Origin of the sequence: Bartonella sp. CL100XZDX (assembly GCF_042195375.1) — a bacterium.
Taxonomy (GTDB): domain Bacteria; phylum Pseudomonadota; class Alphaproteobacteria; order Rhizobiales; family Rhizobiaceae; genus Bartonella.
On the sequence record NZ_JBHIOH010000018.1, the window covers coordinates 57,672 to 115,342 of the forward strand.

Annotated in this window: 43 protein-coding genes, 2 tRNA genes and 3 pseudogenes (1 of these 48 only partly in view); 10 read left to right on the forward strand and 38 right to left on the reverse strand. The window is 36.0% G+C overall.

Features of this window, described 5'->3' with window-relative positions; translation table 11 throughout:
- Window positions 1-397: 397 nt before the first annotated feature.
- The 3 genes and pseudogenes from ACFILU_RS01615 to sodC all read left to right on the forward strand — a co-directional run bounded on the left by ACFILU_RS01615 (window position 398) and on the right by sodC (window position 2,027).
- Window positions 398-742: a hypothetical protein gene (locus ACFILU_RS01615; protein ID WP_375674453.1), complete on the forward strand. Its 345-nt coding sequence runs from the start codon at window positions 398-400 to the stop codon at window positions 740-742.
- On the forward strand, window positions 720-1,076 hold the full coding sequence (locus tag ACFILU_RS01620) for a hypothetical protein (RefSeq protein ID WP_375674454.1): 357 nt from the start codon (window positions 720-722) through the stop codon (window positions 1,074-1,076). The genes ACFILU_RS01615 and ACFILU_RS01620 overlap by 23 nt, the downstream gene beginning before the upstream one ends.
- 424 nt (window positions 1,077-1,500) lie before the next feature.
- Window positions 1,501-2,027, forward strand: a pseudogene (gene sodC, locus ACFILU_RS01625) (superoxide dismutase [Cu-Zn] SodC).
- A 542-nt stretch (window positions 2,028-2,569) separates the two neighbouring features.
- Here the strand turns inward: sodC and ACFILU_RS01630 are convergent.
- The 11 genes and pseudogenes from ACFILU_RS01630 to ACFILU_RS01680 form a co-directional block, all read right to left on the reverse strand.
- Window positions 2,570-3,508 carry a COG2958 family protein gene (locus tag ACFILU_RS01630; protein ID WP_375674455.1) on the reverse strand — a complete coding sequence of 313 codons (939 nt, stop codon included), beginning with the start codon at window positions 3,506-3,508 and terminating at the stop codon, window positions 2,570-2,572.
- A 377-nt stretch (window positions 3,509-3,885) separates the two neighbouring features.
- Window positions 3,886-6,637: pseudogene (locus ACFILU_RS01635) on the reverse strand (DEAD/DEAH box helicase).
- 22 nt (window positions 6,638-6,659) lie between these two features.
- Window positions 6,660-7,013, reverse strand: a complete 354-nt coding sequence (locus tag ACFILU_RS01640) for a hypothetical protein (RefSeq protein WP_375674456.1) — start codon at window positions 7,011-7,013, stop codon at window positions 6,660-6,662.
- Complete coding sequence (locus ACFILU_RS01645) at window positions 6,991-7,554, reverse strand: DNA methyltransferase (protein WP_375674457.1); 564 nt, start codon at window positions 7,552-7,554, stop codon at window positions 6,991-6,993. Before ACFILU_RS01645 ends, ACFILU_RS01640 begins: the two co-directional genes overlap by 23 nt.
- Window positions 7,551-8,300 carry a site-specific DNA-methyltransferase gene (locus tag ACFILU_RS01650; protein ID WP_375674458.1) on the reverse strand — a complete coding sequence of 250 codons (750 nt, stop codon included), beginning with the start codon at window positions 8,298-8,300 and terminating at the stop codon, window positions 7,551-7,553. The genes ACFILU_RS01645 and ACFILU_RS01650 overlap by 4 nt, the downstream gene beginning before the upstream one ends.
- A gap of 83 nt (window positions 8,301-8,383) precedes the next feature.
- A complete protein-coding gene (locus ACFILU_RS01655; protein ID WP_273791253.1) occupies window positions 8,384-8,785 on the reverse strand; it encodes an SUF system Fe-S cluster assembly protein in 402 nt (133 codons plus the stop codon).
- The gene (locus tag ACFILU_RS01660) at window positions 8,778-10,022 is read right to left on the reverse strand and encodes a cysteine desulfurase (protein WP_273791254.1); all 1,245 of its coding nucleotides are present in this window, start codon (window positions 10,020-10,022) and stop codon (window positions 8,778-8,780) included. Before ACFILU_RS01660 ends, ACFILU_RS01655 begins: the two co-directional genes overlap by 8 nt.
- A 10-nt stretch (window positions 10,023-10,032) precedes the next feature.
- Complete coding sequence (gene sufD / locus ACFILU_RS01665; protein ID WP_375674459.1) at window positions 10,033-11,295, reverse strand: Fe-S cluster assembly protein SufD; 1,263 nt, start codon at window positions 11,293-11,295, stop codon at window positions 10,033-10,035.
- An 11-nt stretch (window positions 11,296-11,306) separates the two neighbouring features.
- Complete coding sequence (gene sufC / locus ACFILU_RS01670) at window positions 11,307-12,062, reverse strand: Fe-S cluster assembly ATPase SufC (RefSeq protein WP_375674461.1); 756 nt, start codon at window positions 12,060-12,062, stop codon at window positions 11,307-11,309.
- 160 nt (window positions 12,063-12,222) lie between these two features.
- Window positions 12,223-13,734 (reverse strand): Fe-S cluster assembly protein SufB, encoded by a 1,512-nt coding sequence (sufB, locus tag ACFILU_RS01675; protein ID WP_375660001.1) that lies wholly within the window; start codon window positions 13,732-13,734, stop codon window positions 12,223-12,225.
- A gap of 139 nt (window positions 13,735-13,873) precedes the next feature.
- Complete coding sequence (locus ACFILU_RS01680) at window positions 13,874-15,049, reverse strand: cysteine desulfurase family protein (protein ID WP_273791257.1); 1,176 nt, start codon at window positions 15,047-15,049, stop codon at window positions 13,874-13,876.
- Between the two features lie 161 nt (window positions 15,050-15,210).
- On the opposite strand from ACFILU_RS01680, the gene ACFILU_RS01685 reads away from it, so the two are divergent.
- The 3 genes from ACFILU_RS01685 to ACFILU_RS01695 all read left to right on the forward strand — a co-directional run bounded on the left by ACFILU_RS01685 (window position 15,211) and on the right by ACFILU_RS01695 (window position 18,135).
- Window positions 15,211-15,891: an alpha/beta hydrolase gene (locus ACFILU_RS01685; protein WP_273791258.1), complete on the forward strand. Its 681-nt coding sequence runs from the start codon at window positions 15,211-15,213 to the stop codon at window positions 15,889-15,891.
- Between the two features lie 321 nt (window positions 15,892-16,212).
- Entirely contained in the window at window positions 16,213-17,466 is a 1,254-nt protein-coding gene (tyrS, locus tag ACFILU_RS01690; RefSeq protein ID WP_375631146.1) for a tyrosine--tRNA ligase, read from the forward strand.
- A gap of 183 nt (window positions 17,467-17,649) precedes the next feature.
- A complete protein-coding gene (locus tag ACFILU_RS01695; protein WP_273791260.1) occupies window positions 17,650-18,135 on the forward strand; it encodes a peroxiredoxin in 486 nt (161 codons plus the stop codon).
- 340 nt (window positions 18,136-18,475) lie between these two features.
- Here ACFILU_RS01695 and prfB read toward each other — a convergent pair.
- From prfB to ACFILU_RS01710, 3 genes are all read right to left on the reverse strand, one after another.
- A protein-coding gene (gene prfB, locus ACFILU_RS01700) for a peptide chain release factor 2 (protein ID WP_375637636.1) occupies window positions 18,476-19,604 on the reverse strand; the annotation gives its coding sequence in 2 pieces (ribosomal slippage) (window positions 18,476-19,534 and window positions 19,536-19,604; 1,128 coding nt in all).
- 170 nt (window positions 19,605-19,774) lie between these two features.
- Window positions 19,775-22,240 (reverse strand): penicillin-binding protein 1A, encoded by a 2,466-nt coding sequence (locus tag ACFILU_RS01705; RefSeq protein WP_375674463.1) that lies wholly within the window; start codon window positions 22,238-22,240, stop codon window positions 19,775-19,777.
- A gap of 167 nt (window positions 22,241-22,407) precedes the next feature.
- Window positions 22,408-23,637: an N-acetylmuramoyl-L-alanine amidase gene (locus tag ACFILU_RS01710; RefSeq protein WP_375654465.1), complete on the reverse strand. Its 1,230-nt coding sequence runs from the start codon at window positions 23,635-23,637 to the stop codon at window positions 22,408-22,410.
- Between the two features lie 586 nt (window positions 23,638-24,223).
- On the opposite strand from ACFILU_RS01710, the gene ACFILU_RS01715 reads away from it, so the two are divergent.
- Window positions 24,224-26,851: an Rne/Rng family ribonuclease gene (locus ACFILU_RS01715; protein ID WP_375674465.1), complete on the forward strand. Its 2,628-nt coding sequence runs from the start codon at window positions 24,224-24,226 to the stop codon at window positions 26,849-26,851.
- Window positions 26,852-26,938: 87 nt separating this feature from the next.
- Here ACFILU_RS01715 and ACFILU_RS01720 read toward each other — a convergent pair whose 3' ends face one another.
- The 24 genes and pseudogenes from ACFILU_RS01720 to ACFILU_RS01835 all read right to left on the reverse strand — a co-directional run bounded on the left by ACFILU_RS01720 (window position 26,939) and on the right by ACFILU_RS01835 (window position 55,246).
- A complete protein-coding gene (locus ACFILU_RS01720; protein ID WP_273791265.1) occupies window positions 26,939-27,550 on the reverse strand; it encodes an invasion associated locus B family protein in 612 nt (203 codons plus the stop codon).
- Between the two features lie 1,673 nt (window positions 27,551-29,223).
- Entirely contained in the window at window positions 29,224-30,063 is an 840-nt protein-coding gene (locus ACFILU_RS01725) for a hypothetical protein (RefSeq protein WP_375674467.1), read from the reverse strand.
- A gap of 264 nt (window positions 30,064-30,327) precedes the next feature.
- Window positions 30,328-33,828, reverse strand: a complete 3,501-nt coding sequence (gene mfd, locus ACFILU_RS01730; RefSeq protein WP_375674468.1) for a transcription-repair coupling factor — start codon at window positions 33,826-33,828, stop codon at window positions 30,328-30,330.
- A gap of 5 nt (window positions 33,829-33,833) precedes the next feature.
- The gene (locus ACFILU_RS01735; protein WP_375674470.1) at window positions 33,834-34,121 is read right to left on the reverse strand and encodes a succinate dehydrogenase assembly factor 2; all 288 of its coding nucleotides are present in this window, start codon (window positions 34,119-34,121) and stop codon (window positions 33,834-33,836) included.
- Between the two features lie 65 nt (window positions 34,122-34,186).
- Window positions 34,187-34,867 carry an ABC transporter ATP-binding protein gene (locus ACFILU_RS01740; RefSeq protein ID WP_273791269.1) on the reverse strand — a complete coding sequence of 227 codons (681 nt, stop codon included), beginning with the start codon at window positions 34,865-34,867 and terminating at the stop codon, window positions 34,187-34,189.
- Complete coding sequence (locus ACFILU_RS01745) at window positions 34,867-36,135, reverse strand: lipoprotein-releasing ABC transporter permease subunit (protein ID WP_375674472.1); 1,269 nt, start codon at window positions 36,133-36,135, stop codon at window positions 34,867-34,869. Before ACFILU_RS01745 ends, ACFILU_RS01740 begins: the two co-directional genes overlap by 1 nt.
- A gap of 11 nt (window positions 36,136-36,146) precedes the next feature.
- Window positions 36,147-37,472, reverse strand: coding sequence for a proline--tRNA ligase (gene proS / locus ACFILU_RS01750; protein ID WP_375674474.1), 1,326 nt, complete (start codon window positions 37,470-37,472; stop codon window positions 36,147-36,149).
- A 202-nt stretch (window positions 37,473-37,674) separates the two neighbouring features.
- Window positions 37,675-39,351, reverse strand: coding sequence for a ribonuclease J (locus ACFILU_RS01755; protein ID WP_375674476.1), 1,677 nt, complete (start codon window positions 39,349-39,351; stop codon window positions 37,675-37,677).
- Between the two features lie 45 nt (window positions 39,352-39,396).
- Entirely contained in the window at window positions 39,397-40,206 is an 810-nt protein-coding gene (locus tag ACFILU_RS01760; RefSeq protein ID WP_375631153.1) for a biotin--[acetyl-CoA-carboxylase] ligase, read from the reverse strand.
- Complete coding sequence (gene nuoN, locus ACFILU_RS01765; RefSeq protein WP_375674478.1) at window positions 40,206-41,660, reverse strand: NADH-quinone oxidoreductase subunit NuoN; 1,455 nt, start codon at window positions 41,658-41,660, stop codon at window positions 40,206-40,208. Before nuoN ends, ACFILU_RS01760 begins: the two co-directional genes overlap by 1 nt.
- A gap of 17 nt (window positions 41,661-41,677) precedes the next feature.
- Window positions 41,678-43,147, reverse strand: coding sequence for an NADH-quinone oxidoreductase subunit M (locus ACFILU_RS01770; RefSeq protein WP_273791287.1), 1,470 nt, complete (start codon window positions 43,145-43,147; stop codon window positions 41,678-41,680).
- The gene (nuoL, locus tag ACFILU_RS01775) at window positions 43,147-45,111 is read right to left on the reverse strand and encodes an NADH-quinone oxidoreductase subunit L (protein ID WP_375674480.1); all 1,965 of its coding nucleotides are present in this window, start codon (window positions 45,109-45,111) and stop codon (window positions 43,147-43,149) included. Before nuoL ends, ACFILU_RS01770 begins: the two co-directional genes overlap by 1 nt.
- Before the next feature lie 6 nt (window positions 45,112-45,117).
- The gene (nuoK, locus tag ACFILU_RS01780; protein WP_273791275.1) at window positions 45,118-45,426 is read right to left on the reverse strand and encodes an NADH-quinone oxidoreductase subunit NuoK; all 309 of its coding nucleotides are present in this window, start codon (window positions 45,424-45,426) and stop codon (window positions 45,118-45,120) included.
- Between the two features lie 13 nt (window positions 45,427-45,439).
- Window positions 45,440-46,060, reverse strand: a complete 621-nt coding sequence (locus tag ACFILU_RS01785; protein ID WP_273791276.1) for an NADH-quinone oxidoreductase subunit J — start codon at window positions 46,058-46,060, stop codon at window positions 45,440-45,442.
- A gap of 94 nt (window positions 46,061-46,154) precedes the next feature.
- Entirely contained in the window at window positions 46,155-46,646 is a 492-nt protein-coding gene (nuoI, locus tag ACFILU_RS01790) for an NADH-quinone oxidoreductase subunit NuoI (protein ID WP_273723184.1), read from the reverse strand.
- A gap of 14 nt (window positions 46,647-46,660) precedes the next feature.
- Window positions 46,661-47,707 (reverse strand): NADH-quinone oxidoreductase subunit NuoH, encoded by a 1,047-nt coding sequence (gene nuoH, locus ACFILU_RS01795; protein ID WP_375637643.1) that lies wholly within the window; start codon window positions 47,705-47,707, stop codon window positions 46,661-46,663.
- A gap of 27 nt (window positions 47,708-47,734) precedes the next feature.
- The gene (gene nuoG, locus ACFILU_RS01800; protein WP_375674482.1) at window positions 47,735-49,804 is read right to left on the reverse strand and encodes an NADH-quinone oxidoreductase subunit NuoG; all 2,070 of its coding nucleotides are present in this window, start codon (window positions 49,802-49,804) and stop codon (window positions 47,735-47,737) included.
- Between the two features lie 68 nt (window positions 49,805-49,872).
- Window positions 49,873-51,177 carry an NADH-quinone oxidoreductase subunit NuoF gene (gene nuoF / locus ACFILU_RS01805; protein ID WP_273791278.1) on the reverse strand — a complete coding sequence of 435 codons (1,305 nt, stop codon included), beginning with the start codon at window positions 51,175-51,177 and terminating at the stop codon, window positions 49,873-49,875.
- A gap of 145 nt (window positions 51,178-51,322) precedes the next feature.
- Window positions 51,323-51,995: pseudogene (nuoE, locus tag ACFILU_RS01810) on the reverse strand (NADH-quinone oxidoreductase subunit NuoE).
- Window positions 51,995-53,185, reverse strand: a complete 1,191-nt coding sequence (locus ACFILU_RS01815; RefSeq protein WP_375674483.1) for an NADH-quinone oxidoreductase subunit D — start codon at window positions 53,183-53,185, stop codon at window positions 51,995-51,997. Before ACFILU_RS01815 ends, nuoE begins: the two are co-directional and overlap by 1 nt.
- Window positions 53,186-53,306: 121 nt before the next feature.
- Window positions 53,307-53,918 (reverse strand): NADH-quinone oxidoreductase subunit C, encoded by a 612-nt coding sequence (locus ACFILU_RS01820; RefSeq protein WP_375674484.1) that lies wholly within the window; start codon window positions 53,916-53,918, stop codon window positions 53,307-53,309.
- Between the two features lie 14 nt (window positions 53,919-53,932).
- On the reverse strand, window positions 53,933-54,514 hold the full coding sequence (locus ACFILU_RS01825; protein WP_375674485.1) for a NuoB/complex I 20 kDa subunit family protein: 582 nt from the start codon (window positions 54,512-54,514) through the stop codon (window positions 53,933-53,935).
- Window positions 54,505-54,870 carry an NADH-quinone oxidoreductase subunit A gene (locus ACFILU_RS01830; RefSeq protein ID WP_375674486.1) on the reverse strand — a complete coding sequence of 122 codons (366 nt, stop codon included), beginning with the start codon at window positions 54,868-54,870 and terminating at the stop codon, window positions 54,505-54,507. Before ACFILU_RS01830 ends, ACFILU_RS01825 begins: the two co-directional genes overlap by 10 nt.
- Window positions 54,871-55,169: 299 nt before the next feature.
- Window positions 55,170-55,246: transfer RNA gene (locus ACFILU_RS01835), tRNA-Asp, on the reverse strand.
- A gap of 174 nt (window positions 55,247-55,420) precedes the next feature.
- On the opposite strand from ACFILU_RS01835, the gene ACFILU_RS01840 reads away from it, so the two are divergent.
- The 3 genes from ACFILU_RS01840 to ACFILU_RS01850 all read left to right on the forward strand — a co-directional run.
- Window positions 55,421-55,496 (forward strand) — tRNA-Val (locus tag ACFILU_RS01840).
- A gap of 144 nt (window positions 55,497-55,640) precedes the next feature.
- Window positions 55,641-56,234: a hypothetical protein gene (locus tag ACFILU_RS01845; RefSeq protein ID WP_375674488.1), complete on the forward strand. Its 594-nt coding sequence runs from the start codon at window positions 55,641-55,643 to the stop codon at window positions 56,232-56,234.
- Window positions 56,227-57,671 carry the 5' portion of an MFS transporter gene (locus ACFILU_RS01850; protein ID WP_375674490.1) on the forward strand. The gene runs 340 nt beyond the window's last position, so the window shows 1,445 of its 1,785 coding nt (coding positions 1-1,445); its start codon is at window positions 56,227-56,229; its stop codon lies beyond the right edge, outside the window. The genes ACFILU_RS01845 and ACFILU_RS01850 overlap by 8 nt, the downstream gene beginning before the upstream one ends.

Consider the following 57,671-nt stretch of genomic DNA (forward strand, 5'->3'; position numbering starts at 1 on the left):
AATAATAAATTGCATTTTGCAATCATATCATATTACTGATGCAAAAAATATCTTTGTTCTTTCTAGGAAAGAAAAAATTATTATATATATTTAGCATATTGATATGAAATAAGATAAAACTTAATTATAGACTAAAGCTTAAATTGTAAAGATATCTTGCTAAATCACATCTGTTAAATTTTGCACTATAAAGAAAATGAAAAATAATACCGTTTTTAAAGAGTTATTTTATAATATTAATTTTAATAAGAAAATAAATAATAAAAAACAGTTTTATTTAATCAATAGATTTTAAAATCTTTTTATTATTAAGTATAATATTAAAAATAAAATCATCTTTGGAACCTGTTAGTAACACAGAGGTTAATGAAGTGTTGTTTTAACAAATGGTAACAAGATGACACTAAATAAATTTTTGAAATTAAGTACTTTTTTTATAATGATTGTATGTGTCTCGTTGATAGTCACTACTTCAATAAGTGAAGTTTTTCACCTTCCTTATTGTCAAACCTTTACCTATAGCTCTACTCAAAATGTCACTAAAATAGGTCAGAACTCATTTACTGCTTCACAAATTAAAAATTGTCTTATGCAAAATGGTTTTGAGAATATTAAACGATTGCGTTTAGATGACAATGGCATCTGGCGTGCTTTAGTAAAATTTAAAAAGTCCCATTTTTTCGTATCCGTTGATTATTCAGGAACAGTTAGCATTCAAAATGAAAGAAACGAATATGATTGATTTTAAAACTTACAGCAACATTTCTTTTTACAGCCGTAAGAAAAAAAACTTAAAAAAGTGCTGCCATTCTATTAAAGAATTTGCTTTCATTGGCGTTTTAAATGGAAGCATATCAGGAGCTATCGCGGCAACTCTTTCAGCTTATGGTTATATTGCTCTTCCAGGATTTGGTCCAGTTATCGCAATGGGTATAGGAGCAGCACTTTCTGCCGGAATAATAATAGGAGCACTGATAGGATCAGGAATGGGAGGAAGTGTCGGTATATGCTGTATTTTATGGGAAATTTATATGAATCATAATAATTCTTTCTCTTATAAATTTCATAATGAATAGAAATTTCTCGTCATTTTTTCTATGAAAAACAATTAAATCATCAACAAATTATATGTTCTTTTTTTTTTGATGAAACGATTATCATATTATAAATGAAATAACATCTAACTTATTAAAACTGTTTGCTTAATTCTTTATTATACATCAAAAAAGTAGCTTTTTTAAAGCATCTCTTGAAGAAATGTAAGCGAGATATAATTATCAGTCTATGGAAGCTACATTTTTTATAGATCAAAAAATGAAAGTTATGTTTAGAAATATATATATAAACATACTTTAATTTATTTGCTCTTTCTAATAACTAATATTTATATTTAAATTATTTTTGTTAAAGTTCAATTTAAGACATTTATATAATATATTATTAATATAGATTATTAATTATAGATAATAATCTATTTAAAAATAAGTATAAAGGTATTTTATGAAAAAAATATTATTATCATTATTGTTTTTTATGGCATTTTTAATTCATAAAAATTCTGTATTAGCACTATCAACACAAGTAAATATTTATAAATTAGAAGATAACAATTTCAAAAAGGCTATTGGTAGCATTAAAATTGAAGAAAACACATACGGTTTGATTTTCATCCCTAATTTATCTACTTTATCAGAAGGGATGCATGGTTTTCATGTACATGTGAATCCTTCATGTGATACAAAAGATGGCATAATTGGTGGAAGCGCAGGTGGACATTATGATCCAGAACATACCGGAAAACATTTAGGACCTTATAATGTCAATGGTCATCTTGGTGATTTACCAGCACTTTATGTTGATAAGCACGGATATGCCATAATGAGCGTTCTTGCTCCACGATTAAAAAAATCTCTGAAATTAAAGGGCGCTCTTTAGTCATTCATTTAGGGGCTGATAATCAATCAGATAAACCATTACCGCTTGGCGGAGGTGGTGCACGTTTAGCGTGTGGTATTATTGAAAAATAAAGAGAGTATTGTGGCAAACTGTGATAGTACACCCCTTTACTATAAGATGTGAGAAAAATTTATTTTTTAAATCTATTTCAAGAAATTGAGTAAACTGTGTGAATATTTTATAAAATTAATATTTTTGAATGTTTACTTCGGATAATAAAAAACTTAATAATAATCAAAATGAACAGCAGTAGAAATTAAAGAAATAGTAGTGTAAATTCTCCGTAAGAAGACTTCAATATGAGAAAGTAATATTTTTAATTCTTGATATAAACAAAGAAAAAAAGTCGAATTTCACTCTCTAAAGTAGCAAATTTGTAATAAATTATAGTGATTAAGTCTAGTATCTAATGGAATCACGCCCAATGCACAAAATAGAACAGGCCTAAAACAGAATTTTTACTCTTCTCCTACTCAACCCCACTCATGAGGTACGCGAAAAAAATTTAATTGATACAATATCAATATAATAAGTCAAACAAAATAGTTAGAGTAATTTTTCATCACTCTGAAAAAAGGGCTTTTAAACAATGGAGTCTTTTTAAAAATACCCCTTATAGATACATATGATCCCAATCTAGAGGACGCATCTCACCAGTTTGATAAAATTGACGAATGAGCTTAATATAATCAAGAAAATCTTTGTTTTCCTCCACTAATCTATTAGCAGTATCACAGTCAATATCACTACGTTCTTTGGCAGGAATTAAGATCTCACTCTCGGAAGAGTTTTCCTTATTAAGTCTTATAAATCCAATTCCATGCAAACTTGAAAGCATCCGAAGCTCTTTTAATGTATCAACTCCTTCAATTTCACTAGCTACTAAATAACTCAAATTAGCCCATGAAGAATTACTAACTGTTTGAAAAAATGCTTTTCGTAAATTTGAACGATTGATGAGAATTTTTACTTCAAAAGACCAAAGCTTTGTCTTTTTATCAAAATATTGCAAAACACAGTCTTTGATTTCACGATTCCATTCCTTGCTTAAATCTTGCATCCCTACGAGATCTGGATAAAGCCATTTATTTCCGCCTGCACCATGTTTATTACGAGAACATTTCTCATTAATGCGCTTGCTATAAACTGCAAGCTCTGACCATAAAAATTTAGATAATAACGGATAAAGATCATGCTCTTTAACAGAGCCACCTTCTGTTCTACTCTTTGCATTGTCCTCTATTGCGTCAATTTCAGCACTATCTGTTTGTTTAGTAAAATAATATTGTCGCGGTCGTCCTTCAGTGGTTTTAATTTCTGAATAACGCTTTTGTAATTGAGGGCGCTGCGATCCTATTTCAGCAACAATTTGCTGAATAAGAGCTGCATCACTATTAAGGGGATTGATTATCGCCGTTGAATGCTTTTGTTTTTGGCGGCATTTCTCTGGGTAATTTTCAAATATCCATTGAGCAATTTCTCGAGCTGTAAACTTTTTCGTCGGGTTTTTCTTTAAAAAATTAAAAACAGTGTTTGTTAAATTTAAAGTCATATGAAAAACTCCCCCTTTTATCCTCTGGGTATTTCATTATATTCAGGCGTTTTAAATGAAAGAACAATAAACTGTTTAAGTTTTTTAAAAAAAGGACATTTATCAAATTACTCAATAAAATTAAAATATTTTTTTAATTTATGACTATAACTCAAAGATCTTTTCACATAACGAAAATAAGATTGTACTTTTATAAAAAATTGTAAATGTGCTACAAATCCCCATACAAAAGCATAATCTTGTATAACTTTTCTATACATTTTTCCTTTTATTTTAACGTCGTTAGAAAAAAGTTAAAAATAATTATTCAAACATTTGATTGAACCTCACACCCGTCAATTAAAAAAACTTATGTGTTTTATTTTTGAAGCAAAAAGTTACGAGCTCTCAAGTATAGATTCTGAAATGGTAAACTCTGCACACAAACCTTCAAAACTACTATTTGCTTTAATAGCATCATGGGGAATAAGAACATAATACCATTTTTTATCGCCATAAGTCGCCGCATAGCGCGTTGCATGACAACACCATTGAACTGCAGCTTCTCTCTTTTTTAAAACAATAGGACTTTGCATTTCAGAGGCTTTTTTAGGCTCACAAAGATATTTGGCATCCTTCGTTTCTACAACAAAGTCCGGTTCATAAGTCGATCCTTTATCATATTCTATTCTGAAAAAACCTCGAGCGGGTTTCATCCATTTCAAGACTTGTGCATCATCCTCTAATATTTGAGCAAATCGTAATTCCCCTTCTACTGAATCAAACTTTTGTAAAGGATAACAGCATTTTCTAAAGCCGCTGAATACAAGTTTTTTAATATCACTTTTAATGGCAGGAATATTACGAAAATCAAGAGGAGACGTCCCTTGCGGTAACACATAATGGATAGGTGATAAAGTTGTAAAACCTTGTGTAACTTTAACCGCATAATCTTTTTGCGTTTCCCATTGATGTTCTCTTAATTGCGCAACAATAAAACTAGTAAGCTTGTGCTGATAGTGAATTAATACGTTCTCAACAGCTGTATCATTGGGTAAATAAGATCGGAAATGTTCTACTATCTGACTAGCTAATTTTCGTAATAAGAGCGTATGGTTATCATAATCGACAAAGTCATTATCAATCAAACCACGAATGATGTAGTTTCAAGATAAGGCTCTTTTACATATTCATTCTTAGAAGTAAGAAAAATGCTTTTATGGGTACGCAATTCTCGAATTAAAAGTTCTTTACTAACAGGTTGAAAATTTAAGCTTTCTAGATTTTTTAAATCAAAATCATAAAAACCATAAGTAACATCACGCGAAGGTATGAGTATAATATTTGGAATATCTATTATCAGTTCTGTTAATTGTTTTGTCAGAATTGTCACCACTTTTGATACAAGAGACTTTTGTGATGAAGGCTTAATATTCATAACTTTATTAGCAATTGTTTCTTGTATCTGTGCAGAACAAAGCATTTGAGAACTTGGCAATTTATCATTCTCTTTGATAAGATCCCACGCGATCGCTGCAATTTCTTGCTCCTCAGGCGTTAATGTAGGGGAATCTGTATTACGTAATATGATACCTTGTAAATCAGAAGATGCTCCATTTATATCGGAATTACGTGTTACCATCGTTTGCATCAATAAAGCTTCTACTTGACTTGGAACTGTCACTATATCGGTCTTTTCAAAGGGGATATTCCCTCCTGTTCCAATCTCAATATGCTTTTTTATAATTGAGTTTGGATCGTTTGCACGATCAATAATATCTTGAAAACGATCATGCGCAATAATTGTTAAACGATCAATAACTTCCACGCCTGTTCTATACCCATAAGGCAAACGCAATCCACGCCCAATTGTTTGCTCTGTTAAAATTTCTGAAGCCGATGCACGCAACGGTACAATAGTATAGAGATTCGTAACATCCCACCCCTCCTTTAATTTATTAACGTGAATAACAATTTCTGTTGGGTTATGAGAATCTTCAATTGCAATCAGCTTTTGAATATTTTGATCTTCTTCTATATTCGACTGTTTTGTATGAATCTCTAAAACTTTTCCCTTATAAGCCCCTGCAAAAAAATCATCTGATTCCAATAAATCACGCAATTTCTGTGCATGATTTGTATCTTGAGAAACAACTAAAATAAAAGGCTTAACGAACTTTTTGTTATAATCTTTTGCATAGACAATTAAATCTGCTTTCACATTTTCATGGGCATGAATTGCATCTTGTAATTTGATATGTTCTAATTGCTCAGATGTATAATTTTGAGGTGAAAATCTTTACGTGTAGCAACAGCAGGCTCTTTTACAAAACCATCCCTCATAGCCTCTGCAAGTGAATAACTATAGACAACATTTTTAAAATCTACGGGTTTTGCACCTATTGTTTTTGGTGTCGCTGTAAGCTCTATTCCTAAAACAGGTTTTAACTCATTAATTGCTGCCGCACCAGCAGAAGCACGATAATGATGTGCTTCATCCATTAACAAAACTAAATCAGGAAGATTTGCGAGATAATCAAAATAACTTTCGCCAATTGTCTCTTGTAAGCGTTTAATCCTCGGCATACTAGATTTTAGTGCGCCTTTTTTATTATCTGTTGTATTAATTTTAGAAATATTAAAAATATTGATAAAGGCCGTATCTCTATTCTCAAACAAACGCTTTTGTCCTTCAAAATGGTGTTCATCAACGCGAATACCTTTACCACTTTCATAATCTTCACCTGTAATAATAACGGGTCTATTGGCAATAAATTCACTCATTCCACTGAAAACATACTTCGGACTTTGGGGACTAAAATCCTGTTTTAACTTTTCATAAATAGTCAAATTTGGCGCTAAAACAAAAAAATGGCGACTGCGACCTGTTAAGTAAAGATAGCTAATAAAAGCCCCCATAAGTCGCGTTTTTCCAACACCCGTTGCTAAGGCAAAACAAAAAGAGGGAAAGTTTCGTTCAAAATCTTGTACAGAAGGATAAAGATTTTTTATCACTTCTAACTCTGCAACCAAATCAGCATTTTTAGAAAGCTCTATATTTTCTAAGATTTTTACCAAAATATTGAAAGATTCACGTTGAGGATCACGTAACGATAAGCGAGCAGAAATCCTTTTTTCAATAGTGTTCATGAAAAACTCCGCTTTTTATATACTATTCAAATAAATCTAATTCTGCTTGCGCAATATCTTTATTTTTGTTGTTTTCTTTTACCACAATCACTGGTTCAAGATTGGCTACATTTAAACTGTAATCGTCCCTTCCCCATTCGCATTTTTCTAACACTGCACGGGGGATTTTAGTGAGTGTCAGATTTTCAAAGGATGCTGATTTTGTATCAAAGGCTGTACCACAAATCAGCAACGTGCGATGAGAGCCTACCTCTTCACTCATTATACGGAGTTGTTCATGGGTCATAGCGCTTGTTGTGACATAAATATAATCTGTTTCGGTTGAGTACCCTTGCATCCAATAATGATTTTCATCAGGTGCATAGGTAAATCCCATACTGTTTGCACATTGCTTCTGAAAGCATCGCAGCATTATATTCGCGACTAATAATCCATTGTCCCCATGGATCTTTTTGCAACAGAGAAGGTGTAAGACTATAATAACGAAATCCACCGCCACCTTGCCAATTGACACTTTTGGAAATTCCCCCTTGATCAGTTCCATCAATGACTTGTTTTAAACGAGGGATAATATGGGTGTGACAATGTTCACCAAGTTCAATCATAATCCACTTTCTTCCCATTTTATGAGCAACAGCACCGGTTGTGCCGGAACCCGCAAAAGAATCTAAAACAAGATCACCAGGATTAGTGGCAAGTTGAATGATGCGTTCCATTAACCGCTCAGGTTTGGGAGTTGTAAAGACATTATCAGAATTAAAAACTTTGACTTCTCTTTTGGCATCTTGGTTGTGTCCCACTTCTGTATAGAGCCAAATCGTCATTGAAACCATACCATTTTTTACTTCTGATAAAAAACGTTTCATAGAAGGAACATTACTTCCTGTTGGACCAAACCAAATACGATTATCGTTCAATAATTCAAAGATTTTTTTTTATTCATAGCCCAACTTCTACCATTAGGAGGCATTACCTTGCGTCCAGAAGGTGTGATGATTTCATAAATATCCTTAGGTGTTACTCTTTTTACGGATAAATCTCCAGATTTCCAAGGACCGCGAGGATCATTATCAGGATTTTTATAGCGCGCATCCATATTGTTTGAACGAGGAAGCAATTGAGGGCGCCAAATCGTTTTATCTTTGGCATAAACCATGATAAAATCATGGTTATCGGAAAGCCATTTTGTATCATTTTGTGGAGCATATTTCTTTTGCCAAATAATATTGTTGATGAAATTTTGGCGACCAAAAATTTCATCCATCATCACTTTAAGATAGGCTTGCTCATCATCATCAATTGATATCCAGATACTTCCATCATCCGCCAGTAAATGATGTAACAATTCTAGCCTGTCTCTCATAAGGCTGAGCCATATGGAATGCTCTAAACCATCTTCATAATGTTCAAAGGCATTGCCTGTATTATAAGGCGGATCGATATAGATACATTTTACCTTCCCCGTATATTCTTTCTCAAGCGCTTTGAGCGCGAGCAAATTATCACCAAAAATAAGTTTATTATCAAAAATATCTTGGGATGATATTTGATGCGAAGCGTGATAAGATTTTTCAAGATCCTCTAATAAGATACGAGGCTCTAGTTTTGGGCGTTTTTCTTTTCCAATCCAGTTAAGTTCTAGTTTTTGTTTATTATAACTCATGCGATCGTCCTTAAATTCAAATGCTTGTGAAAAGTAAACAGCTTATTCATGAATGGCTAAATTAGAGTCTCTTAACAATACTTTTAGTACCATCCGACAGCAATTTGAGCTTCTTCTGACATACAATCAGGTGTCCATGGTGGATCAAAAGTCATAGTGACTTCAACATACGAAACCCCTTCAACTGCACTGACTGCATTTTCTACCCACCCGGGCATTTCACCAGCAACAGGGCATCCCGGTGCTGTAAGAGTCATTTCAATTTTTACTGAACGATCATCTTCAATATCAATACGATAAATCAGTCCTAGCTCATAAATATCAGCAGGAATCTCTGGGTCATAAACTGTTTTAAGAGCAGCAATAATATCATTCGTCATACGATCAATTTCATCTGCTGGAATTGCTGATATGTAAGATTTTTTATTTTCACTTACAGTTTCAACAGATTCTGTAGAATGACGCTCTTCAATTAATTCAGCCATTAAAAAATGTCCTTGTTTCTTGCAATGCTTCTACCAATTGATCTATATCTTCTTTAGTGTTATACATGGCTAACGATGCGCGGCAAATAGATGTTAAACCAAAGCGCTGTAATAAAGGCTGTGCACAATGAGTTCCCGCACGTATTGCAACCCCTTTTCTATCAATAAACATAGCGATATCATGGGCGTGAATTCCTTCAATTGTAAATGATATAATAGCTCCTTTATTGGGAGAATGACCATAAATACGCAATGACTCAACCATTTTAAGTTTTTCCTGCGCATAAGCTAAAAGGGACCTCTCATGGGCATGAATCGTGCTACGACCTTTCTCTTGTATATAATCAATAGCCGCAGTTAATCCAATAGCTTCAACGATAGGAGGGGTACCTGCTTCAAAACGGTAAGGAGGAGCATTATAAAACACCTTATCGGTTGTTACCTCCTCGATCATTTCCCCTCCCCCTTGAAAAGGACGCATTTCTTCTAATCTATCTTCTTTACCATACAAAACACCAATACCAGTGGGACCATAAAGCTTATGACCTGTAAAGACATACCAATCACAATCGAGATCTTGCACATCAACGGTTAAATGTACTGCTCCTTGAGAACCATCAACAAGAACCGGAATAGAATTTTGATGTGCTAGTTTAATAATCTCTTTAACAGGAGGCACAGTTCCTAATATATTGGACATATGCGTTATAGCAACAAGCCGCGTTTTTTCGCTTAAAGCCTTTTGGAAATCTTCAATGTGCAGAACACCATTTTCATCGACAGGAACAAAAATAAGTTTAACACCTTTTTGTTCACGGAGAAAATGCCAAGGAATAATATTTGAATGATGTTCCATGATCGTTAGAACAATCTCATCACCTTCTTTGAGTTTTGGCATCGCCCAACCATAAGCAACAGTATTAATAGCCTCTGTTGCATTTTTCGTAAAAACAATTTCTTCAGCTTTTTGAGCATTTAGAAAAACACGAACGGTTTCACGAGAATTTTCATAGGATTGTGTTGCTATATTGGCTAAAAAATACATTCCCCTATGCACATTAGCATAACTATAGTGATAATAATTATTCATTGCATTGAGTACTGACATTGGTTTTTGGGCAGAAGCACTACTATCAAGATATGCTAATCGCTTTCCATAAACTTGATGGTGCAAAATAGGAAAATCACGCCGAATTTCTTCGACATTATAAGTAAATGTTTGTACGTTATTTTCCATTTTTTCTACCTTAAACATTTTTTTCAAGCCATTTACTAATGATATTCTCCAAAACGATTTGAATCTTATCCTGCTTGATGTCATCAATGAGCTCAGAGATAAATCCTTTAATCAAAAGTGCACGAGCCGTTTTAAATGGGATACCACGCGCCATAAGATAAAAAAGATAATCATGATTAATATTAGCAACTGTTGCACCATGACCGCACGCAACATCATCAGCAAAAATCTCCAGTTCAGGCTTTGCATTAAATTCTGCATCATCTGAAAGAATAAGGCTATTACAAGCCATGCGTGCATCTGTTTTTTGCGCTTTTTGAGAAACACGTATTATTCCTTGGAAAACACCAACAGCCTTATCTGTAACCACATTGCGTATAATTTCGGTTGATGTTGACTTTTCTTCCACGTGACGAACAGTCATTGTAAGATCACTATGTGTTTGTCCTGATAATAAATTTATGACGCGTAATTGAAAATTAGATTCTTCTCCCTGTAATTCAATATCGATTTCTTGGCGATTTAATTGGCTCCCTATATTAATGACATAAAGTGATAACTTCGCTCTTTGATCAAGAACAGCACAAAATCGACCAAATTGTGTAGAATTAAAATCACGATTGCGAATGAGAATCCACGTAACATCACTATCAGCAGCAATACTTAATGAAAATATTGAACTGACAAAGGTATCTTTATCATTGCCAACCTGATGTTCAATAAACATAACTTGACTATTTTTATCAACTTTTATATCCGAAAAAATATGAGATTGTCCCCCCATTTGTATATTTTGTAATTCAATGGGGATATTTAACTTTGTATTTTCAGGGATGTGAAAAAGCCAACCATCTGTAACAAAAGCTGTATTTAACTGTCCAATAAAATCTTCATCAGAAATGTTTTGATTTATCTGTACAGAATTATCTTCTAATGCGTCTGAAAGGCGTTTTACTGTAATACTGTCTACCTTTGACTCTATCGATGTTTTTCCATTGTTTATGGAGAAAACAGCACTTTCTGAAAGCAATGCATCAACCAATTGATTGTCTTGAACTTTTGAAAAATTGCTAATAGACTTCAGTAAGGTACGCAGATTGGTATAATGCCAACTTTCGATTTTACGGGAAGGAAGCCGTGTCATTTGAAACTGCTCAATAGTTTTCTTGCGGATTTCCTGTACAGCTTTATCACCAGGTAAGTCGTTTACATACTGATTAAAATTACTGAGGATATTTTCTTCAACCGCTAACAAGTTTTGCTGTGTATTCATATTTAATAACCTCAAACCGCTTCCCTGATAAGATCAGCATACCCATTTTCCTCTAAATAAAGCGCTAAGGATTTATCACCGCTTTTGATAATTTGTCCTTTATAAAGAACATGTACCGTATCAGGAATAATATAATTAAGTAGCCGTTGATAATGGGTAATCACCAAAAATGAACGTTTTGAATCCCGAAGTTTATTAACACCATCTGCAACAATTTTTAGTGCATCAATATCTAAACCAGAATCCGTTTCGTCTAAAATGCAAAGTTTAGGTTCAAGAAGTGCCATTTGTAAAATTTCAGCGCGTTTTTTTTCTCCACCTGAAAAACCTACATTTAATGGACGCTTTAGCATATCCATATCTATTTCAAGTTTGGCTGAAACTTCTTTAACATATTTTATAAATTCAGGAATTTTAAGTTCTTCGTGACCTCGTGCTTTGCGTTGAGAGTTCATCGCAACTTTTAAAAATTCCATTGTTGCTACTCCTGGTATTTCCATTGGATATTGAAATGCAAGAAAAACACCATATGCAGCACGTTCTGCTGGATCCATTTCTAAAAGTGATTGCCCATTATAGAGAATATCTCCTTCTGTTATTTCATAATCATCACGACCAGCAAGTAAATAAGACAAAGTTGATTTTCCGGCTCCATTTTGTCCCATGATAGCGGCAACTTCTCCATCTTGAACTGTCAAGCTTAAACCACGAATAACTTTTGTATCGGTCTCAGCAATACGGGCGTGCAAATTTTTTATCTCTAACATAATTTAATCCTGTTTTGGCTGTTTTTTCAGATACAGATGCGGATTATTTTGCCTTAGCATCCATCTACTTTTGTAATTAGCATAGAGGCCATTTTTAGCATTATATGCTACTGTTACAGCCTTTTTACATAAAGTCTTCTATTTATCTAATTAAATAAAATTATCCAACACTACCTTCAAGGCTAATACCAATAAGCTTTTGTGCTTCGACAGCAAATTCCATGGGAAGTTTTTGAATGACCTCTTTTACAAAACCATTTACAATTAATGCGATAGCTTCTTCTTCGGGAATTCCTCTCTGCATAACATAAAAAAGTTGGTCATCAGAAATTTTTGATGTTGTAGCTTCATGTTCAAACTGAGCTGTTGCATTTTTTGCTTCAATATAAGGAACTGTATGTGCACCACAATCATTCCCGATTAACAAACTATCACATTGCGTAAAGTTACGCGCATTTTGTGCTTTTCGATGAGCTGTGACTTGTCCTCGATACGTGTTATTTGAAAAACCTGCAGAAATACCTTTGGAAATAATGCGACTGGAAGTATTTTTTCCCAAATGAATCATTTTTGTACCGGAATCAATTTGTTGATGACCGTTTGCAACGGCAATAGAATAAAATTCTCCACGCGCATTATCACCACGGAGTAAGCAGGATGGATATTTCCAAGTAATCGCAGAACCAGTCTCAACTTGTGTCCATGAAATTTTAGAGCTATCACCTCGACAATCTCCACGCTTCGTCACAAAATTATAAATACCACCCTTTCCATCTCTATCGCCAGGATACCAATTTTGTACTGTAGAATATTTAATCTCTGCATTTTCAAGGGCAATAAGCTCAACAACAGCAGCATGAAGTTGGTTTTCATCACGTTGGGGTGCTGTACACCCTTCAAGATAAGAAACATAGGAATCTTCAGCGGCGATAATCAATGTTCGTTCAAATTGGCCAGTGTTGCGTTCATTAATCCTAAAATAAGTTGAAAGCTCCATAGGACAACGAACCCCTTTGGGAATATAAACAAATGAACCATCTGTAAAGACAGCTGCATTTAAGGCCGCATAATAATTATCACTTATAGGTACAACTGTTCCTAAATATTCTTTAATAAGCTCAGAATGTTCAATAATCGCCTCTGAAATAGAACAAAAAATCACACCGGCGCGTGCCAGCTCTTTTTTGAATGTTGTTACAACAGAAACAGAATCAAAGACTGCATCAACAGCCACCTGCCCCGATACAGACATACTGTCATCAAAAGTGGAGGGATCAGACTGTTTTCTTACTCCTGCCAAAATCTCTTGTTCTTTAAGGGGAATGCCAAGTTTTTCGTACGTTGCTAATAACTCAGGATCCACTTCATCCAAAGATTTTGGTCCTGTATGATTTTTTGGAGCAGCATAATAATAAAGCTCCTGAAAATCAATTTTAGGATATTCAAGACGCGCCCAATGAGGCTCTTGCATTGTCAGCCAACGTCGGTAAGCTTTTAAGCGCCATGTTAGCATCCATTCAGGCTCATGTTTTTTAGCGGAAATAAATTTGATAATATCCTCATTTAAGCCTTTTGGAGCTTTATCGGTTTCAATATTGGTTTCAAAACCATATTTATATTGGTCAACATCTATTTCACGTACTTGGCGTATCGTTTCTTGTACTGCCGGCATAAATTTTCTCCATTTTTTGGCGTCAAAAACCGGTAACTAAAGTCTTGTTTTTTACAAGATTAAAGTAAGCAAGTTATCTCTAGGCTATAGGTAAAGTGCAAAAATTTCAATCAAACTTATTTTATTATTTAAAATAATTCTAATTTTTATAACTTTCTGATGATAAATCTTCCCCTTTTTTCCTGCTTATAATTTGAGAAAAAAACGACAGAAAATCATCAATATCTTCAGAAGTTGTGCCACGCCCTAGCGAAATGCGAATGGCACCATTTGGAACATGATAGCCCATTGCCTCCAACACTTTGCTTTGTTTTACTTTTCCCGAAGAACAAGCAGAGCCGGATGATAAAGAAAACCCTTCTAAATCAAAAGCAATTTGCATCGTTTCAGCTTTTATATTTTTCACGGTAAAGTAAGTTGTATTTGGCAAACGTTGAACTCTTTTGCCAAAAATCTCAACATTTTTACTTATACTTTGTAGTCCATTTTCTAATTTATTGCGTAAATATATTAACTGTTTTATTTCCTCCTGTGTGAAGCAATCAGTTATTGCTGCCCCAAAAGCAGCAATAAGGGGCAATGCTTCTGTTCCTCCACGGAGACCTTTTTCTTGTCCTCCCCCAATAATAAGAGGGTGTGGCATGAGAAGATTACCACATGAAACAAAAGCACCGATTCCTTTCGGACCGCCAACTTTATGTGCAGACAATATAAAAAAGTCTCCTCCTAGCTGATTAATATCCACAAAATTTTTATCTACATATTGTGTCAAATCAACAATAAGAGTGCCTCCTAAATCCCGAACAATAGCGGCGATTTCTGTTAATGGTTGAATAACACCCGTTTCACTATTTGCAGCTTGAATAGCAACAAGAGGTAAACCTTTTGTTTTATCATGAACCGTTAAGAGTGATGTTAATTTATCTTGTTGTATGAGCCCATCTTGATCAACAGCAATGACGCTTATCAACTCTTTAGAAAAACGTCCTCCCTCTGCCACAGAGGGATGTTCAGTCGCTCCAAGGTAAAGACGAGAAAATTTAACTTTTGCATTCCCCATATTGTAAAAGGGTGTTAACAAAGTCATTGCGGCTTCACTCGCACCAGAGGTAAATACCACGTGATCTGGATCTGTTTTAAGATTTTCAGCGATTTGCCGACGAGCCTTTTGCAACAAAGTTTTAGCCGCACGCCCTTCCTTATGAACAGATGATGGATTACCAAATATTTCTAAAGATTCCAGTAACGCTATTCGTGCCACTTTTTTGAGTGGTGTTGTTGCGTTATGATCAAAATATCGGCGTTTTATAACCATTTTACATCGCAATCATTAATCTTATGAATTGATTAAAAAAATAGCGCAATTTTCTTGAAAAGTGCACTAAAAAAAGAATATCTAATAATTATTTAAGAGATTCTATGGTAAAAGTCGACCAAGATCAATGAAAGCCTTTTATTGCATTTAAGGAGCATTTTATGCCAGAAATTATTTTTAACGGTCCTGCAGGTCGGCTCGAAGGACGTTATCAACCTTCACAACAAAAAAATGCACCCATTGCGATTATTTTGCATCCTCATCCCCAATTTGGTGGAACTATGAATCATAAAATTGTCTATGACCTCTTTTATATGTTCCAACAACGTGGCTTTACAACTTTACGTTTTAACTTTCGTGGTATTGGTCGTAGTCAGGGTGAATTTGATTATGGAATAGGAGAACTTTCAGATGCTGCTGCTGCTCTCGATTGGGTGCAAACACAACATCCAGACTCTAAAAATTGTTGGGTAGCAGGATATTCATTTGGAGCATGGATTGGTATGCAGCTTTTAATGCGCCGACCGGAAATTGAGGGATTTATCTCAGTTGCCCCTCAGCCTAATGTTTATGACTTTTCATTTCTTGCACCTTGTCCCTCCTCTGGGCTTATCATTCATGGCGGTATTGATAAAGTTTCCCCTCCAAAAGATGTTCAAATACTTGTCGATAAATTAAAAACACAAAAAGGTATCATCATCACACAAGAAATATTAGAAGAGGCTAATCACTTTTTCAGTGGATGTCATGAAGAACTTATTGAGCGATGTGCCCACTATTTGGATAACCATATCTCCAATGAACTTCTCGCTCCTCCTCCTGAAATACTTTCACTAACTTAGGAAAATACGATAGATTTATAAAAAATTAGCAAAAGTCGTTTCTGATCATAACAAAGTAATTTTTTCCGTTTGCATTTAAAATTTTTCTAAATTTTATTTCAGGATAGAAATGAGAATAACAGCATACCTGTTTTCTATCACTGATAAGTCTCTTTTTTAGCGTAAAAAGGAAATAATACCTGTATTATTATCTTTATGTTACCAATATGTCTCTTTCTCTTGTGAGGTGTGTGTCAGTTATGATAGATAACGCATTAATAACTCATTATATAATCGCCTATTATATAAAATAATGCACTCTTAAATTAGGAAATTAAATCTGTGTTTGCCTTTAAATCTGATTTTTTACACATTATGAGCGAACGTGGTTTTATCCACCAAATTTCAGATGAAAAAGGCTTAGATGATCTTTTTTCAAAAGAAACTGTAAGCGCTTATACTGGATTTGACCCAACAGCATCGAGTTTACATGCTGGAAGTCTTCTTCAGATTATGATGCTTTATTGGTTACAAAAAACAGGTCATCGCCCCATTGCTTTAATGGGTGGAGGAACCGGATTGATTGGTGATCCTTCTTTCAAAGATGAAGCGCGACGCCTTCTGACACAAAATGATATTGCTGAAAATATTGATGGTATTAAAAAGGTATTTGCTAACTATTTGACATTCGGTGACCGAGAAACCGATGCTTGTATTGTGAATAACGCGGAATGGTTATGCAATTTAAACTACTTAGAATTTTTGCGTGATGTAGGAAAACATTTTTCTGTCAATCGTATGTTGTCATTTGATTCCGTTAGACTCAGACTTGAGCGTGAGCACTCTTTGTCATTCTTAGAGTTTAATTATATGATTCTGCAAGCTTATGATTTTGTTGAACTTTATAAACGTTATGGATTGCGTATGCAAATGGGGGGCTCTGATCAGTGGGGCAACATTATTAACGGAATCGAATTAGGGCATCGTTTAGGAACACCGCAATTATATGCGTTAACATCACCATTGCTGACAACCTCTTCCGGTGCCAAAATGGGTAAATCATTGAATGGGGCTGTATGGCTGAATGCGGATAAGCTTTCACCTTATCAATTTTGGCAATACTGGCGCAATACAGAAGATGCTGATGTAACACGATTTCTAAAGCTCTATACTCCATTGCCAATGGATGAGATTCTTAAACTTTCTCTATTACAAGGGACAGAAATTAACGAAGCAAAAAAAATTCTTGCAACAGAAATTACAGCAATGTTGCATGGACGTGTTCTTGCTGATGCAGCAGCAGAAACAGCTCGCAAGACGTTTGAAGAAAAAACTCTAGGAGAAAATCTTCCAACTGTTGAAATTAATGCCTCAGAATTAAAAAAAGGTGTTGGATTGCTCACTCTTTTAGTACAAGCAGGACTCGCTAGATCTAATAGTGAGGCACGCCGACACGTTCAAGGTGGGGGGGTCCGTGTAAATGATCAAATTATTGAGGATGAAACACATCTTATTATTGAAGGGGATGTCAGTGCAGAAGGAACCGTTAAACTTTCTTTTGGTAAGAAAAAACATGTTGTGATGAAACCAGTATAATCTTTTGCTGTTTTGTTTATGTTGTCGACCTTGTTCTTTCAATTCAATTGTTGTGATAGGGCGAGTTTTGTTAGGAAATAAAGGTCTCTTCAAAACAATAATATTCTAGAGAGTTGAATAGTTCTTTTCTTCTGTGTACTCTGATATCTTATACCTGTTACACAAGAAAGAAAGATGAAAATAATGACAAGACCAATGAAAGGTGCTCTTGCTCCTGATTTTAATTTGCCGCGCGATGGAGGAGAGATGGTATGTCTTTCTGACTTTAAAGGAAAGTCTGTTGTTTTATATTTTTATCCAAAAGATGACACCAGTGGTTGCACAAGCGAAGCACTTGATTTCACAAAATTAAAGATGAAATTTGATGAAATCGGTGTTTCTGTTATTGGAATCTCTCCAGATAATGTAAAAAAACATGATAAATTTAAAGTAAAACATGAACTTGATGTCATCTTGGTTTCTGATGAAGAAAAAACAACCCTCGAAGCTTATGGTGTTTGGGTTGAGAAAAGCATGTATGGACGCAAATATATGGGAGTTGAACGGAGCACTTTTTTAATTGATGCAAATGGAATAATAGCAGAAGAATGGCGTAAAGTAAGCGTATCTGGGCATGCTGAAAATGTTTTAGCTACTGCAACACTTTTATATCATAATGGTAACTTGTAAATTGAGTGTTTGATTTGCCTTAAAAAGCAAAAGTTATCCTCCTTAATTGATTTTAGTTTTTCAACGGATTCAATTTTTACAATATATTGATTTATAAGGATAATGAATTGTTTTACATTTATATTAGTCCCCCGAATATCCCAAATTTTCCTTATTTCAGATTCTTCCTATCACTTGCAATATCATAAGCAGAATTGGCGTGTGAGAAAAAAAATGAAGAAAGAAACAAGAAAATCCCTCTTTAAACCTTTAAAGTATCAAGGACTATCGTAACATCACAACATCAATAAAACGAACAGCTTAAGAAAAAATCTACATGGCTTGAAGGAAGGATATATAATTAACGAATATCCTCAATTTTTTTGTCTTGTCTATAAATGCGCCGTGCGAGTGCTGCCTCTATAAATGCATCTAAATTACCATTAAGTACGGATTGTGGATCCGTATTTTCAATTCCTGTACGCAAATCTTTGACAAGCTGATAGGGTTGAAGAACATAAGATCTAATTTGATGTCCCCATCCGATTTCTGTTTTAGAAGATTCAGCAGCATTGGTTTCTTCTTCTCTTTTTTTAAGCTCTTCTTCATAAAGCCGTGCACGCAACATCGACCAAGCCGTAGCGCGATTTTTATGTTGAGAGCGCTCTGTTTGACATTGAACAACAATACCCGTTTTTATATGCGTGATGCGAACAGCGGAATCTGTCGTGTTAACATGTTGTCCTCCTGCTCCCGATGCACGATATGTATCAATACGCACATCTGCCTCTGAAACATCAACTTCAATATTGTCATCAATAACTGGATAAACCCAAATGCTTGCAAAAGAGGTATGGCGCTTTGCATTCGAATCAAATGGAGAAATCCGCACTAAACGATGAACGCCTGATTCTGTTTTTAACATTCCATAAGCATTATGCCCTTTTACAAGAATAGTCGCTGACTTTATTCCTGCTTCTTCTCCATCATGAATTTCTAAAATTTCAACCTTCATTTCATGCTGTTCAGCCCAGCGCATATACATACGTAAGAGCATAGAAGCCCAATCTTGGCTTTCTGTTCCCCCTGCTCCAGCATGAACTTCTAAATAGGTATCATTCGGATCTGCTTCTCCTGAAAGAAGTACATCAATTTGCCTTTTATCTATCTCATTTTTAAGATTACGTATTGATCTTTCTGCATCAGCGATAATTTCAACATCACTTTCTTCTTCGCCCATCGCAATAAGCTCAATGCATTCTTCAAGTGTTTTTGTAAATGATAAAAGACCATTTATTGAATCATCAAGACGTTGACGCTCACGCATCATATCCTGTGCTCGTTGTGCATCATCCCATAATGATGGATCTTCTGCTTTTTGATTAAGATATTCGAGACGCTTTAGTGATTGATCCCAGTCAAAGATGCCCCCTTAGCAATTGTATTGCTTTCTGGATTTCATCAACTAATGTTTCTATTTCTGCTCGCATAATTTAACACCGTATTTTTAAAAACTCTTTTTGGTTGTGTCTCTTAGCATTTTATACAAATTTAATAGCTGCTATCAGAAAATGGTACAATTCTATCACTCTATTTACAGAACCAACATTGTAAAAAAGAGATAAAAACCATGACTCATGGCAAAAGGAGATTTTTTCGATTAATACAGCCCACCTGTCCCACTTTCAAGTGCTTTGTTGACTTGTGGAGAAGTCGTTACTGCAGGAACACCTTCTTGAAAAGAATTTGTACTCCCAATAACTTGATATATATCAGCAGGACCAGTCCCTGGTTTAAATGCTTCTATAATAACATCTTGATCTCCTCTTTCGGCAAGCATTCCTGTTTTTCGATTAATTGGCATTAAAATCATGCCCTTTGGCATCTTAAAGGGAACATCTGGCTTCCCTTTAAGAGCATCTGCCATAAAATCACCAAAAATAGGCGCAGCTAATGAACTTCCTGTTCCATTATATCCTAACGGAGCTGGTTGATCATAACCGACAAAAATACCAACGACAATATCAGGAGTAAATCCCATAAACCAGACATCCTTAGAGTCATTAGTTGTTCCTGTTTTAGCAGCAATATGTCGATTAAGATAACGTAAACGTGCCGCAGTACCACGCTGAACAACCCCTTCCATCATCGATGTAATCTGATAAGCCGTCATAGGGTCAAGAACTTGATCTCTTTCATCAATCAATGTGGGCTCACTTTGATTATTCCATGAATGCGTATTACAATTTTCGCAAATACGATCATCATGACGATAAATTGTCTTCCCATAACGATCTTGAATTCTGTCTATCAGAGAAGGTTTAATAGAGCGTCCCCCATTGGCAATAACTGAATAAGCTGTAACCATTCGTAATACTGTTGTTTCGCCAGCCCCTAAAGCCATGGGAAGATAAGGCTGCAATTTATCTACGATCCCAAAGCGTTCTGCATATTCAGCGACAAGAGGCATTCCCATATCATTGGCAAGCCGTATTGTCATAAGATTACGAGAACGCTCAATACCATAACGCAACGTTGAAGGTCCTGCAAAGGTACCTCCATAATTTTTGGGTTGCCAAACTTCACCATTATATTGACGAACTTCAATGGGGCCATCTAAAACAACGGATGCTGGTGTATATCCGTTATCAAGAGCTGCTGCATAAACAAAAGGCTTAAAAGCAGACCCCGGTTGGCGATAAGCTTGGGTTGCACGATTGAATTCAGATGCGGCAAAAGAAAATCCTCCCACCATAGCAAGAACGCGCCCTGTATGAGGTTCCATAGCAACAATTGCACCTTCAACCTTTGGAATTTGTTGTAAACGATAAGTATTATTTGTATTGGGTAGTTTTTCTACAAAAATGACATCCCCAACTTGCAGAACATGAGATAAGCTCTGAACAGTTTTTCGATAACCATTTTCTTTTACAACATGGAGTGCCCATTTTGAATCAGCTTCAGATAAAACAGCAATTTCCCGTTTTTTTGATAATATACCTGAAGCTTCGCGCTGTGGCTGTAAACCAATCTCTACTTTGTTGGGATTAGTAGAAAGAACAACAGCTAAACGCCATTCAGGAACATCACTTAGCCCTGTGATATTTGCAAGTTCTGTCCCCCAATCACTTTTCTCATCAATATGCGCATAAGCTCCACGCCATCCTTGCGCATGATCAAATCTAATTAATCCATCGTGCAAAGCACGTCGCGCAATAAGTTGTAAATGCGGATCAAGCGTTGTACGAATGGAAAGCCCACCTTCATAAAGTGTTTTAGCCCCATAGCGATGTATTAAACGACGCCGTACTTCTTCAGTAAAATAATCAGCCGCAAAAACATAGCTATCACTCCCACGTATTGTCGCTCCTAAAGGTTTAGCTTTCGCTTTTTCACCTTGTTCACGCGTTACATATCCATTTGCAATCATCCGGTCTATAACCCAATTACGCCGATCAATAGCACGTTGTGTATTCTTAAATGGATCATAATTTGCTGGTCCTTTTGGAAGAGCAGCCAAATAAGCACATTGTTCTAGCGTCAAGTCATTGACGGATTTATTGAAATAAGTCAAAGAAGCAGCTGCTATACCATAAGTGCCACGACCCAGATAAATTTCATTGAGATAAAGTTCGAGAATATGATCTTTTGAATAAGTTTTCTCAATACGCATTGCTAAAATAGCTTCCTTAAATTTACGTTCTAACGTTGTTTCTGAACTTAAAAGGAAGTTTTTAGCGACTTGTTGCGTTATAGTTGATGCACCCTCTGGACGTCTTCCAGAACCAATATTACGAATATTATTGATCAAAGCTCGAGAAAGTCCTTCAGGATCTAAACCAAAATGATGATAAAAGTTTTTGTCTTCAGCCGAAATAAAAGCATTTATAATAAGCTTTGGTATTGATTGAATCGGTAAATAGAGGCGATGTTTTGTTGCAAACTCTGCCATAAGACGGCCATCAGAAGCATGGACGCGGGTCATTACCGGCGGCTCATAAAGTGAAAGAACTTCATAATCAGGGAGTGCATTTGCTTGACCACTGGTCATAACACCCCACGTTATTGCACCACAAAGTCCAATAGCAATAAAAAAACGAAGAAGATATCTTAAAAAAATCATCATAAAAACGGCTATCGCTTTCTTAAGAATTAATTAAAGAAAAAATACGTTACTTCAAACACACCAAGTGGATATCACCACAAGATTGAGATCAAGAGAAATTGTTTTCTATCTTTTATTTATACTAGGTACACTAGAAGCCCATACTGATACTCTATTTTCTCACAAATTTAAAGAGGCTGTATCATTTTCTGCCTATAATCAGCAAATTGACGAATAGAATGAGCAATAGAGGCTGCCATTTGTTTTCTCCAATGAGGATCATTTAATAACTTTTCATCCTCTTTATTGGATAAATAACCTATCTCTATCAAGACTGAGGGTATATCTGAAGCTCTTAAAACTTGAAAATTAGCATACCGATGTGGGTTATTAATCAAGTTAATATGATTCTTTGATAAACTTGAAATAACACTATTTGCAAAATTAACCGAAAATGTATGTGTTTCACGTCGTGTAAGATCCATCAAAATATCTGTAACTTCGAGCGTTTCATCTGCAGGCAAACCATCAAGCAAATCAACTTTATTTTCATTTTCAGCTAAAGATTTTGCAATGGCATCAGAGGCTTTGTCTGATATGGTATACACTGTAGCACCGCGAAGAGAATGTAAATCAATCGTATCCGCGTGAATAGATATAAAAAGATCAGCATCAAACTCTTGCGCTTTTTTAACTCTTTCACTTAGTCTTAAAAAAATATTGGAATCTCGTGTTAAAGCAACGGTAATATGAGAATCCTTTTGTAATTCGTCTCGCAATGCACGCGCAAAGTCTAAAGTCACATCTTTTTCTAAAATTCCAGTAACACCCCGTGCACCACCATCAATACCACCATGACCAGGATCAAGAACAACACGGAAATTATATGCTGGCATTAACTGTGTTTGTGTATCAAAATTGCTTCTTTGCTGTTTTTTTAATATCTCATCAAATTTTTCTTGTGTACTTTTACGAATATCAATTAGCAACTGCCATAAACCATTATTTAATTTTTTTACGACATTTTTTTCAACCACAAAAGCCGTTTTACTTGTCAAAATAATGCGTGAAGTCTGTATATCAGAGAAAGCATAACGTACATCTGAAAGCATAACGGATAATGTATTCCGTTTCTTTAAAGGCGTATTTTGCATCGAAAAGTCAATTGTAGGTAAATTGATAACCAAACGTGCTGGCCTGTCCAAAATCTGTAAACGAACATTTGGTTTTGAATTAAAAACCGCAATAATACGCGTATGAACACTATCACCAATGGTTCGAAAATTAATAAGTCTCAGAGGATCTGCGGCTTGAACACTGGTTTGGAGTAGAAAAAAAGATAATAAAAAGTATGTGACGAGCACAATAACATCCCCATAAGCTGTTTTCAGCTTTTTGGTAAAAAAAACTCTTATCATAAGCAAAATACTCTACATTACCTTTGTAATAATTTATCTTGGTTATATAAAATGATACACCAATTTATTCTCTATTTTTCAATAAAAGCTAAATAAACACCCAAAAACGAAATTAAGGTCATAAAGATATTATAATTATACATGATTTACATTGTTACTTGCCAAACGCACGATATCAACATAAAAGAATATTTATGCTTCCTAGCTGATAATAGTCATCTAAATTATCTGTAACTCATATTAAGTTGTCTTTAGAGGTTTTTTGCCTATTATGCGTTGAGACTTTTTTATGGATGAAAAATTTCTATGTTATAATATTAGGATTGCATTACTTAAGATTCGTTGGTTCGGATATCCGAACTGTTTTAAAGATTATTTTACCGGAGACTTTTAAGAAATATGAGTCATAAAAAACAGATGGAAATAATGATGAGAAATGGTGTAAATGCAGTCATGCCTCTGCACGTGGTGTTCCGTCCTGTTTTTCTGGTACCTCCCTTTTATGGCAGACAGCCTTTTATGTTTACGAATAGTTATAGCGTTCGTTTGAATAAAATTGTGCATGTCGCCTTCAGGATATTAACTTATGTCAAACAAAATGCTTATAGATGCCTCCCATCCGGAGGAAACTCGTGTTGTTGTTGTTCACGGCAACAAAATTGAAGAACTTGATTTTGAATCAGAACATAGAAAACAGCTCAAGGGGAATATTTATCTCGCACGGATTACGCGTGTAGAACCGTCTCTCCAAGCAGCTTTTGTTGAATATGGTGGAAACCGACATGGTTTTTTAACATTTTCTGAAATTCATCCTGATTATTATCAAATTCCTATTGCTGATCGACTTGCTCTTCTTGAAGAAGAGGAAAAAGCAGCTATAGGAGAAAATTCTGTAGATACCTTTACGGAAGAAGCAACTAAAAATAAAAAACGCTCCAGAAGAACAAAAAAAAATGGAAAAAACAATGTCATAGCAGCCGATATTGAAAGTGACATCACATCTGAAGCGACAATAATTGATAATACAGAAGAAGCATTAAATGCCGATATCTCTGATGATGAGATCGAAATGGTCGGTGCTGAGGACATCCGTGAAGAGCTCCCAATTTATCAAAGAAAACAGGGGCGCCAGTATAAAATTCAAGAAGTCATTAAACGACGTCAAATTTTGTTGGTACAAGTTATCAAAGAAGAGCGTGGTAATAAAGGTGCTGCCCTTACAACATATTTATCTCTAGCAGGTCGTTACTCTGTTCTAATGCCCAACACAGCACGTGGTGGTGGTATTTCACGAAAAATTACGAACGTACAAGACCGTAAGCGTCTTAAAGAAATCGTAAAAGAATTAGCTGTTCCAAAAGGTATGGGCGTTATCTTACGAACTGCTGGTGCCAATAGAACAAAAGCTGAAATTAAACGTGATTATGAATATCTTATGCGGTTATGGGATACTATTCGCACTTTGACACTCGAGTCAACGGCGCCATGCCTTGTCCATGAAGAAAGCAATCTCATCAAGCGTTCTATACGAGATCTTTACAATAAGAACATTAGTGAAATTCTTGTTTCTGGAGACCAAGGATATCGTGAAGCGAAAGACTTTATGCGTATGCTCATGCCAAGTCATGCAAAAGTTGTGCAACCTTACCGTGATCCTACACCCATTTTCGCAAGAAATAATATTGAAATTCAACTTGATAAAATGTTGCAACCACAAGTTTCTTTAAAATCTGGTGGTTATCTTGTTATTAATCAAACAGAAGCACTTGTTGCTATTGACGTAAATTCTGGCCGCTCCACGAAAGAATTCTCTGTCGAAAAGACAGCCTTACAAACTAACCTTGAAGCTGCTGAAGAAGTAGCGCGGCAATTACGCTTGCGTGACCTTGCTGGTTTAATTGTGATTGATTTTATTGATATGCTTGAAGAACGCAATGTGAAGCTGGTCGAAAAAAAATTAAAAGATTGTTTAAAAAACGATCGTGCTCGTATTCAAGTAGGTCATATTTCACACTTCGGCCTTTTAGAAATGAGTCGTCAACGTATTCGCATATCGGTTTTAGAAAGTACAACACAGCCCTGCCCGCATTGCGCAGGAACAGGAAATATACGTTCTGAATCATCCATTGCGTTACATGTCATGCGCTCAATTGAAGAATATCTTCTTCATAATTCGCAATATAATATTATCGTGCGCACACCCGTAGCAACAGCGCTTTATGTATTAAATCATAAACGCAACATTCTTGTTAATTTAGAAGCTCGTTTTAAGCTTAATATTAGTATTGAAGCAGATGATAGTATTGGAACGCAACATCTTGTTATTTCTAAAGGCTCAATAGCAGAGAGCATTTCTCGATCTTCATTGGAAGATGCCAATGAGCAAGAAATTGAAGATTCTGTTTTCATAAAGAGTGAATCTATTGAAAATCCTTCTCCCATTGAAACAAACCAAAAGCGTAGGCGCAAAAATCGTCACGGTGAAATTACTGATCATTCTCTCTCCAACGTTCATAAAAAAGAAGATACTTTGAATGATGATTCTTATCGTCGAGGACGTCGTCGAGGACGTCGTGGTGGTCGACGCAATCAAGATAATAGTTTTCATCAGATTCGCGTTCCTTACGCAGAACCAGTGGGAGATTTTGCTAAGCAAGCTTTGGCAGAAATTAAAGCAGCGCATCGCAAACGTCGTATTTCGCCTACTAAATCTTTTGAACTTGAAGAAACAACAAATAATACACAAGCTCTAGATATACAACAACAGGGTGAATCTGAAAAAATTGATACAAGTATTAAACCTAAAAAACGTAAAACACGTTCTTCAAAAGTAGTAGAAAATCAGCTTTCTTTAGAGAATGATCAAAATGTTGCAGAACAAAAATCTCTTGAAGAAAAACCTACAACCAGTTCGATGCGTAAAGCTAAAACAAAAAAAGCAGACAAATCTATTCATGAGGTAGAAGATAAAGCTCTTGAAAAGAGTAAAAAATCAACACGTGGAACACGTAAAAAATCATCTTCTAAAGAGACGCAAATACAAAAAATATTAGAGCAAGAAACTGTAATCGAGATGGAGGAAGTTGTAGAAACCTCTCCTTCCAAAATTGAAGAAACAATTAATCAATCCGTTGTTATTTCATCAACGCCTAATGATTCTTCCAAAACTGAACGTATTGGTTGGTGGAAACGCAGAATTCTTTCGAAAAATTAAGGATTAAAAAAACCGCCACAGAAAACTGTGGCGGTTCAAATAAACAATTATAGAAAACGTTTCAACCAATTCTATAGTGTGGATTTATTACTTTTGTTTTGCTTTTTCTTGCTCAGCCCGCATACGCTCTTCAATTTCTTTTTGCTTTGATTGAATGGCTTGCTGCAGCTTTATTTGTTCTTGTTGAAAATCTTTTTCCTCCATACCAGGACCGGTATAGGCTGCTGTAAACCCATTAAGAGAAAATTCAATAGGATTAGCTGAACCACGAAAATTAACTGTGGTTACAACCATTTTTGTTCCACTTTTCATAGCTGCTATAAGCTTATCATCTAAGACATCATTAGCAATACAACTTGGTCCATTACAAATAATATAAGGAATTTTTTTAGAGAACTCGTCACCGATTTTAATGTGAACACCTTCTGGCAAAAAACGCCCAGTAGGTACTTGAATACCTATACGTTTTTCATTTTGCTTCCCTTTTATTTCAACAAGATTAAAAGCCGTTAAAGGTTGTCCCGTATTCGATAATACAGTATTCATTGTATTACAAATATCAACATCATGCTGCTTACTGCAAACTTTGTACCAACCTTGTGATAAAGTTTGCGCATTTGCAGAAATACCAGCTATAAGAAAAAGGGCAGCGGCTCCAACTAATACTGAAACAGCAGAATAAACATTTTTATGCGACATGATTAAGTTAATCCTTTCAACGCGCTCTTAAGTAACTTTAAAAAAAATATTAAATGTAATTCCAACTTAAATTTATTAAATTATAATGAAATAACAATTAATTTTACTATTTTTACTTCAATATAAAAAAAAAAGTCAAATTTAGAGAAAAAATACGATGAGCCATTCTATTTTTATACACCCATATAATTCCCCTCTTCATCACATTGGTATTTGATATAATCTATCTATAAAATACCTCTGTGCATTTAAACTAAGATTACACAAACGAATCAATATTGAAATATTAATTAAAATAAAGTCTAATACTACTCTAAAAAACTTACTAATTAAACTTTTTACATTTATTACTCTTCATGTTAAGCTTATAGAGCCTTAGCAACAGGTTGTTGCAATGCATGAAGCTCCAAAATATCAGATAAATTTTACTGTTTTCCTTATGTGCCTCGTGTGATACACAAAAACAAAATCATCTACGATATTATTGAAACATTTAATGAATTAAAACCACTGATTGTCTAAAATTTCTGCATAATTGTAAGAGAACTTTTTGCTAATGAACAATTTTCTTCCCTTGTTTACAAAACAATGATGATACGCTTTTGTAATAAAAATTTTATATTCCATAGCGTTTAACTAAAAAGTTTAGTTTAAAAATACGTTACTAAAGAAGTGCTTTTTTCTTAATTAAACAACACATTTTCTTAGAGAGAAAATCTATAACTGCTGAAAATATTTTATTTATAATAAACTTTCTTAAAATATAATAACATATTAATTTATAATAATAATTTATCTTATTTCTATTTCTATATTGTATGAAAGATCTTAATAGCGCAAACCTCTCTTATATTGAATCAATAAAATTTATCCACTTGTACATCACAAGCAGAGTTAGTTTTATAAATAAAACTACTGAACAAAGGAATACCCCCCTATGAATCATCTCACGTGCCCAAAGCCATAATAAATTTATGCTTATATATTATACATCTATTATTGCACCTCTGTACAAATATCATCTCTCAGCTTTATAACGTGAATAAAAAATGTAGCTTTTATCAATTTATTTTAAGTTATTTCTCAAATAAAAGAATCTTCTAAAATGATAAATTATTTTCAGCTTTCACAACATCAAAGATATAAATCGTTAATGATTTAAGTTTTAAGAAAAAATGAATTCAAAATATCATTTTGTTTTCCTATATAACACAACTTAGAGCTATAAAATATTTCTCTTATCGTATTAATGAAACAAGATTTATGATATGAGATGTATCGTCATTAAAATAATTAATCAGATAAAAGTAAAAAACTACAAGCACAAAAAATTATGCATAAAAAGAAAACATAAAAAGATATATGAGTTTATTATTTAATATATATATATATATATTAAATCTTATATGATAAGAACAATAGATAATATCTTATGTGTATAAAATTACTTTATTATAAATAATAATTAAAACAAAAAAATAAAATATATTTTAATAACATATTTTAACTATTATTTAGTATATCATCTTAATTTCTCTGTATTTATATGAATAAATTTTTAATTGGATATTCTTATAGCATAATTTTTTATGAATTTTCTAAATTATACTGTTACGAAAAATTAAGTATTTTTCTATTTTGAATATACTTCTAAATAAATCAAACAATAATTTTTAATTGAATAATTTTTCAACATGAGAACGCATACGATCTATAATATTCTTTTTCTTGTTTGGCAGCATTATATTATGTACTTCTTTAATGGTTCTACAAAGCTCAGGTGCATTTTTAACAAACCAATTATCTCCTGTAAGACTATTTTTTATATCGTCAAATATTTGTTTTTCATAACTATAAGAGCCATCTGTTAGTAATTCTTTAATATCCCTGACTAAACTAGGACTTATTGAATTATTTGCGCCTTTAGCCCAACTAAAATCTTTATCTTTCCAATCAAAATCTTTGCGCAAAATAGCACCTATATCACTCTGCAATATATCCGCTAACGTGTTGCAAGCAATAATAAACATGAGATAATTTTTCATTATCTCATCATCACCTCCACTTTTCTCATTCATTCCCCATTCATTAAACATTTGAGTTTTTTTTAAATAGTCTTTTGTTTTAATCAACTTTTCTTCATACTCCCCTACTTCGTACTCTCTCGCTATATGTATTCTAGAGATATTTTTTTGTTTTTTTTCAGCTACATCCTGTAATTTCGAACCAAGATTATAATATTCATTCTTCAGAGTTTTCAGTTTTTTGTATAACTTATTCTGTTCCTGCAAACGCTCATAGTACTCTGCTTTAGAAATATTTTTTTCCCAAATATCCAAATGAGACATACTTTCTTCAATAAATTGTATGCTCTCTTTAATATTCTTTCTTTTGTTTTTTAAATGTTGGTATTGTTCATCAGAAGATAACTCAGCGTGAGCGTTTTTTACGCCATATATCAAAGTGAGTAATAAAAAGACGATAGTTAGACACTTTTGTAATGAAGAAAGCATGCTATCTTTACCTAAATTTTTTCTTTCTAAAAAATTTACAGGAGCTTATTAGCTTATTATATGCAAGTGCTATTTAATGCGGTCCAACCGTCTAATCTATTTTCTTCATTATATCAATACGTATATAATAAAAACCAAATAAATATATAAAGGGTTCTTTATTATAAACTTAAATTTTATTCTTATACAAAATCAATAACTGTTTGTTTTTATAGAATGATTTTATAAAAATGAGTAACAGTTCTGAAATAATAAAGATATTTTTTAAACAGAATGTTGTTCTGCCATTTCGACAAGCTGTGTCATAATATTCGCTGCTCCAACAAGCCTTTCATCCGCTGAGGACCAATCACGAATAAGAGCGATACTTTGATCTGGACGAATTTTTGCCATTGAACCTTGTTTTCCCACCCACTGAACAAGGGCAACACTATTTGCGAAATAGTTATTACGAAACTGTATGACAATCCCCTTTGGTCCAACATCTAATTTTTCTACATGTGCTTTTCGACACAATGTTTTAATATGAAAGACTTTAAGAAGATGTTGAACCTCAAGGGGCAAAGGACCAAAACGATCAATTAACTCCGCTGCAAATTCATCAATTTGTTCTAAACCATCAAGCTCTGTTAAACGACGATAAAGTCCCATACGTAATGATAAGTCAGGCACGAAACTTTCTGGTATCATCACTGTTGTACCAAGGGAAATTTGAGGTGACCATTGCTTATCTTCATTTAGCTCTCCATCTTTTAATTCAGCAACAGCTTCTTCAAGCATTTTTTGATAGAGTTCAAATCCAACTTCTTTGATATGCCCCGATTGCTCTTCACCTAAAAAATTGCCTGAACCGCGGATATCCATGTCATGGCTTGCCAATTGAAAACCGGCCCCTAAGGTGTCAAGAGATTGTAACACTTTAAGACGGCGATCAGCAGCAGTTGTTAAAACTTTACCAGCAGGAAATGTAAAGAGAGCATACGCACGTTGTTTTGAACGTCCTACCCTACCACGTAACTGATAAAGGGCAGAAAGACCAAACATCTCAGCACGATGCACAATTAGGGTATTAGCTGTTGGAATATCAAGACCTGATTCAATAATGGTTGTTGAGAGCAGCACATCATATTGTCCATCATAAAATGCATTCATGATATCATCAAGTTGTCCAGCCGGCATTTGTCCATGAGCCACAACGAATTTCAGTTCTGGCACATGTGTTTTGAGATATTCTTCTACAAAAGCCAGATCAGAAATACGAGGACAAACATAGAAACTTTGTCCACCACGATAATATTCTCGAAGCAGGGTCTCTCGTATAACAAGTGCATCAAAGGGTGAAATAAAAGTACGAACCGCCATTCTATCAATGGGAGGGGTTGTTATCAATGAAAGTTCACGTACACCCGATAAAGCTAACCCTAAAGTGCGTGGTATGGGAGTTGCTGAAAGTGTGAGAATATGAATATCACTTTTAAGCTCTTTTAAACGCTCTTTGTGTTTGACACCAAAATGCTGCTCCTCATCAATGATAAGAAGGCCTAACCGTAAAAAATTAACTGCACCACTTAATAATGCATGGGTTCCAATGACAATATCGATTGTACCATCTGAAACACCTTTTTTTACTCGTGCAAGTTCTTTCGCTTTTACAAGCCTCGAAGCATGTCCAATTTTAACCGGTAATCCTTGAAAACGCGAAATAAATGTTTTGTAATGTTGACGTGAAAGCAAAGTTGTCGGTACAACAACAGCAACCTGATATCCATTTAATGCTGCAACAAAAGCACTTCGAATGGCTACCTCAGTTTTTCCAAAACCAACATCACCGCATATCAAGCGATCCATCGGCTTACCTGAGGCTAGATCGTCCAAAACAGCATCAATTGCATTCATTTGATCTTCCGTTTCTTCATAGGGAAAGCAAGCAACAAACTCATCAAATGGTCCAATTGGTGGAAGTAAAGCAGGCGCAGCACGAGTCATACGCTCTGCAGCTATACGGATTAATTGCCCTGCCATTTCCAATAAATGTTTTTTAAGCCGAGCTTTACGTGCTTGCCAAGCAACACCTCCTAATTTATCTAAAGTTACCTCTGTTCCTTCTGAGCCATAACGTGAGAGAAGCTCAATATTTTCAACAGGTAAAAAGAGTAAATCACCTCCAGCATATCTAATTTCAAGGCAGTCTCGTAAAATTCCAGTGGTTCTGATGGTTTTAAGACCAACAAATTGGCCAATACCGTGGTCGATATGCACAATAATATCACCAGAATTTAAAGCAGAAATTTCAGAAATAAAATTTGTATTATTCTTACGCCGCTTTGGCGATCTTATAAAACGATCGCCAAGGATATCTTGCTCTGCTATAATAGCCAAATCTTCAGCCACAAAACCATGTTCTATCATGATAACAGCTGCTAATATGCGATCTCGAGGTGTTGCTTTGACTGTTTGCAAAGATTTTGCAACATCTATTTTTTTCAATCCATGCTCATCGAGAACTTGTAACAAACGATTGAGAGATCCTTCACTCCAACACGCTAAAAGCACTTTTTTACCAGCAGCGCGTAAAGATGCGATATGATCAATAACACTTGAAAAAACATTTTTTTCCTGCGCATTACGCTCTTTTACAAAATCATATCCTTGTTTAACATTGGTGTGAATAACAGTTTGTTCCAAACTTTGTGGAACATTAAAAGGCGAAAAATCAATACGCTGCGAAGATTGTTGCGCACCTTCCAAAACACGCTCTGGCGTTAAATAAAAAAGACTAGGATCTATTGGATGATAAGAAGTAGAATTTTTTTCATCACTTTCGCGCTCTTTGCGCGCGTTATAATAGTCTTCAATAAGACGATAGCGCTCAATAAAGACTTCCTCTATAAGATGCTCAAAAACGATCGGTAATTTGCCACAATGATCAAAAAAGCTATCAAGGTTTTCATAAAAAAATGGAAGCCAATGTTCCATACCGGCAAAACGCCGACCTTGAGAAATTGCTTCATAAAGCATGTTATTTTTTTGTGATACACCAAATGTACGGGTATAATTGCTTTTAAAACGACTGATACGTTCTGGTGTAAGAACAACCTCACTCATTGCCTGTAATAAAAGCTCAGTTTTTTGGCCTGTTGTCCTTTGATTTTCTGGATCAAATACGCGGATACTTTCTAGGGTATCTCCAAAAAAATCAAGACGTAAAGGTTCAACATCCATCGGAGAAAAGATATCAAGTATTCCTCCTCTTACAGCAAACTCACCAACATCACGGACAACCGTAACGCGTTCAAAACCATTAGTTTCTAGAAATTGAATAAGATTTCCCATGTTATTGCGCTGGCCAACACGTGCGTGAATAAGCTGAGCTTCTATCATTTCACGAGGAGGTAGCTTCTGCATAATCGCATTTGCTGTTGTTAATATAATTGCAGGATGTGGATCTTTACGTAAATTTGCTATGTGTGCCAATGCTGATAGTCGACGTGCCATAACAGCAATTCCTGGTGACACACGATCATAAGGCAAACAATCCCATGCAGGAAATTGAAGTACGGGTAAATTGGGCTCAATAAAATTTAAAACTTGTTGTAAATGCACAATTTTTGTTCCGTCACGGACAACATAGAGGAGCGGTTTACCTTGTGCAATTTCTGAACTTAATTTAGCAAGCGCAAAGGCTTCAAATCCATCAGTAACGCCATCTAAAATCATACGAACAGAATTATTTTTGGGAATAACAATTTTTTTAAATATAGGCATCAGGATTAATAACTTAAGCAAGTACGATAATTGGCAATATCACGAAAAAGTGGACTATCAACCTCAGAGGGGGGCAAAATTTCTCCAGTAATCCATGTCAGTAAATCACGATCATCAAAAGACATAATATACTCAAGCTCAGAGAGCGTTCTATCATTCATCCCAGTAATATGAGCATTGACATAATGTCCAAAAATGAGATCCATTTCACGAATACCGCGATGCCATGCACGAAAAATCAATCGACGACGACGAGCATCTAATTGATTTTTGTCAACGACAAAAACTGTCATAAAAAATCTCCTTGAATAAAGTAATATAAACTATTCAATTAGTCGTATAAAATTTGTACCTTGCTTTAAGGAAGTTCTATAATCTTTTGTTCTTTAAGTGTAATTCGACGATGCATTTGCTTAGCCAAAGCGTAATTATGTGTTGCAATAAGAGCAGAAAGACCCGACTGACGAACAAGGATAGATAAAGCTTGAAAGACATAAGCTGAAGTTACTGGATCAAGATTTCCTGTAGGTTCATCAGCCAAAAGAACCGAAGGGCCATTTGCTACTGCACGTGCAATAGCAACACGTTGTTGTTCTCCTCCCGATAACTCTGAGGGACGATGGTTCGCACGATGAGAAACACGCAGATACGTCAATAATTTGCGCGCACGATCTTCTGCTATAGATTTTTTTAATCCTGCTATCATTTGCGGTATCATGACATTTTCTAACGCCGTAAACTCTGGAAGTAAATGATGAAATTGATAAACAAAACCAATATCATTCCGTCTTATAGCTGTTCGCTCACTATCAGAGCGCTTTGCACAAGAAACACCCCGTAACATCACATCACCAGCTGTTGGTTTTTCTAATAATCCAGCAATATGAAGAAGTGTTGATTTTCCAGCACCAGATGGTGCAACAAGTGCGACAAGCTCTCCACGATTAAGAATAAAATTCGCTTTATCTAAAACAATGAGCGGCTTATGGCTCTCGAAAAAGTGTCTCTCAATCTCTACAAGCTCTAAAATAGCTGTCATTATTCATACCTCAAAGCTTGTACGGGGTCTAGCTTAGCAGCACGCCATGCCGGAATGAGAGCAGCAAGAAACGACAAGAATAAAGCCATCATAGCAACCAAGATGGTCTGTTTCCACTCAATTTGTGCAGGCAATTTTGTTAAAAAATAAAGTTGAGGATTAAAAACGTCGACATTAAATAACCAAGATATAAAATCTTGGATACGATTAATATTCGCGGTCGCGATAACACCTAAAACTAAACCCAATATAGTTCCAATAAAACCAATCATCATTCCTGTAATGATAAATATACGCAAAATTGCACTCTGTTGAGCCCCCATCGTGCGTAAAATTGCAATATCATGACTTTTATCTTTTACAAGCATAATCAGCCCTGAAATAATATTTAAAGCAGCAACAAGAACGATCAGAGAAAGAATGAAAAACATAACATTTCGTTCAATCTGTAAGGCTGAAAAAAAAGCCTGATTGCGTGTACGCCAATCAATTAAATAGACCTGTTGTTCAACTGCTTTTTCTACAACAGGTTTTATTTGATCAACAGCATCAGGATCATTTAGAAATAATTCCAAAGACTGAACCTTATCTCCCAAATTAAAAAACATTTGTGCTTCATGGAGAGGCATAAAGATAAATATTGAATCATATTCAGACATACCAACTTCAAAAATAGCAACGACTTTATAAGCTTTCACACGTGGGGTAACGCCAAAAGGAGTCTCATCACCATCAGGAGTAATAATACGAATATCTCTTCCAACTGTCAGTCCTAATTTTTCTGCTAAGCCACTTCCAATTGCAACACCTTCTTCTTGATCAAACCGAGAAATCGATCCTAATTTAATGTTTTGAGAGACTGTTTTAAGCTTTTCTAGATCTTGTTTGCGCATACCACGAACTAACGCGCCAGAGCCACCTTGAACTTCACCTTGAACAAGCGCTTGACCTTCAATAACAGGTAAAGCAAACTTCACACCATTTGTAGTTTCTAAAGAAGAAATAAGAGTCTTATAATCAGAAAAACCAGAATCAACTGTTTGAATAATAAGATGCCCATTCATACCAAGAATACGATTGAGAAGTTCTGTACGAAAGCCATTCATCACCGCCATAACAACAACCAGAGCAAATACGCCCAACATAATCCCAATAAGAGAAATAATTGAAATAACAGATGCAACGACATGTTTTTTATTGGGAATCATATAACGAAAAGCGATCATCCACTCATAAGATGAAAAGCATTTGTTTTTCAGCCTCTTCATAACATTTCCTATTAAATTATAGAAAGTTGGCTGAGCACATCTTCAACCTTTAGAGATTTTTTTATTCCTGTTTTTCGATCTTTAATTTCAACTTCATTTTGTGCAATGCTGTTAGGGCCAACAATGACTTGCATTGGCAAACCAATCAAATCCATTGTTGCAAATTTTGATCCAGGACGTTCATTTCTATCATCTAATAACGGATCAAAACCAACCTCTTTTAATCCTTGATAGAGAAACTCACATGCCTGTGTGCATTTTTCATCATCGGGTTTCATATTGATAATCCCAAAATCAAACGGCGCCATCGACTTTGGCCAAATAATACCATTTTCATCATGAGAAGCTTCAATAGCGGCCGCAACAAGACGCGAAGGCCCAATACCATAAGATCCCATAGAGACCACATGCTCTTTTCCATCTTGTCCCATAACTTTTGCTCCCATTGGAGCAGAATATTTAGCACCAAAGTGGAAAATATGACCTACTTCAATACCACGCGCTGAAAGACGATTATGATCAGAAACTTTAGCCCACTCCTCTTCATTATGCATTTCTTCCGTTGCTGCATAAAAAGATGTCCATTGCTTAACAATATCATCTAAAACAGCTTTATCACTAAAATCGATTGAACTATCTGGAACGGTAAGTTCAAGAAATTGTTTATCACAGAAGATAGCACTCTCTCCTGTTTCAGCCAAAATGATAAATTCATGACTGAGTTTCCCCCCTATTGGACCTGTATCTGCACGCATAGGAATTGCTTTTAATCCCAGGCGAGAAAAAGTGCGTAAATAAGCAACAAACATACGATTATAAGATGTTTTAGAGCCTTCATAATCAAGATCAAAAGAATAAGCATCTTTCATTAAAAATTCTCGTGCTCGCATCACACCAAAACGTGGACGAATTTCATCACGAAATTTCCATTGAATATGATATAAATTCAGCGGAAGATCTTTATAAGAACGAACATAAGAGCGAAAAATATCTGTTACCATCTCTTCATTGGTTGGACCATAAAGTAAATCACGCTTTTGACGATCTTTAATGCGGAGCATTTCCAAACCATAATCATCATAACGACCGCTTTCACGCCAAAGATCAGCAGACTGAATTGTAGGCATCAATATTTCTATTGCACCCGCACGTTCTTGCTCTTCACGAATAATTTTACAAACTTTATCAAGCACTTTTTTTCCCAAAGGAAGCCAAGAATAAATCCCTGATGTTTGTTGTCGAATCATTCCAGCGCGCAACATGAAGCGATGAGAAACAATTTCTGCTTCTTTAGGGTTCTCTTTTAAAAGTGGAAGGAAATATTGAGAAAGACGCATTGAAATAATTAACTCCTAATCAGATCTATCATATCGGAACAATTTATCACACCCTCTATTCATCTATAGCCGCATTCTGAATACTTGCAAATATAACGATCTTATCATTTAAAAATTTATTGTGCTTTATTCTCTATTTTTCTTATTTAGCAATAAAATAAAAATGCTCTTCTCTTTTTAAATAACGTAATATGAAAGTTCTTTATTTTGACCGATGTAAAAAAACTGTACAGATAGGTTTTTTTTGCCAAATTTCATGAACAGCCGCTCTCACTGCACGTCGTGTTGCCTCTCGAATAAGTTCATTATTTTTCTGTTTCATGCGTGGGATATTATAAACTGTATTTTCTACGATATCTAAAAGAATATCTTTTAAACTTTTCCCCTTTCCATTACTTTCAGGTAACCCTAATATTGTTAGACCTATATCCCCTAATAATTCATGCTTACTATTTATATGGAGAGAAATAGTAACATGACCAGCATAACTTAGTTTGCGGCGCTCACGAATCCCTAATTCATCTTCATCTCCAATTAAGCAACCATCCTTATAGATGCGGCCAACAAGAACTTGATCAATAACTTCTACAGGCTTTGGTGCAAGACGTAAAATATGTCCATTTCTGATATCCGTAACAGTTTTAATACCTGCTTGACGTGCTAAAGTTGCCTGAGCCTTAAGATGCATTGCTTCCCCATGTACAGGGACAAGTATTTGTGGCTTTATCCAATCATACATCTGTAAAAGTTCTGAACGACGTGGATGACCTGAAACATGAACAAGCGCATCTTCATTCGTAATAATTTCAATACCCAAATCAATGAAACGATTTTGTACCTCAATAATCGCTTTTTCGTTTCCTGGAATACTTCGTGATGAATAAATAACGGTATCACCAGCGGAAAGTGCAATATTTTTCATTCCATCACGTGACAGTTTAGCCAAAGCTGCACATGGCTCACCTTGGCTCCCAGTGACAATTAAAACAAGATCTTTTCGCGAGATATAGCCATAATCATCTTCCGTTACAAATGGCGCTAAACCATTCATATAACCAAGCTCTTGTGCAACCATAATACTTCGCTTAAGGGAACGCCCAATGACAAGCACCTTACGTCCAGCAGCTTCAGCTGCAAGAGCAATAGAACGTATCCGACCAATATTAGAAGAAAAAGTTGCTATCGCAACGCGCCCTTCAGCTTTGGAAATAATCTCAGAAAGACTGGCTTGAACTTGCTGCTCTGATGGAGATATACCATCCCGACATGCATTTGTGGAATCACAAAGTAATGCTAAAACACCTTTTTTGCCTAAAGCACGAAATCTTTTTTCATCGGTTACAGCCCCGAGTGAAGGGGTATGATCAATTTTCCAATCACCAGTATGAATCACAGTCCCCAAAGAGGTTGTAATTGCTAAAGATACAGATTCTGGTATTGAATGGTTAACGGCTATAGCCTCTACAGCAAAGGAACCTACCTGAAAACAATCACCAGCTTGAAAAATATTGAGTAAAATTTTTTGAGATTCAAAATCTAATTGTTTTTTAGTTTCCAATAACCCTGCCGTAAAAGGCGTACAGTAAATTGGCACTTGTAACTTTGGACATAAATCAAGAACGGCCCCATAATGATCTTCATGTGCATGTGTTAAAACAAGACCCCGTATATTATGTTTTTCACTTTCTAGGAAACGAATATCAGGCAAAACAAGATCGACACCTGGTAATTCAGAACCAGCAAAACTAACCCCCATATCAACCAGCAGCCATTCACGAAGACTTTGGGGACCAAATCCGTAAGCAGCTAAATTCATCCCTATCTCACCTACACCTCCCAGAGGTAAAAAAACAAATTCATTCTTATTGGCTGCAACCATAAACATCTCCCAAATCATTAAGGTATCTGATGGTAAAATAATTTTTCAATAACGACCTGCATTAATAGAATCAGCGGAACCAAAATGAACATCTCCAGCTGTTATAATGGCTGTCTGACCGTCTTTTTGCTTTATGATGCAGTTAAAATCACTATCAAGACCATCAAAAATACCCTCAATGACTTTTTCATCATTCACCACTTTGACATGTTTTCCAAGGTGAGCGGAATATAAAAGCCATTTTTTTCGGATTATTTCACATCCTTTTGGTTGTTTCCAAAGAAGGTAATTTTTAGAAAAACACTCCGTCAAAACCGTAAATAATTGTTCTGCATCAATATGCAAACCGATATTCTTTAAGCTTGAAGTGGAATAAGGTGCATCTTCATAATTATATTTCACATTTATTCCAATACCAATAACCAAGGCATATTGTTGTGATGACAATTTTAAAATCTCAAGCAAAACTCCAGAGCTTTTTTCTCCTTTGAGCAAAATATCGTTTGGCCATTTTAAGCTCACAATATTGTTTGTCTGCTTTTCCTCTTTTATCAATTGTTTTATTGCCTCTGCCACACTTACTCCAGCAACAAAGCCAAGTTGAGCCGCAGTTTGATGAACAATATCATCAATTAATAAAAGACTAGAATAAAGGTTCCCTTTTGGACTAGACCAAGTCCTCCCTCTTCTTGCTCTTCCCTGTGATTGTTCTTGTGCAACAATCCAAAGATTACCTTGATGACCAGTTTTCGCTTTTCGTTGCGCAATGAGATTTGTTGAATCAACACTATCGTACGCTTCAACCGTGTATCCCTGTTTTTGTGCAAAATCTGATAAAGTATAAACCATATTCATTAAAACAATGCTATTGCTGCTTTTTCTGCTAGCTCAGCGAACCAAACTCCAAAAAGCGCGTAAAATAAAATAAAGAATACAGAAAGACTAAGACAAAACTGAAGCTCATTCGATAAAGCAACAAAATGCGCTTTTGCATCATCAAACCACATAATTTTAATGACTCTCAAATAGTAAAAAGCCCCAACGACAGACGCTATCATCCCCACGACAGCAAGTGGAGTAAGTCCAGCGTGGACAGCCGCAGAAAATGTATACCACTTTCCAAAAAAACCAGCCATAGGAGGTATGCTTGCTAAAGAAAAAAGCTGTATTGTCATCACAACAGCCATAAAAGGATTCGTCTTTGCTAACCCTGAAAGATCATAAATATTTTCAACATTGCCATTCTGAGAGCGCATTCCAAGAATAAAGGCAAATGAACCAATCGTCATTCCAAGATAAATCGTCATATAAAGAATAACACTTTTTACTCCTAGCATATCTCCAGCAGATAAACCAACAAGTGCATAGCCCATATGACTGATCGAGGAATAAGCCATTAAGCGCTTAATATTATTTTGACCAATTGCAGCAAAAGCACCCAGTATCATTGATGCAATCGCCATGAACACCAAAATTTGTTGCCATGCAGGCATCACGTTATCAACACGCCCTAGGGGAATAAAGGTCATCACAATAATACGGATGATTAAAGCCATTGCAGCAACTTTAGGGGCACCAGCAAAAAATGCTGTAATCGGTGTGGGCGCTCCTTCATAAACATCAGGTGTCCACATATGAAATGGAACAGCAGAAATTTTGAAAGCCAAACCAGCTAAAATAAAGACAATTCCAAAAATGACCCCCAATTGTACATTCTTACCTTTTAAAGCAAGAGCAATTTCGTGAAAACCAATTTGACCGGTAAAACCATAAAGTAAAGAAATACCATAAAGAAGCACCCCTGAAGATAATGCTCCTAAAACAAAGTATTTTATACCGGCTTCAGAAGATTTCACATTATTACGATTAATCGCTGCTAAAACATATAAAGCTAAAGATTGCAATTCTAACCCCATATAAAGCGACAGCATATTACCCGCTGAAATCATAAACATCATTCCAAGGGTTGCTAAAAGAACAAGCACTGGAAACTCAAATATATTAAACTTTTGTGCATTGGCAAAACCAACAGACATGATAAGAGAAAAGAGTGCACCAATAAGCATTAAAATTTTCATATAACGACTAAAGGAATCGATAACGAGCGCATTGGTTTGAAATGAACCATTTTTCGGAAAAACTATAAGAATAATAATGGTTGCCACAAGAAGTGCCATGGCTAAACCTGTCACTGTTAAAGAAGCACGTGTATTGGAATAAACACCAATCATAAGTAGCACGACAGCTCCTAATGCAATTAAAAGCTCTGGAAGAATTAAGACTAATTGCGCTATTATTTCAGTTTGCATGTGCATTCTTCCCTTATCTAGTGCAGTTTATTGATGAGGGTTTCTACGGAAAACGCCGTTGCCTTAAGAATAGGCGTTGGATAGATACCAAAGAATATTGTAAGAATAACCATTGGATAAAGGAGGAATTTTTCTCTTAAAGAAAGATCTATTAATACTTTTAAATTCTCTTTATCCAAGGAACCAAAAACCACACGCCGATAAAGATAAAGGGCATAGGCTGCCGATAAGATAACACCTGTTGTTGCTAAAACAACAACTAATTTATTTACTTGAAAAACACCTATTAAGGTTAAAAATTCACCCAAAAATCCTGAACTTCCAGGCAAACCAACATTTGCCATAGTGAAAATTAAGAAAACAACAGCATATTTAGGCATATTATTCACTAAACCACCAAACGCTGAAATTTCACGTGTATGCAAGCGATCATAGATAACCCCAACACAAAGAAACAATGCTGCTGAAACAATTCCATGGGATAACATCTGATAAATAGCCCCTTGTATCCCCTGTTCATTTGCAGCAAAAATACCCATTGTCACATACCCCATATGCGCTATTGAAGAATAAGCAATAAGTTTTTTGATGTCACTTTGAACAAGTGCAACCAGTGATGTATAAATAATAGCGATAAGCGATAATGTGAAAACAAAAGGCGCAAAATCTGCTGAAGCGATAGGAAACATAGGCAAAGAAAAACGAAGAAAACCATACCCACCTAATTTGAGTAAGACACCAGCTAAAATAACGGAACCCGCTGTCGGTGCTTCTACGTGAGCATCAGGGAGCCATGTATGAACTGGCCACATTGGCATTTTAACTGCGAAAGAAGCAAAAAATGCAAGCCATAGCCATATTTGCATATGAGCAGGAAACTGATAATTGAGTAAAGTTGGTATATCAAGTGTCCCAGCCTCCCAATACATAACCATAAGAGCAACCAGCATAAGCACTGAACCAAGTAAAGTATATAAGAAAAACTTTATACTTGCATAAACACGACGTGCTCCTCCCCATACACCTATAATGATAAACATTGGAATAAGGCTGCCTTCAAAAAAAACATAGAATAGCATTGCATCAAGAGCACAAAAAACGCCAATAATCGCAACTTCTAGAAGAAGAAACGCAATCATATAAGCCTTTAATCTCTCTTTAACATTCTCCCAACTTGCTAAAATACAGAAAGGCAAAAGAAAAGCCGAGAGAACAACAAAAAGAATAGAAATACCATCAACCCCCATATGATAGCTAATACCCCCCCCTAACCAACTGGATTTTTCAACCATTTGAAAATTTTGGTTGCTAGAATCAAATCCTATCCAAATAATTAAAGAAATAATAAAAACAAATAGAGTCGTAAAAAATGCGACATTACGTATATTATGGCGTGCTACTTCACTATCATCTTTGATAAACAAAATCAGAAGCACACCAACAAGCGGCAAAAATGTAACCGTAGAAAGAATAGGCCAATCGGTCATTAGTTTACGCCCCCGATCATCATCCATGTAATGAGCAATGCAACGCCGATAAGCATTGCAAATGCATAGTGGTAAAGATAGCCTGTTTGCATTCGAACAACTCTATTTGTAATATCAACAACACGCGCTGCAATACCATTAGGACCTAGACCATCAATAATCTTACCGTCTCCCACTTTCCAAAGAAAAGAACCAATTCTAAAGGTAGGACGAACAAACAAAAAGTTATATAATTGATCGAAATACCATTTTTGGTAAAGAAAGTTATATGTTCTTGGCATAATACGAACCATTTTCTTAGGAAGAGATGGAATAGAAACATAAAATAAATAAGCTAAGATAAACCCAAGAAGCATCGCTATAAATGGCGACCATTTTACCCAATTAAAGACATGGTGGGCATCATGAAGAATGTGATTATGGCTGCTTGTAAATAATGCTCCCTTCCAAAAAGCATTATACAACTCACCAAAAAAGTAAGGTTGGAAAACGACACCAGAAAATATTGCTCCAATAGATAAAAGAAAGAGTGGAATCAACATAACTGGAGGCGATTCATGAACATGATGCATCACATCAACTGTTGCCCGTGGTTTACCATGGAATGTCATAAAGATAAGCCGCCATGAATAGAAACTTGTTAAAAAGGCAGCAAAAACAAGAAGATAAAAAGCATATCCTGAAGCAATATTATGAGATGCAAAAGCAGACTCTATAATCGCATCTTTTGAGAAAAAACCTGCAGTCCCGAAAAGTGTTCCTGGAATTCCAACACCGGTCAAGGCAATGGTCCCGACCATCATCATCCAATAGGTGACCTTTATATGTTTGCGTAACCCACCCATTTTTCGCATATCTTGTTCATCAGATACAGCATGAATCACAGAACCTGCACCAAGAAACAATAAGGCTTTAAAAAAAGCATGCGTAAAAAGATGAAAGACAGCAGCGCCATAAGCTCCAACACCTAATGCCACAAACATATAACCAAGTTGAGAGCATGTAGAGTAAGCAATAACACGCTTAATATCATTCTGCACCAACCCCACAGTTGCTGCAAAAAACGCTGTTGTTGCACCAACAATAATAATCACGGTCAAAGCAGTCGAAGAAAGTTCAAAAATTGGTGACATACGCGCAACCATAAAAACACCAGCCGTTACCATCGTAGCAGCATGAATAAGCGCTGATACAGGGGTTGGTCCTTCCATTGCATCAGGCAGCCAAGTATGTAAAAGAAATTGTGCGGATTTTCCCATCGCACCAATAAATAATAAAAGACATGTAATGGTAATTGCCGTCTGCCCATCAAATTGCCAATCTAAAAATGTCACATTTTGTATAAAGCTCTTGTCGGCAGCTTTTGCAAAAATAGAGGCAAAATCAACCGATTGGAACAAAACAAAAATACTAAAGATTCCTAAGAGAAAACCAAAGTCTCCAACACGGTTAACTACAAAAGCTTTCATTGCGGCCTTATTAGCAGAATCGCGCTGAAACCAAAAACCGATGAGTAAATAAGAAGCAAGTCCGACACCTTCCCATCCAAAAAACATCTGAATCAAATTATTGGATGTGACCAACATAAGCATCATAAATGTAAATAAAGAAAGATAAGAAAAAAAACGAGACCTTGAAGGATCATGATGCATATAACCAATTGAATAAATATGCACCAATGCCGAAACACTGTTTACAACAATAAGCATGACAGCGGTTAATGCATCAACATGTAAAGCCCAATTAAAGCTTAAGTCACCAACAGCCATCCAATGTAATACCGATACATCAATCGCTGGAATATGACCAAGTGCAGTACTGAAAAATGCTATCCACGATAATATGGCAACAACAACCATAAAGCTACATGTTATCAATTCACTCGCACGATCTCCTATCGTTTTTCCACCTAGTGCAGCAATTAAAAAACCCAAAAGCGGAAGAAAGACAATCGTATAATACATCACTGGTTAGCCTTTCATTACATTAACATCTTCAACCGCAATGGAACCACGATTACGGAAAAAAACGACCAGAATTGCTAAACCAATGGCAGCTTCAGCAGCTGCTACGGTTAAGACAAATAAAGCAAATACCTGACCAACGAGATCATGAAGAAATGCTGAAAATGCAACAAAATTGAGATTAACTGAAAGCAATATAAGCTCAATGGACATCAAGATAATAATCACGTTTTTTCTGTTGAGAAAAATTCCAGCAATACCAATTGTAAACATCAAAGCAGAAACAGTGAGATAATGTGTAATATCAATATACATCTACATAGCCCCCTTATATACCTTTGCCTGATTCAACTTGTTTGATTTCAATAGCACTTTCTACTGTTCTAGAAACTTGCTCCGCAATAGATTGCCGCTTTACTCCTAATTTATGACGAAGTGTTAGAACAATAGCTCCAATCATTGCAACCAATAAAATCATTCCAGCAATTTGAAAATAGAAAACATAATCCGTATAGAGAATATCACCTAATGCTTGTGTATTTGTTCGCTGGGCTAAATCTGGCATTGGTTGCGTAACATGCGTTCTCAAGATTGGAGAAAAATAGCTACTCATAAAAACAACAATCAATTCTACAGCGATAATAACACCAATAAGAGCTCCAATAGGAGCATACCGAAGAGTTCCACTCTTTAACTCAGCAAAATCAACGTCAAGCATCATAACGACAAATAAAAATAAAACAGCGACAGCTCCAACATACACAACAAGCAGAATAAGCCCTAAAAACTCTGCCCCTGCAAGTAAAAACAAAGCTGCTGCATTAAAAAATGCGAGGATTAAAAACAAAACAGAATGCACTGGATTGCGTGCTGTAATAACAATAACTGCACTTGTTAGCATAATAAAAGCAAACAAATAGAAAAATGCCGCCGCTAGATCTGTTAGCATAGGCTTCTCCTTAATTATTCAAACAATTGGTATAAACTTCATACCAGATTACAATTTATCGGAAAAATATCCGACACCTCATTTAACGATACACTTAACGATAAGGCGCATCCATCAATATATTTCGAGCAATTTCTCGCTCCCAGCGATCTCCATTCAATAAAAGCTTTTCTTTATCATAATAAAGTTCTTCACGTGTTTCCGTCGCAAACTCAAAATTTGGACCTTCGACAATAGCCTCAACCGGACAAGCTTCTTGACAAAAACCACAGTAAATACATTTAACCATATCGATATCATAACGGACAGTTCTACGTGTACCATCATTGCGCCGGGGCCCAGCTTCAATTGTAATCGCTTGAGCAGGACAAATCGCTTCACATAATTTACAAGCAATACACCGTTCTTCACCATTTGGATAGCGACGCAATGCATGCTCACCGCGAAAACGCTGAGATACAAAACCTTTTTCATAAGGATAATTAATCGTGGGCTTTGGTGAAAAAAATTGGCGCATAGCTAAGAAAAAAGCACTCACAAATTCCAATAGAAGAAGTGACTTTGCCGCCTGAATGAAACCTGACATCGTAAAATCTCCTCTTAAACGAAATCCGTAAACTTTAAAAAAGCAGCAGTTATCACAACCATTGCTAGTGAGAGAGGAAGAAAAACCTTCCAACCAAGCCGCATGAGCTGATCATAGCGATAACGTGGAACAAATGCTTTAACCATAGCAAACCAAAAAAATACAAAACAGACTTTTAAAACAAACCAAATGATACCAGGAACCCAATTAAGCCACCAAACATCTAAAGGAGGCAGCCAACCGCCTAAAAATAGAATGGTTGTTAATGCGCACATTAAAACAATCGCAACATATTCACCTAAAAAGAAGAGCATGTAAGGCGTTGAAGAATATTCTACCATATGACCAGCAACAAGTTCAGATTCTGCTTCCACCAAATCGAATGGAGGACGGTTTGTCTCTGCAAGCGCAGAAATAAAAAATATAATAAACATTGGAAAAAGGACCAACCAATTCCAATCGAGAAAACTGTTAAAAGGAAGACCAAGAGTTGTACCAAAACCATGACTTTGTTTAAGAACAATTGTTGTAAGATCCAACGAACCACTCACTAAAATAACGGTCACAAGCACAAAACCAATGGAAACTTCATAAGAAACCATTTGTGCCGCCGAACGAAGAGCTCCTAAGAAAGGATATTTTGAATTTGATGCCCATCCCCCCATAATAACACCATAAACTTCAAGAGATGAAATAGCTAAAATATAAAGCAAGCCAACATTAATCTTCGCAACCTCCCAACCCTCATTGACAGGAATAACAGCCCAAGTTGATAAAGCAAGTGTCGCTGAAACAAAAGGAGCCAAAAGAAAAACCCCCTTATTTGCACCTGCTGGGATAATAGGTTCTTTCACAACAAATTTAATTAAATCTGCAAAAGACTGTAACAATCCCCATGGACCAACAACGTTTGGTCCACGACGCAATTGTACCGCAGCCCAAATTTTTCTATCTGCGTAAAGAAGGTAAGCAACTAAGACCAAAAGAACGACCAAAAGAAGAAGTGTTTTTCCGATTATAATGAGTAATGGCAACAGCCAAGTCATAAAGAAATCATACATCATTATTCTTTTTCCTTTGCCCTTACTTTACAGTACAGTTTGCGTAGAACGATTTTTTGCAAGAGATGAACATTTAGCCATAACAGCAGAAGCACGTGCTATCGGATTTGTTAAATAAAAGTCTTTAACCATAGAAGTAAATGTTTGACTCTCGAGAGAAACCATTTTTGAACCAAGCGCCTTAAGACCACTTATATCAGAAGGCACTATATCATCAACAGCACAAAGGTGTGGATAATCATTAAACAAGCATTGCCTTAATTGAGGAAGAGAATCAAAAGGGAGTTTTTGTCCTAAAATATCCGATAAAGCACGCAAAATAGCCCAATCTTCTTTTGCTTCACCTGGAGCAAAACCAGCCCGATTTGTCATTTGAACACGTCCTTCTGTATTCACATAAAGCCCTGATTTTTCAGTGTAAGCAGATGCAGGCAAAATAACATCAGCAGCATGTGCACCATTATCACCATGGCTCCCAATATAAACTGTAAAAGCTTTTGTATTGGCTAATTCTACTTCATCAGCACCAAGCAAAAATAGAACTTCACAGGTTTTAAGTATATTTGCAACCCCAAGCTTAGAAGTAAAGCCTATGTCTAACCCTCCAACAATCGATGCTGCATTATGAAGAACCCCAAACCCATTCCATGTCTCACTAAGAGCACCAATATTATCAGCTAATTTAGCAAGACTTTTTAAAACAGATAAACCTTCATTTCCTGAAACAGCCCCCTCTCCGATAAGAATAAGGGGCCTCTTCGCTTCTTTTAAGACATTAAAAAAAACATCCTCTCCACGAATAAGTGTCGTTAATGTATCACTCCCAGATCCAAGGTAAGAATAAGGATAACGTAAATCGACTTTCTCTCCAATTAATGCAATAGGAAAATTGCCCATCCGTTGGCGCTTTAAAATACGCGCATTTAAAACAGCTGCTTCATGACGTGGATTAGATCCCACAATAAGCAGTGCATCAGCCTGTTCAATACCTACAATTGTAGGATTAAAAATATAACTCGAGCGTCCAAACTCTGGCGATAAAACCCCCCCTCTTTGACGACAATCAAAAAGCGTTGAGCCCAAAGAGCTCAATAATGTTTTAAGGGCATACATTTCTTCAACAGAAGCAAGATCTCCAGCAATGGCTCCAATTTTTTCTGGAAAAATTTTAGAGATCACCATTTTAATTTTTGCAAAAGCTTCTGTCCAACTGACAGGTTGAAGCTTTCCATCTTTGCGTACATATGGCTTATCAAGCCGCTGAGTCCGTAATCCATCCCAAATAAAACGCGTTTTATCAGAGATCCATTCCTCATTTACATCTTCATTCGTACGCGGCATAATCCGCATAACTTCACGGCCGCGGCTATCAATACGGATAGCACTACCAAGCGCATCCATCACATCAATCGATTCCGTTTTTACCAATTCCCACGGACGGGCATGAAACGCATAAGGTTTTGAAGTTAAAGCTCCCACTGGACAAAGATCAATAACATTTCCCTGTAATTCAGATGTCATAGCTTTTTCAAGATACGTCGTAATTTCAGCATCTTCACCACGACCGATCAAACCAAGCTCAGAAATACCTGCAACTTCCGTTGTAAAACGAACACACCGTGTACAATGAATACATCGTGTCATAACAGTTTTGACAAGAGGTCCAATATATTTATCTTCTACAGCACGTTTATTTTCTGTATAACGAGAACAATCTCGTCCATAAAGCATTGCTTGATCTTGAAGATCACACTCTCCCCCTTGATCACACACTGGACAATCCAAAGGATGATTAATGAGAAGAAATTCCATAACACCTTCACGTGCTTTTTTTACCATCGCCGTATTGGTAAAAATTTCAGGTGCTTCACCGTTAGGCCCTACTCGTAAATCACGAACCCCCATAGCACAAGAAGCCTGAGGTTTTGGAGGACCACCCTTAACCTCAACTAAACACATACGACAATTTCCAGCAATTGATAAAGATTCATGAAAACAAAAACGTGGCACTTCAACACCCGCCGCCTCAGCAGCCTGAAGCAACGTGTAGTAATCAGGAACTTCAATCTCTTTGCCATCAACTTTGATATTTATCATCACCCATCCAACCTGCGGATAACCCACTTAAAATTTGCATTCGGTTGCTCTTAGAACAAAATCCGTTATTAAACCGCTTCTAAAGCAATATTTTTGCTTTGGACTACATTTCGCGTGTATTCATCAATTCTACGCTCGATTTCCGGACGAAAATTACGTATCAACCCCTGTACAGGCCATGCGGCAGCATCACCAAGCGCACAAATAGTGTGTCCTTCAACCTGTTTAGACACTTCAAACAAAAGATCAATCTCGCGTTTTTGCGCTCTTCCTTCAACCATACGCCCTAAAAGACGCATCATCCACCCCGTCCCCTCACGACACGGTGTACACTGACCACAACTCTCGTGCTTGAAAAAAGCAGCTATACGCCAAATTGCCTTGATAATATCGGTTGATTTATCCATAACAATCATTCCCCCTGTGCCAAAAGAAGACCCGACATCCCTCATCCCATCAAAATCCATGATCGCATCGATCATATCCTCACCACGAACGACTGGACAAGAAGCCCCCCCTGGAATAACCGCTAAAAGATTATTCCATCCACCACGAACACCACCCGTATGTTTTTCAATTAATTCACGGAATGAAACACCAAGAGCGTCTTCAAATGTACAAGGTGCATTAACATGCCCTGAAACCATAAATAATTTCGTTCCAACATTATTTGCTCGTCCAATTGATGAAAACCACGAAGCACCCCGCCGCAAAATCGTTGGAACAACGGCAATAGACTCTACATTATTTACTGTTGTTGGACAGCCATAAACCCCCATATTGGCAGGAAATGGTGGCTTAAGCCGAGGTTGCCCCTTTTTTCCTTCAAGACTTTCAAGAAGAGCCGTTTCTTCACCACAAATATAAGCACCAGCTCCATGATGAATAACAATATCACAAGCATGCCCATATTTCGTTTTTTTGCCAAGTAACCCCGCATCATAGCACTCATCAACGGCAGCTTGAAGCGCTTCACGTTCACGAATATATTCACCACGAATATAAATAAAAGCAACATTGGCTCCCATAGCAAAAGTAGCGATTACACATCCTTCAATCAAAGTATGGGGGTCATGACGTAAAATATCACGGTCTTTACAAGTTCCAGGTTCAGATTCATCGGCATTGACAACCAAATAATGAGGACGCCCATCATTCTGCTTTGGCATAAAGGACCACTTCATTCCAGTAGGAAAACCAGCACCACCACGACCGCGTAAACCCGATGCCTTCACTTCGTCAATGATCCAATCACGACCTTTGTCAATCATCTCTTTCAGACCATTCCAATGCCCACGCAACATCGCAGCCTTTAATGATTTGTCTTTTAAGCCATAAATATTGGTGAAGATACGATCTTTATCAGCTAGCATACCTCACCTTTTTTCTATTACCCATAGCATTTTCCGCTTTTCCTCAAATGCAATTTTTAAATATCTTTTCAAGACTTCTTACTTTTCGTTAAATGTTGCCATCATGGGTAGAATAATAAAATATTTTTTCAAGAAAAATACTTAATTATGTTCCCATTCTTTCCTTATCCTTTTTTGGTGAAGACTTGAGAGATCTTTTTTTCTTTCTCATCATCAATAAGAGAAGTTAAACCACTAATCGGTTCCGACGATTTACGACTATTTTGTGGACCAACCGCTATCTCAGAACTTTCACCTGCTTCAAATGCATCAATAATTTCTTCAAGGCGTTCAGCTGTAAGATCTTCATAAGTATCTTTAAAAATCATAACCATCGGAGCATTAACACAAGCACCAAGACACTCCACCTCTTCCCATGATAAGGTTCCATCCTGATTGGTCGCAAAAGGTTCATGATGAATTTTTTTCTGACAAACTTTAATCAATTCATCAGAACCACGTAACATACAAGGCGTTGTACCACAAACTTGAATATGCGCTTTTGTTCCAACAGGCTTAAGCTGAAACTGAGTATAAAAAGTAGCAACTTCTAAGACACGGATATAAGCCATGGAAAGAATCTGAGCAATATGCTCAATCGCAGCACGTGTCACCCAACCATCTTGCTCTTGAGCGCGCATTAATAATGGAATTACAGCAGACTGCTGACGCCCTACAGGATATTTTTTTATGGTATTTTGTACCCATATCTGATTTTCTTTTGTAAAAGAAAACTCAGCCGGCTGATAAATATCATCTGCAAGACGGCGTACGGACATTAGCGATCAACCTCCCCAAAAACAATATCAATCGAACCCAAAATAGCTGTAGCATCTGCCAACATATGACCTCTGGTTAAAAAATCCATAGCTTGGAGATGAGCAAACCCAGGAGCACGCAACTTGACACGATAAGGCTTATTGGTCCCATCAGAAACAAGATAAACACCAAACTCACCCTTCGGAGCTTCCACAGCAACATATACTTCTCCAGGAGGTGTATGAAAACCTTCCGTATAGAGTTTAAAGTGATGAATCAGTGCTTCCATCGAGCTTTTCATTTCACTCCGCGTCGGTGGTACGATTTTGCAATCCAAGCTCGAAACCGGTCCACTTTTTTCAGTACTCAGTAAACGCTCCACACATTGGCGCATGATTTTCGCTGATTGACGCATTTCTTCCATACGAATAAGATAGCGATCATAACAATCGCTATTTTTACCTACAGGAATATCGAATTCCATTTCATCGTAACATTCATAAGGCTGACTTTTACGCAAATCCCACGGAACACCAGCTCCACGAATCATAACCCCAGAAAAACCGCGTGCCCAAGCTTCATCAATACTTACAACGCCAATATCCACATTACGCTGCTTAAAAATCCGATTTGGGGTCACAAGCGCATCAAGTTTTCCGAGAGAAACAAGAAATGGATCAATAAAATCACCAATATCTTCAACTAAAGATTCTGGTAAATCTTGATGCACGCCACCGGGACGAAAATAATTTGCATGAAGACGAGCACCGCAGGCACGCTCATAAAAAATCATCAACCTTTCACGTTGCTCAAACCCCCAAAGCGGTGGTGTTAAAGCGCCAACATCCATTGCCTGTGTCGTTACATTAAGCAAATGATTAAGAATACGCCCAATTTCAGAAAACAAAACACGTATTAATTGCCCTCTTTTAGGAACTTTAATATCTAATAACTTTTCAATAGCAAGAACAAAGGCATGTTCCTGATTCATAGGAGCAACATAATCCAAACGATCCAGATAAGGACCCGCTTGAAGATAAGTCTTTGTTTCCATTAATTTTTCAGTACCGCGATGCAACAACCCAATATGTGGATCTACACGCTCAACAACTTCACCGTCCAACTCCAGAACCATGCGCAAAACCCCATGCGCGGCAGGATGCTGCGGACCAAAATTGATATTAAAGTTTCGAACATTGACCTCAGCCACAATCAACCCCTTGCTTTTTAAAAAACTTCATATCAAATATCAAAAAAATCTATCACGCTAAAAAATATTTAATTATTTAAGAAATACAGTACTCTAATATAATGCCTTATCAAAACCAATATTATTTTTTTTCATCTGCTTTTCCATCACGTGGCAAAGTATACTGTCCTCCTTCCCAAGGAGACAGAAAATCAAAATTACGCATCTCTTGGCGCAAAACAACAGGCTCATAAATCACCTTCTTTGCTTCATTATCATAACGGCATTCAACAAATCCTGTCACAGGAAAGTCTTTGCGTAAAGGATATCCTTCAAACCCATAATCTGTTAAAATCCGTCTCAAATCCGGATGTCCTGAAAATAAAATCCCATACATATCATACGTTTCTCGTTCATACCACTCTGCACCAGGATAAACCGTACAAGCTGAAGCAACAGGAGTATTTTCATCAGTACGAACCTTTACACGTAAGCGTAAATTCTCACGAGGAGATAACAATTGGTAAGAAACATCAAAGCGCTTATCGCGAGAAGGATAATCCACACCACTAATGTCTGTAAGATTAATAAATTGACAGCGAGAATCATCTCGAACAAACATTAAGACATCGATAATTGCATCAAGACGTGCCACAATGGTCAATTCACCAAAAGCAAGAACAGTCTCTTCAAGCTTATTTTTTAACTTGTTTTCCAAATAAGCAGCAAGTTCAACCAATGTTTCATCCACCATGACAAGAAAACTCTCTATCGCTCTATGGATCCGGTACGACGGATTTTTTTCTGTAACAACAATATGCCGTATAATAATGCCTCTGCTGTAGGTGGACACCCTGGAACATATATATCGACAGGCACGATACGATCACATCCCCGCACTACTGAATAGGAATAATGATAATATCCCCCACCGTTTGCACATGACCCCATAGAAATCACATAACGTGGCTCAGGCATCTGATCATAAACCTTCCTTAAAGCAGGCGCCATCTTATTTGTGAGCGTACCAGCAACCACCATCACATCGGACTGGCGGGGTGAAGCTCGTGGTGCATATCCAAAACGCTCATTATCATAATGAGGCATTGAGCATTGCATCATTTCGATAGCACAACAAGCCAAACCAAAACTCATCCACATTAAAGAACCGGTACGTGCCCAAGTAATCAAAGCATCTGCCGAGGTAACTAAAAAACCCTTATCTGATAATTCAGCATTGATATCACGAAAAAACTTATCATCAGATCCTATCAGCCCACCAGTATTTGGATTAATGATTCCTTTTGGTTTTGGAGCCTCAATCGTTGAATTATTAGATCTTAATTCCATTCAAGAGCTCCTTTTTTCCATTCATATATAAATCCAATAGTCAAAATCGCTAAAAACACAATCATCGACCAAAAGCCAAACATACCTATTGATTCGAATGAAACAGCCCAAGGAAAAAGAAAAGCAACTTCAAGATCAAAAATAATAAATAAAATTGATACCAAATAGAAACGAATATCAAACTTCATGCGTGCATCACTAAATGAATTAAAACCACATTCATAAGCCGATAACTTTTCAGGATCGGGGGAACGATATGCTACAATGTAAGGTGTAATCAACAAAACTCCAGCAATAACCGCTGACACAATAATGAAAATAAAGACTGGTAAGTAAGAGCTCAATAAATAAGCCATAACCCTCTTCCATCGTAACGAAATGCCTGAGTTTAACACAATGATTCAATATTGCGAGACCAAACAGACAAATTTAACAATCGCTCTATTAACTCTACTCATACTGCTTCAAAGGCATACAGAGCGATACTTTTCTTATCGGCATAGGTAACGCAGAGCAAAGAAAGACGCAAGCCCTATTCTTATAAACCATATAAAAAGAAAGAAAAAACATATTTATCCCCCAATCAAATACTCCACCACCTCACTCAATAGCATATGAATACTTTAAAAAGGAAATTTCATAAGGAATCAAGAAATGGCGCGAGTGACGGGGCTCGAACCCGCGACCTCCGGCGTGACAGGCCAGCACTCTAACCAACTGAGCTACACCCGCGCATTTTTTTTCGAACCAATTTAATTTGGTACAAGCGGTCGTGTAAGGGGTTCATGCGTTTATGTCAAGAAGGATTATGCATTTTTAAAAAAAATTATCAAATACCATCTTTATTCTTGCGTTTAGAAAAATTTTTCCTTAAAGAGTCTCCATTCAATTGCTGATCATTGCATTGGGCGATTAGCTCAGCTGGTAGAGCGCCTCGTTTACACCGAGGATGTCGGGAGTTCGAGTCTCTCATCGCCCACCATATAGCTTTACATTCCTATTCAGTTATTGATTCTTCATATATTTTTTAAAGATGAGAAATGCCTGAATAAAGTATTGTTATTTCTATGGATTCGACTAGTGTCCAAGGATATTATGATATACGGGAGCGAATAAATTTGATCGCGTGTGGAAAAACATTGAAACAGTTAAGAATCTTCAACCTCTGCAAAGTATAGGAATAAGAGCGACAGTTACCAAAGAGATTCTAGAAAATATTATTAATTTTATCGATTTTTGTATAAGCAAAGATGTCGATTATATCGGATTCAGCCCGCTCGATACGTCGTCATTTAGTTTTTCTAGAAAAAATAATACAAAGGATCGATCTAAGGCTTTAAGAAACAAAACTCTTCCGCCAAACGCTTCACTTTTTCATTTGAGAGATGAATTATCAAGGAAAGAATCCCCCCTCCAGATTTATATAGATAAAAAGTTCCAAGAAAGGAAAATCTCATGGACGTCACAAAATTTTGTAAATTGTATTAATTATTACTTAGGCGAAAATTCTATGTACGTTTCGTCGCCGTTAATGTGTTTATTTCCATTTTCATCCTTGGTATTGGACTATAATGGAGATTTAAAAAATTGCTTTTATTCAGAAGCTTTTGGGAATCTACAAAATTATGAGGCAATAGATTGGTCTGCTCAGAGCGTTTTAAAATCTTTGAAAGAATCTGGCGCATGTAGCGGATGTCGTGGGAAGGTATTTTGTGGATAAGGTTAAGCAATTTAAGATTTATAGTGTTAGCAAGTCTACTGCTATAGTGGTTGCTGTTTTACCACTTTTTTTGTCGGAAAAATTGCATTTGTCGCAAGCGGATATTGTTTTAATCGGTAGTTATTTTTTATTGCTTCCTTTGATCTTAGAAGTCCCCTTGGGTTTATTATCAGATGTTTATGGAAGTAAGCGCGTTATTTATACTGGGCTGTTTTTCTTTCTTTGCGGTTTTTTAGCTCTTTTTATGAATTATGCATATTTTGCTTACGCCACTTATTTATTGTGTATTACATTAGCAGCCGCTTGTTTCTCAGGTGCGGAAGATAGTTTACTCTTTTCTGTAGTACCAAAGCATCGCACACTGTTTTCCGTTAAGTCTGAAGTGGCTGCTGTTACCTATAGTGTAACAACGGTACTTATTTTTTTAGGAGGAATACTTTATTATTTGCATCCTGCATTGCCTGTGATTTTTCAAGTCCTTTCATTAATTTTTGCTATTTTTATGTTTTCAAAACTGACGAAGGGATTAGATAGTTTTCATATCAACGCTCATCCGAATATTTTCACAGTTATGTGCGCCAGCCGTAAAGAAGTCAAAAATCCTTATCGCTTCACTCTTATTTTTTTAAGTGCAGTTTCAGCTTTTGCTATTTTGGTTAATAATCGAACTGTTTCTATCGCATTTTCTGATTTTTTGCCATTTCAACCTGCTATTTTGGTTTCGATTATTTTTATCATTGGGAATTTTTGTTCAGCAAGTTCCAATATATTGTTTCAGAAGTATTTTTCAAAATTTCAAAATCCTATTTTTCCAGTCTTAATGATTGGTTGTATGGTAACCATTGCTTTTTTTCTCATGTCATTTCAAATCATTGCGGCTCTTATATTAGGATTTTTACTGCTATGTGTTTTTAAATCTGCTTATCGATCTTATCTGTCGTCTCTTCTTATAAATTCACTGATTGATCCCAAAGCTATCGCGACTGTTTTATCATTTACAGCCATTATTACAGCTGTTGTATCCTTTGCATTCAGTTTTTTATACGGTCATATTTTTTCAACATTCTGGCAAGCTAATTTGTGGTTGGCAGTGATTATGGCTGTGATTTTTGGGGTGTCTGCTTTAATTATTTTTGTCAAAAAACAAGAAATCATTTGGTTACAGCCTGAAAATGCACAATCGTCAAAACAACATTTCTTGAAACGCAAGCATCAAGAGTTTTGCTATGGGCAAATTTATCCGGAAGCATCGTGCATTAATGAAAACATCAAGGATGGCTCTTTTCGACAAAGTCTCTATCCTGCACCAAATTTGATAACACTTTGCGATAAAGTAGTCGAATGGGAGTTTATCCGGGGTACTGTATTGAGCCAAATGGATTTGCTACATCAAAAGGTGATTATTGATCAAATCAATAAGATCTTTCAAGATCGATT

Excerpts from the sequence above, each read along its gene's own strand:
- ACFILU_RS01615 (WP_375674453.1), top strand. The coding sequence starts at position 398 with ATGACACTAAATAAATTTTTGAAATTAAGTACTTTTTTTATAATGATT.
- ACFILU_RS01620 (WP_375674454.1), top strand. The coding sequence starts at position 720 with ATGAAAGAAACGAATATGATTGATTTTAAAACTTACAGCAACATTTCT.
- ACFILU_RS01630 (WP_375674455.1), bottom strand. The coding sequence starts at position 3,508 with ATGACTTTAAATTTAACAAACACTGTTTTTAATTTTTTAAAGAAAAAC.
- ACFILU_RS01640 (WP_375674456.1), bottom strand. The coding sequence starts at position 7,013 with ATGGGATTTACCTATGCACCTGATGAAAATCATTATTGGATGCAAGGG.
- ACFILU_RS01650 (WP_375674458.1), bottom strand. The coding sequence starts at position 8,300 with ATGAGTTATAATAAACAAAAACTAGAACTTAACTGGATTGGAAAAGAA.
- ACFILU_RS01655 (WP_273791253.1), bottom strand. The coding sequence starts at position 8,785 with ATGGCTGAATTAATTGAAGAGCGTCATTCTACAGAATCTGTTGAAACT.
- ACFILU_RS01660 (WP_273791254.1), bottom strand. The coding sequence starts at position 10,022 with ATGGAAAATAACGTACAAACATTTACTTATAATGTCGAAGAAATTCGG.
- sufD (WP_375674459.1), bottom strand. The coding sequence starts at position 11,295 with ATGAATACACAGCAAAACTTGTTAGCGGTTGAAGAAAATATCCTCAGT.
- sufC (WP_375674461.1), bottom strand. The coding sequence starts at position 12,062 with ATGTTAGAGATAAAAAATTTGCACGCCCGTATTGCTGAGACCGATACA.
- sufB (WP_375660001.1), bottom strand. The coding sequence starts at position 13,734 with ATGCCGGCAGTACAAGAAACGATACGCCAAGTACGTGAAATAGATGTT.
- ACFILU_RS01680 (WP_273791257.1), bottom strand. The coding sequence starts at position 15,049 with ATGGTTATAAAACGCCGATATTTTGATCATAACGCAACAACACCACTC.
- ACFILU_RS01685 (WP_273791258.1), top strand. The coding sequence starts at position 15,211 with ATGCCAGAAATTATTTTTAACGGTCCTGCAGGTCGGCTCGAAGGACGT.
- ACFILU_RS01695 (WP_273791260.1), top strand. The coding sequence starts at position 17,650 with ATGACAAGACCAATGAAAGGTGCTCTTGCTCCTGATTTTAATTTGCCG.
- ACFILU_RS01705 (WP_375674463.1), bottom strand. The coding sequence starts at position 22,240 with ATGATGATTTTTTTAAGATATCTTCTTCGTTTTTTTATTGCTATTGGA.
- ACFILU_RS01710 (WP_375654465.1), bottom strand. The coding sequence starts at position 23,637 with ATGATAAGAGTTTTTTTTACCAAAAAGCTGAAAACAGCTTATGGGGAT.
- ACFILU_RS01715 (WP_375674465.1), top strand. The coding sequence starts at position 24,224 with ATGTCAAACAAAATGCTTATAGATGCCTCCCATCCGGAGGAAACTCGT.
- ACFILU_RS01720 (WP_273791265.1), bottom strand. The coding sequence starts at position 27,550 with ATGTCGCATAAAAATGTTTATTCTGCTGTTTCAGTATTAGTTGGAGCC.
- ACFILU_RS01725 (WP_375674467.1), bottom strand. The coding sequence starts at position 30,063 with ATGCTTTCTTCATTACAAAAGTGTCTAACTATCGTCTTTTTATTACTC.
- mfd (WP_375674468.1), bottom strand. The coding sequence starts at position 33,828 with ATGCCTATATTTAAAAAAATTGTTATTCCCAAAAATAATTCTGTTCGT.
- ACFILU_RS01735 (WP_375674470.1), bottom strand. The coding sequence starts at position 34,121 with ATGACAGTTTTTGTCGTTGACAAAAATCAATTAGATGCTCGTCGTCGT.
- ACFILU_RS01740 (WP_273791269.1), bottom strand. The coding sequence starts at position 34,867 with ATGACAGCTATTTTAGAGCTTGTAGAGATTGAGAGACACTTTTTCGAG.
- ACFILU_RS01745 (WP_375674472.1), bottom strand. The coding sequence starts at position 36,135 with ATGAAGAGGCTGAAAAACAAATGCTTTTCATCTTATGAGTGGATGATC.
- proS (WP_375674474.1), bottom strand. The coding sequence starts at position 37,472 with ATGCGTCTTTCTCAATATTTCCTTCCACTTTTAAAAGAGAACCCTAAA.
- ACFILU_RS01755 (WP_375674476.1), bottom strand. The coding sequence starts at position 39,351 with ATGGTTGCAGCCAATAAGAATGAATTTGTTTTTTTACCTCTGGGAGGT.
- ACFILU_RS01760 (WP_375631153.1), bottom strand. The coding sequence starts at position 40,206 with ATGAATATGGTTTATACTTTATCAGATTTTGCACAAAAACAGGGATAC.
- nuoN (WP_375674478.1), bottom strand. The coding sequence starts at position 41,660 with ATGCAAACTGAAATAATAGCGCAATTAGTCTTAATTCTTCCAGAGCTT.
- ACFILU_RS01770 (WP_273791287.1), bottom strand. The coding sequence starts at position 43,147 with ATGACCGATTGGCCTATTCTTTCTACGGTTACATTTTTGCCGCTTGTT.
- nuoL (WP_375674480.1), bottom strand. The coding sequence starts at position 45,111 with ATGTATTATACGATTGTCTTTCTTCCGCTTTTGGGTTTTTTAATTGCT.
- nuoK (WP_273791275.1), bottom strand. The coding sequence starts at position 45,426 with ATGTATATTGATATTACACATTATCTCACTGTTTCTGCTTTGATGTTT.
- ACFILU_RS01785 (WP_273791276.1), bottom strand. The coding sequence starts at position 46,060 with ATGCTAACAGATCTAGCGGCGGCATTTTTCTATTTGTTTGCTTTTATT.
- nuoI (WP_273723184.1), bottom strand. The coding sequence starts at position 46,646 with ATGTCAGGTTTCATTCAGGCGGCAAAGTCACTTCTTCTATTGGAATTT.
- nuoH (WP_375637643.1), bottom strand. The coding sequence starts at position 47,707 with ATGTATGATTTCTTTATGACTTGGCTGTTGCCATTACTCATTATAATC.
- nuoG (WP_375674482.1), bottom strand. The coding sequence starts at position 49,804 with ATGATAAATATCAAAGTTGATGGCAAAGAGATTGAAGTTCCTGATTAC.
- nuoF (WP_273791278.1), bottom strand. The coding sequence starts at position 51,177 with ATGCTAGCTGATAAAGATCGTATCTTCACCAATATTTATGGCTTAAAA.
- ACFILU_RS01820 (WP_375674484.1), bottom strand. The coding sequence starts at position 53,918 with ATGGTGGATGAAACATTGGTTGAACTTGCTGCTTATTTGGAAAACAAG.
- ACFILU_RS01825 (WP_375674485.1), bottom strand. The coding sequence starts at position 54,514 with ATGGAATTAAGATCTAATAATTCAACGATTGAGGCTCCAAAACCAAAA.
- ACFILU_RS01830 (WP_375674486.1), bottom strand. The coding sequence starts at position 54,870 with ATGGCTTATTTATTGAGCTCTTACTTACCAGTCTTTATTTTCATTATT.